Source organism: Streptomyces sp. NPDC107517, assembly GCF_055582645.1.
In genome coordinates, this window is the sequence record NZ_JBVJPM010000033.1 from 1 (window position 1) to 55,809 (window position 55,809).

Here is a 55,809-nt window from a genome sequence, read left to right on the forward strand (position 1 = left end):
CAAACGCGACCCCGAACGCGCCATGCGCCGCATGACCAAAGAAGCCAACAGCCTCGGACTGACCGTCCGCTTCGAACCCATCACGGCTGGCTGACCTGCATCGTCCACTCTATTTTCGTGTCAGACCCCAGCAGGGCGACCGAGGTTCCGGCGGTCTCCTCCCAGCGGGGATAGAAGTCGTGGGAGCGGGGGTCGAGGAACTGGAAGCGGGCCAGGTTGACCGGGCGGGGCGCGTCGTCGGCGTACAGCGGCGCGTACAGGGCGCGGGCCAGGCGGTTGGTGGCCAGGATGTCGAGACGCCCGTTGTGCACGAACGCCACGGCGTCCGTCATGGCGTCCAGGAGGTGCTGCACCGCCGGGCGAACCTGCCGCGGAGTGCGGCGTCGTGGCGTGCGCCGGGGGGAAGCGTTGGCAGCACGCGCAAGATCGAACAGGTGGGTGCGCTCGGCATCGTCGAGTTGCAGAGTGCGGGCCAGGGCTTCGTAGGACGGCCTCGGATGCACCGGCGAGTTTCCCACGTTCCAACCGCGCGTAGTACTCGACACTGACCCCTGCGAGCATGGCGACTTCTTCGCGGCGCAGCCCGGGGACACGGTGATGGCCGCCGCCCGCGGACAGCCCGGCCTGCTCCGGTGTGATCCGCGCACGTCGAATGGTCAAGTAGTCCCGGGTCTCGCTGCGGTGGTCCACACCACGAGGCTACGACGCTCCAGCATGGGCACCGCGGCTTGCAGAGGTAGACCGGCATCCCCGTCTCGTTGGTGATGGCTTGGTGCTCGGCCGTCTCCCGGCACACGCTGTCCAACAGGGTCGAGATCCCCAAGCTGGGGCGCGGCGCGGTGGAACGGGGCGTCACGTTCGACACCGCCGAGGTCTACGGCCCCTAGGTCAACGCGGCGCCGTCAGTGACCTCATCACGGCCGGGAAAGTACGCCACTTCGGCCTGTCCGAAGCCTCCGCGGCCACCATCCGCCGCGCCCACGCCGTTTCACCCGGTGACCGCGGTGCAGAGCGAGTACTCGCTGTGGACCCGCGATCCCGAGCCCGAGGTGCTGCCCACGCTGGCCGAACTGGGCATCGGCTTCGTCCCCTTCAGCCCGCTGGGCAAGGGCTTCCTCACGGGTACGGTCGATGCGACGACCACCTTCACCGACGGGGATGGCCGTGGCACGATTCCGCGGTTCAGCGACGACAACCGGGCCGCGAACCAGGCGCTGGTCGACCACGTGACCGCCCTCGCCCGGAGCAAGGACGCCACTACCGGGCAGGTAGCGCTGGCCTGGCTGCTGGCCCAGCACCCGTGGATCGTGAACATTGCCGGGACGCGCCGCATCGAACGGGTCCAGGAGAACGCGGCAGCGACCGAGCTCGCGCTATCCGCCGACGAAGTCGCCGAGCTCAATGCCCTGGCAGCGGACCTCGGCGTCCACGGAGACCGCTACAACGAGCACCACATGAACCTCGTCAACGGCTGACACGGCACACAACGAGCGCCGGGCAGCCACCGAAGACCGGCCGCCCGGCGCCCTCGTACGCTGCGCGGGCCCGCAGGGTCCCCCTCGCGGGACGGGGGTTGCGCCAGTACCCGGAACAGCCGTGCCTTCCCCGCGCACATGACCTCTCTGGATACGTGCAGGGCCACAGCGCGCCGCCCACCGCACCACGGCCCCATGCTCCGCACCTGGCCGGAGCCATGCGCCGATGCCCAAGACCGTCCACCGCCGTCGTCTGCCTCCTGGAGCCCTGCCCCATGACATCACCTGCTTCCTTCGCCCCGCGCGCCGCGCCTTCGGACTTGGCCTCGCGGTATTCGTAGCGGCCTCCGCCGCCTGCGGACTCGCCCCCAGCCTGCCGGTCCTCATCGCTGCCCGACTGGTGCACGGGGCCGGCGCGGCGGCCATGATGCCCATCAGCCTGGCTCTGATCCGCGAGGCATACACCGACCCGGCCAAACGGGCCCGCGCGGTCGCCCTGTGGGCGGTGGGCGGCGCCGTCGCCTCAGCAGCCGGACCGGTCACCGGCCGCGCGGCCAGCCTGATCAGCTGACGGCCCGTCACGCCGATGTCTATTCTGGCACACGCCTGAAAACCGCCTCCGAACGTCCGGGAGCGGGGCCGGCAGACCAACTCAGGCCGATGCCGCCTGCTCGGCCAGGTCGCTCTTGCCGGGGATGGTGTCCCGTGCGGCGTTCTTCCGTACGAGGAAGAGCGTGACCACCGCGCCGAGCAGGGAGGCGCAGCCGCAGATGACGACGCCCGTGGTGAAGGCGGAACCGAGTGCGTCCTGGGCCGCGGCGCGGGCACTGTCGCTACCCGCATTGACCAGGGCAAGGGGACCGCCGCCCGCCTCGATGGCCGCGTCCTTGCCGGAGACCTTTCCGACCAGGGCCGAGGAGGCGAGGCTCATCGCGACGGTGGAGATGACGGCAGGGCCGAGGCCTTGGCCGAACTCGCGGACCAGGCTGGTGGCACCGGACGCCATGCCGGTCATCTCGATCGGGACGGCGTTCACCGCGGCCGCCGTCAGCGACGACACCACACAGATGAAGCCGATGCCGAGAAGCAGCACCGGACCGATGAACGCGGCCAGCGACGTGGTGGTGATGGGCAGTGCCGCGATCCAGAACTGGCCGGCGGCCATGGGGATCAGGCCGCCCGTCAGCAGCCAACGCGGCTCGACCTTGGTGAGCATCCGGCTCAGGACCGGGGCGAGGAGCAGCGGAATCAGCTGCAGGATCACGAATGGCATGCCCGCGTCCAGGGCATCAAGGTGCATCACTGCGCCGAGCCTGATCGAGACGGAGTACGCGGTGCCGATGAAACCGAACATGCCGACCAGGGCGACAACGGCGGCGGCGGCGAACGACGGGATCTTGAGCAGTTCTAGGTTGAACATGGGCGACGTGGCCCGCATCTCGGCGAACACGAAGCCGATGATGGCCACGGCCGCCAGCGAGAGGGCGCCGATGATGGCCGGGCTGCTCCAGCCGCGGTCACCGCCCTCGATGACACCCCACAGCAGCGCGGTCAGGCCGACAGCGATGGTGATCTGGCCCGGCCAGTCGAGGGTGCGGCCCGCGGGCGCCTTGGTGTCCGTGACGAACCGGAACACGCAGACGGCGACGATCAGACCGAGCACGACCGGTGGCACGAACGCCCAGCGGAAGTCGGCGACCGTGGCGAGGACGCCCGAGGAGAGCGGGCCGACCGCGGAGGCCAATGAGATGCTCAGCGCCCAGGTGGAGACGGCCTTGGCGCGTGACTTCTCCTCAGGGGTGAGGGCAGCGATCACGGCGAGGGAGCTGGGGAAGAGGGCCGCGGCGCCGAGACCCGCGAGGGCCTGGCCGGTGAGAAGCATGGTGATGCTCTGCGAGGTGGCGTTGAGCAGTTCACCGAGTGCGAGGACGAGTCCGCCGAGGACAAGGAGACGCTTACGTCCGAACAGGTCGCCGACCACACCGAAATTCAGCTCGAGAATGGCTGTGGGGAGGATGAAGGCCGATGTCACCCAGGCCATCTGGGCGCCTGAGGCGCCGAATGCGGACTGGATCTCTCCATTGATCGGCGAGGGCACGGTGATACACATCTGTGCCGCGGCGACGGCGAGGCAGCACGCTATGAGCGTTCCCCTGTCGAGCCGCTTCAGGGCGTTCAATTCCGTCATGGTCTGTTGTCCTCACGCTGTTTCATGTTCACGTTGAAGTTCGTGCTGGCTTCCCGGTGCCTCACGGACGTTCTATGAGTTCGATGAGATTGCCTTCCGGGTCGCTGACCCAGGCCATTCGGATTCCGGGTTCGGGTGAAGGACCGGGCTTCACCCCTTCGCCCGCGCCTCTCGCCCGCAACTCCTCGTAGAGGGTGTCGAGTTCAGGGGTGGTGATGGCGAAGTGGCCGTAGCCCTCGGTGAGGGTGGCGGTGATCGGGTCTGGGGCCCGCAGGCCGGGCCGTGAGCCGGGGCGGGCGAGGAGTTCGAGCCGCCAGCCGTCGGGGTGTTCCAGGACGGTGCCCCGCAGGCTCGGGCCTTCGAGGTGGAACTCGAAGACACTGGTGAGGCCGAACGCCGTGCGGTACCAGCAGGTCAGCGTGTCGAGGTCCCGGACGTTGATGCCGACGTGGTCGAGGTGGGCGCGCACGCCGCTCACCCGGCCATCGCACTGTCGCCGCCGTCGACCATGAGGTTAGCGCCGTTGACGAACGCGGCTTCGTCGGAGCAGAGGAACGCCGCCACGCGCGCGATGTCCTCGGGCTGCCCGACCCTGCCTACCGGTATTCGGGCCTCCAGCTGCGCCTTCGGACCGTTGGGGTCGTCCAGGAAGGGCGCAGTGGCGGGGGTGCGGGTCATGCCGGGGGCGATGGTGTTGACCCGGATGCCGTGCCCGGCCCCTGCCGCGCACAGGTGCCTGCTCATGGCGAGCACTCCGCCCTTGGCCGCGCCGTGCGGCACCATCGGCATGAACGGCGCGCCGCGCACGGCCGCCACGGAGGCGACGTTCAGGACGGTTCCGCCGCCGCGCGCGATGAGGTGTGGCCAGGCCGCCTGCGTACAGAAGTACGGGATGTCGAGCTCGTTCTTGATGGTGAAGTACCAGTCGTCGGCGGGCATGTCGGCGAACGGGCCGTTCCGCAGTGCGGAGGCGTTGTTGTAGAGGATGTCGATGCCGCCGAACGCCTTGATGCCAGCTTGGATCCATTCCTTCGCGCCGCCCTGCGTGGACAGGTCGACGGGGGCGAAGGAGCGCATGATGCCGCCGGCCTTCTCGACCAGTTCCACGGTTTCCGCGGCGGATTCGGCGTCGATGTCGCAGCCGAAAACGGTGGCACCTTCCGCCGCGAAGATCTGGGCGGCGGCGCGCCCTATTCCTGCTCCGGTGCCGCTGATGAAGGCCACTTTTCCGGCGAGTCGGGCCATGATGTCGATTTCCCTTTTTCTGTGCGCGTGCTCACTGCTGAAGCCGCAGAAGATGCTGAAGACGCTGAGGTTTGTGGAGGTGGTGAAAGCGTAGGGAGCCCTATTCGCTGGAACAAGAATTGAGTCACGATGGGTGCATCGGGCGTTCGTATGGCTGGTATGCGGCGCGGGCCCGCTCTCAACTCACGGGCGCGTCGAGGGCATTGGTGATCGCTTTGACGCCGCCGTGTGCCGCGTAGCCGCCGTCGACGGTGATCTCGGCCCCGTTCACGTACGAGGCGTCGTCGCAGAGCAGATAGACGACCAGCGGCGCGACCTCGTCGACGGTTCCGGCGCGGCCCTGCGGGGTCATCGCCAGGTGCGCCCGGACGAACACCGGGTTCGCGCCGTCCATGAGCGGGGTCTCGATGTAGCCGGGGTGGATCAGGTTGGTGCGGATGCCGCGCGGGGCGAGTTCGAGGGAGGCGACCTTCGACAGGCCGCGCAGGGCCCATTTGCTGGCGGTGTACGCGGCCGCGTGGTGTGCGGTGAGTGCGGCGACGGAGCCGACGTTGACGATCGAGGAGCCGGTCGGCATCAGCGGGGCGAGGGTCTGCATGCCGAGCATGGGCCCCGTCGTGTTGACGGCGAACGCCCGCTCCCAGTCGGCGAGTTCGATGGCGCCGAGCCGGGCCCGCATGGGGATGCCCGCGTTGTTGACGAGCCCGTGCACCGCGTCCAGCGAGTCGCCGAGCGCGGTCCACTCGTCGGGCGAGGTGACGTCGAGGTGGCGGCCGCTGACGTCGAGGCCGTCGCCGCGCAGCTTCGCTGCCAGCGCCTGCAGCGCGTCGTCCTGGACGTCGGTGGCGATCACCCGCGCGCCCTCTCGCGCGACGGCCTCCGCCTCGGCGGCGCCCTGCCCCTGGGCGGCTCCGGTGATGACAACGGTGCGTCCGGCGAGCCGAGTTGAGCTCATGGTCGTCCTCCAGATGTGGGGTGGTGCGCCCACGCTAGGAAGCGGCCGTCATCTCCGGAAACGCGAGTTCACCATGACTGCCATCAGCCGGACGAATGTCCTCGGGCAGGGGCGCGTCGAGACCGGCGCCGACCTTGCGCACGGTGTCGCGCAGCCAGCGGTGGGCGGGGTCGGAGTGCCGGTTGTGGTGCCAGTACATGGCCTCGACCAGAGGGACGTCCGGAAATGGGGTGGGGACCACGGTGCAGCCGGTGAACCCTTCGTAGCGCCGGGCAAGTCGCTCGGGCACCAGGGCCACCAGATCGGTCCCCGCGACCAGGAACGGCATCGCGCTGAACCCGGGCGTGCTGACCTGCACGCGCGGCGTGACACCGAGGGTCTCCAGCTGCCGCTCGGCCGGTGTCTGCGTCTTGCCCAGCACACAGGCCGCGTGCGGCATGTCGGCGAGATCGGCGACGCTGAGCCGTCCACCGGCGCGCAGCCGGGGGTTCTCCCGGTCCACCAGACACACGAACCGGTCGTGCATCACCGCCTCGCTGACGCCCGGGAGCTGGTATCCGAGCGGCACGATCATGAGGTCGTGGCAGCGCAGATGTGTCTCGGTCTCCAGCTGCCCGTTGACGATGGGGTGGAAGTCGATCCGGGTGCCGGGCGCCTCGTCGGCCATCACCCGCAGCAGCGGTTCGACGAGGACCGTCATCACGTAGTCGCTCATGACGACGGAGAACCGCTGCCGGCTGCGTGCCGCGTCGAAGTGCCGGGTCAGCGACAGCGCCTCCTCGGCCTTGCCGAGCGAGGCCCGCACGACCGGCAGCAGCCGTTCGGCGAGCGGGGTGAGCTCGTACTCGCGGCCGACGCGCACCAGCAACTCGTCGTTGAAGTGGCGGCGCAGACGGCTGAGCGAGCCGCTCATCGCGGACTGGCTGGTGGAGAGGCGAACCCCCGCGTGGGTGACGTTCTTCTCCTCCAGGAGGGCTTCGAGCGCCACCAGAAGGTTGAGATCGATCGCTCCCAGGCCCATCGGTGTCCCCTTTCTCCGGCTTCCTCGTCGAAGCCCGGCGAAACGGGAGCGTAACCACGCCCCCGGCCTGCGGGAAGAGGCCCGGGGCCGATCACCACCAGATGCGATGGCATCCATTGCCCAGGCACATGTTCGCAGGTGAAGGGAGGTGCGAATACACAGCGCATGCATGGCGCAGGCACAGCCGTCGCGGGCCTGGATGTGCTACGGGCGCGGGGTGCGGCCCCGTTTCCGGGCCCGCGGCAGATAGGCGTCGGCGCGGCCCGGGACGATCCGGTTGGAGAGGGTGCCGAGGCGTTCGACGCTGAGGGTGACCTCGTCTCCGGGGACGAGGGGCGGCGGGGTGCGCTCGCCGACCCGGCCCCAGTGCTCGGCGAGGGCGCCCCAGCCGCACGTGCCCGAGCCGAGGATGTCGCCGGGGCGCACCCAGGCGTCGCGGGAGGCGTAGGCGACCATCTCCTCGAAGGTCCAGGAGCAGTGGGCGAGGGTGTCCCGGCCGATGAGTTCGCCGTTGAGGGTGACGGTCATCTCCAGGTCGAGGAAGCCGTCGCCGTCGCGCCGGTCCTCGACTTCGTCGGCGGTGACGAGGCAGGGGCCGAGTGTGTTGGCGAAGTCCTTGCCCTTGGAGAAGCCGAGGCCGAGGTTCTTCTCGGGTTTCTGCAGGTCGCGGGCGGACCAGTCGTTGAAGATCAGGTAGCCGACGAGGTGGTCGCGGGCCCGCTCCGGGGTGAGGTCGCGTCCGGCACGGCCGATGACGGCGCCGACCTCCAGCTCGAAGTCGAGCACGGAGCAGCCGGCGGGAATCGGTACCTCGTCGCGGGCGCCGTGTCCTGCGTGGGGGTTGGTGAAGTAGAAGTTCGGGGCGCGGTACCACTCCTCGGGTACGTGTTCCAGGCCGTCCAGGGATTTGGAGACGCCCTCGATGTGCGCCTCGAAGCCGACGAAGTCCCGGATGGACGGAGGCGTGAGGGGTGGCAGCAGCCGCACCTGATCGACCGTCAATTCGGTGGAGGCGGCGAGGGCTTCACTGCCTGCCGCATGCAGGGAGTCGTCCTCGATGAGCCCGAGCACGGTGGTGCCCGGCGGCAGCGGATGCACGGCGCCGTCGCGCACGACCCCGGCGCGCTCTTCACCTTCGTACTCGTATGTCGCGAATCGCATGACGTTAGTGCTCCTGCTCCCAGTGGTTGGTGTTGGTCACGGCGGAGGTGCTGAGGTGTCCGGCGAAGAGGTCCTTGGGGTCGCGGGCGGCGCGGACCCGCTGGAGTCGCTGCCACTGCTCGTCCCCCATGAACTTCACCTGGCGGACGGTGAAGTCGGAGTCGCCGAGGTACTGGCCGACAGTGACGGGTTCCATGGCGGCCATGGCGTCGTCGAGCCAGCCGCGCAGTTCGGCGTCGCGGGACGCGTCGTCGTACACGACGTACGAGGCGCAGTAGATCTCCGACTGGAGGGAGAACGCCATGTCGTCGGGGAGCGCCCGCAGCGGCGCCATCGAGAACCAGATGGTGAAGGTCTGCCGGGTGGGGTGCTCGGTGAAGGCTTTCCGGATCGCCGGGACCACGTCCTGCGCACTGCCGCTCAGCCAGGCGTTGTCGACGAGATAGCGGTGGCCTTCGGGGTTGGCGGTGCGCTGTCCCTGGAGTTGCTCCGCGAACGTGGTGGGTTCGGCTTCGACGCGGAAGACGGCCCGGTCGGCGTACGGATTGGCGTGCAACGGGGCCAGTGCTTCGGCGGCCTCCTCGGCGGTGTCGGTCAGGGCGACGCCGGTGACGAGGAGCAGCGGCTCGTCGGCTTCCGGCGCGGTCTGCGTCAGGGCGACGATCTCCACCACGTCCGACACCGTGTGGTGCATGCCGTGCAGCCACGTCATGACCTCGTCGAACAGGCCGAGCGGATAGCCGTGGACCGTGTGCGCCAGGTGGGCAGGCAGCGGGCGGGTGCGCAGGTGGAAGCGGGTGACGACGCCGAAGAAGCCGGGGCCGGCGCCGCGGGCCGCCCAGTACAGGTCGGTGTTCCGCTCCGCGTCGGCGCGGACGAGTTCGCCGTCGGCCGTGACGATGTCGAGGGCGACGATCTGCTCTGCCGCCCAGCCCCAGCCGCGCGCGTTCCAGCCCTGCCCGCCCTGGAGCAGAAATCCGCCGATGCCGACGGACGGGCAGTGGCCGCCGCCGAAGAAGCGGCCGAACTGTGCGAGGTACGGTCCCAGTTCGTCGCCGCCCTGCACGCTGGGTGTCGCCGTCACGATGCCCGTCGTCTCGTCGTACGTGATCTCGCGGAAGTCGCCGAGGTCGATCAAGAGGGCGTCGCGCCGCACCGACCAGGCGGCCCAGCTGTGCCCGCCGGAGCGGACGGCGACCTGCCAGCCGCGTGCGCGGGCGAGGCGCACGCCGTCGACGACGTCCTGTTCGCAGGCCGCGTTCAGCACGGCGGCAGGCGTACGTCCTTGGGGACGGCGGGAGTTGAAGACGCGGCCGAAACAGGCTTCGGTGAAGCCAGTGTCGTCGGGAAGGATCAGGTTCATTTCATCGCAATCGGGTTGACGGGGGCGCCGACCGCGCCGGTGACCGGCAGTGGCGCGGCGACCAGCAGGAACTCGTGGACGCCGTCGGCGGCGCAGTCCGCGGCGAGCTCCTCCAGGTCCCACATCTCGCCCAGCGGCAACCCTATGTTGGGGATGGCGATCTGGTGGAGCGGCGACATGGCGGGCCCCGGGAACTCGTAGGGCCGGACCTCAAGTCCCCATGTGTCGGAGGCGATTGCGGCGATCTCGGTGCGGTGCAGCCAGCCGAGCGTGGTGAAGGAGAGGCCCGGGGCGTCCCCGGCGGCGTAACCACCCCACTCGCCGAGGCGCTTGACGCGGCCGAGCTGTCCGGTGCGGACGAGGACGATGTCGCCGCGGCGCACGCCGGACGTGGCCCCCTGCGCCTCGATCGTGGCGCGCAGATGTTCTTCCAGGATGGGGAATCCGTCGGGGAGTTCACCGAGTTCGTCGCCGACCGCGCGGCCCACGTCGAGCAGGACGCCGCGGCCGGTGAAGGCGTCCCGCATGTGCTCGATGCCGGTGACCGAGTCGCCGTTCCCATTGACGATGGTGCAGGAACGGCCGTTCCATGCCTGCTTGTTGTCGTAGATGTGGCCGAGACCGTCCCATTGGGTGGAGGCCTGCAGCGGCATCACGACGTGGTCGTCGGCACCGCCGAAGCCGTGCGGGAAGCCCTGCGTTCCGGCGGCGGCGTCCGAACCCGTGTCCTTCATGTAGTGCACGGGGTTGATCCGGCCGCGGAAGCCGCGCTGCGGTCCGTCCTCGTTGAACTCCTGGGACAGCGAGAAGGAACGGCCGCGCCGCACGAGACCGGCCGCGTGGGCGCGGATCGCGTCGTCGATGTGGTTGAGCGTGCCGAGCACGTCGTCCTCACCCCAACGACCCCAATTGCGGTACGCGGCACGGGCCTTGGCGAGCTCTTCTTCGATCGGGCCCAGAGCGCTCACAGGGTCGTTCCTTTCAGCAGGTGCAGTGCGTTGCCGCCGGCGATGGCGGCCCGGTCCACCGGATCGAGCCCGGCCGCGTCCAGGCGGGCCACGGGGTCGGTGACCCCCATGTCGAAGGGGTGGTCGGTACCGAGCACGACCCGGTCTGCACCCGCCTCCTCGACCAGGTGACGCAGCGCACGCGGCGTGTAGACGAGGGCGTCGAACCACATGCGCCGCAGGTACGTGCTCGGGGGCTCGGCGCAGCCGCGTGCGTCGGGGCGGTGGTGCCAGGCGTGGTCGGAGCGGCCGATGTAGGTGGGGAGGTAGCCGCCGCCGTGCGCGGCGACGATCCGCAGGCCGGGGAAGCGGTCGAGGACGCCGCTGAAGATGAGGTGCGAGAGGGCGACGGTCGTCTCGGTCGGCTGGCCGACGGTGTTGCCGAGGTAGTGGCCGGCCAGGCGTTCGCCGAGCGAGCAGCCCCAGGGGTGGACGAAGACGACGGCGCCGAGTTGCTCGGCCCGGTGCCAGACGGCGTCGTGTGCCGGGTCGGCGAGTTCGCGGCCCTCGACAGCGGTGGAGACGCTGATGCCCGCCAGACCCAGGTCCTGCACGGCTTCACCGAGGAGGGCGACGGCCAGGTCGGGGTGTTGCAGCGGCACGGTACCGAGGCCGCGCAGGCGGTCGGGGGCTGCGGCGCAGTGCGCGGCCACCGCCGCGTTGACGGTGTGGGTGCGGTCGACGGCGAGTGCGCTGTCCGCCCAGTAGTGGTGCATCGGCATCGGACCGACCACCTGGACGTCGACACCCATCGCGTCGAGGTCGGCGAGCCGCGCGTCCACCGACGTCAACTTGTCGGCGAGGCGTGCGAGTTGGGAGCGGTTGATGTCCAGGGAGGCGGCGCCGTGGATGCGGGCCTCGGCAGCCCGTTCGGCGGCGAGTCCTGGGGCGCCGGCAAGCAGCGCGTCGGCGGCCGGGACGGCGAGATGGCCGTGGAAGTCCACGACAGTGCCGGTCATGCGGCGGCCGTCAGCGCGTCGAGCGTCTCGGACATGATGCGGGCCGGGTCGCAGCCGGGGGTGTCCGGGTGGATCTCCCAGTCGGCGAGCTGGAGGGAGTTCTCCAAAACCATGCGGACCCGGGGCATGCGCCGCGCCCGGAACGTCTCCAGTGCCTGTTCCACCGGGCCCTCGCCGGTGACCATCTCGGCGAGCGTCACCGCGTCCTCCATGCACATGGCGGCGCCCTGTGCGATCAGCGGCGGGCACGCGTGCACGGCGTCGCCGACGATCACCGCCCGGCCGCGGTGCCAGGGCTCCTCGACGAGCAGCGCCTCGATCCACCGGTAGTCGACGGGCGCCTCGTCGGGCAGGCCCGCGACGACCTTGCCCCAGGTGCCTGTGTAACCGGCGCCTCGCTCGCGCATCAGCGCCAGCGAGGTGTTCGCCCCGATGAGTGAGGCGTCGAGGTTCTCGTCGAGCAGATACGCGTAGCACTCGTCGGCGGAGATCGGGCTGTAGCCGGCCTTGTAGCGGGGACCGCCGTAGTACACCTCGGCGCAGTCCATCTCCGGCGGCCGCGCCCCCACCACCCTGAAGATCGACATGCCGACGGGGCGGGGCCGGGTGGCGATGCCGAGCATGGCGCGCATCTGCGAGTTGATGCCGTCGGCGCCGACCACGAGGTCGTACCGGCCGCTCGAACCGTCCGTGAACCCGACGTCCATGTGGTCGCCGCCCTGGTCGAGCCGCTCCACGCTCAGCCCGAGGCGGACCGTCACACCGTGCGCGTACACGGCGTCGCAGAGCGCGTCCTGAAGGTCCGCGCGGAGCGCTCCCGCCGTGGACGGCAGATCGGGTCCGCCGGTGTGCGGGGTGGGAAGTTCCGTGATGAGGGAGCCGTCGGCCCTGCGCAGCCGCATCGTGTCGAACGGCACGGCCCGCGCGAGCACCCGGTCGAGGACGCCCACCGCGCGCAGGGCGCCGAGGGCGTTGCCCTGCAGGGTGATGCCGTGGCCGACGCCGAACCACTGGGGGGATATCTCGACGAGCTCGACGTCGGCGCCTCGCTGGGCGAGGGCCAGGCTGAGCACGCTGCCGGTGATGCCGCCACCGACGACGAGCACCTTCTGTACGGGCATGGGCGATCCTAGGAACGTAGAAAAGAGAGAAGGGAGGGAAGGGGCGAGGGGGGAAGAGGGCGGTAGAACGGGGCAGGTCAACGGGGCACTGGAGCGAGTGCCTTCGAGCCTGTGCGGGCGAGCGCCGCCGGTCAACGGATCGAGGCATCGGCCCTGGGGACGTCATCCATCCCGTACGGCGATGGACCCGCAGATCAGGGCCGTCGGCATGCGGTGCGGTCCGGCGATGGCAGGCATCGCGAAACACCATTTCCGCCGACCGTGCGCGGTGCCTAGCGTCGAACGCATCCGCACCACTGGATTGCGCTAGGAGAGTCTCCCGTGCCCCGTCCCGATCAACTCCCCCCCGATATCGTCCCGTTCGCGCTCGGCACCTTCATGGATGAGGTCACGGGCCGCCACTTCCCCGGCCTGGTCGCGGACGACCGGGTGCGCGACCTCTCCGCCGAGGTGGCGTCGGTCCGCGCGCTGGTCGACGAGTGGGCGGCCTGGCTGCCGCGTCTGCACGCCCTCGCCCAGGACTCCGCAGGTCCCTGGCACGCCCTGGCCGACCTGCACGTCCGTACGCCGATCGAGCCGGGCCAGATCCTCCAGTCGGGCGCCAACTACCGCAAGCACGTGGTCGACCTGGTCGCCGCAGAGAAGGAGAGCGTGCACGGCGCCACCCCCGAGGAGGCCCGCGCGGACGCCGAGCGGATGATGGACGAGCGGGCCAGGAACGGCGTGCCGTACATCTTCCTCGGTTCGCCGCGCGCCCTGTGCGGCCCCTACGACGACATCGTGCTGCCGGCACTCGGCGAGCAGCACGACTGGGAGCTCGAACTCGCCCTGGTCATCGGAAAGTCGGGCCGCGACATCCCGGAGTCGGAGGCGATGTCGTACGTCGCCGCGTACACCATCAGCAATGATCTGACCACCCGGGACCGGCTGTACCGGCCGGATCTAAAGGCGATCGGCACGGACTGGTTCACGGCGAAGAACGCCGACACGTTCCTGCCCACGGGCCCCTTCCTAGTGCCGGCCGAGTTCGTCGGCGACCCGGGCGACGTCCGGATCACCCTGCGCCACAACGGTGTTGTGCGCCAGGACGAGTCCACCAAGGACATGATCTTCTCCATTCCCCGGCTCATCTCCTACGCCTCCACGACCACCACTCTGCGCCCCGGCGATCTGCTGCTGACCGGCTCACCGGCCGGCAACGGCGCGCACTGGGGTGTCTTCCTCAAGCCGGGTGACGTCCTTGAGACGGAGATCCCGGGCCTGGGACGGCAGCGCAACACCGTCAGGAGCCACGCATGAGCTTCCCCCCGATCACTCACTTGCGCCATGTCGACCTGGCTGTACCGGACTTCGCGACCCAGCGCGCCTTCTACGGCACGACCTGGGGCCTGACGGAGGTCGCGAACGACAGCCGTGTCGCGTTCTTCGCCGCCGAAGGCAGCCCGGAGCAGTACGTCGTCCGGATCCGCGAGGACGAGCGCAAGCGCATGGACCTCGTCGCGTTCGGCGCCGTGTCCGCCGCGGCCGTCGACGAGCTGGCACTGCGTCTCGCCCGCGCAGGCGTACAACTCATCCACGAACCCAGGGACTTGGACACCCCAGGCGGCGGCTACGGTCTGCGTTTCTTCGACCCGGAAGGCCGGGTGGTGGAGGTTTCCGCGGACGTCGCGACCCGCACCCACCGCAAGATCGAGGAGCGCGAGGCGGTCCCGGTCCGCCTCTCGCACGTCGTCATCAACTCCCAAAACCCGGAAGGTCTGCGGGACTTCTACATCAAGCACCTGGGCTTCCGGCTCACGGACACCCTCTACTCGCCGCACATGGGCGACCTGATGTACTTCCTGCGCTGCAGCCCGCTGCACCACTCCTTCGCGATCGCCCGCGGGCCCCATGTCTCCCTGCACCACGCCTCGTTCGAGATGCGCGGCGTGGAGGAGTACATGCGCGGCACGGGCCGTGCGCTGCGGGCCGGCACCAGGCTCACCTGGGGTCCCGGCCGGCATCTCGCCGGCGACAACACCTTCTCCTACTTCCACGACCCGCACGGCAACACGGTCGAGTACACGACCGAACTCGCCGTCCTGGACGAGGACTTGTGGCATCCGGGCCGCCACGACGTGGACGACCCGGTCACGCAGGACCAGTGGGGCACGGCGGACCCGATGAGCGAGTCGGTCGCCAAGGAGCAGTTCAACGATCCCGACGTGCTCTTCGAAGCACCGCCGGTATGAGTCACCGCACTACTACACCCGCAGAGAGGCCGTAAGCAGTCATGGCTGAGATCCTGAAGCACGCCGTCCCCAAGGCCGAGATGACCGCATCGCTCGACCAGGTGCGCTCGACCGTCGCGGGCGTCATCGCCGACATCCGCGAGCGCGGTGACGACGCGGTGCGCGCGTACTCGCAGAAGTTCGACAACTGGTCGCCCGAGTCGTTCCGGCTCAGCGACGCCGACGTGGAGAAGATCGTGGCGTCGGTGCCGCGGCAGGTCATCGACGACATCACGTTCGTGCAGGACCAGGTGCGCGCGTTCGCTCGCCACCAGCTTGACTCCATGGGCGAGTTCGAGGTGGAGACGCTCCCCGGCGTGCGCCTGGGGCACAAGCACATCCCGGTGCAGGCCGCGGGGGCGTACATCCCGGGCGGGCGTTACCCGCTGACCGCGTCCGCGCACATGACGATCGTGACCGCGAAGGTCGCGGGTGTGCCACGGGTCGTCGCATGCACTCCGCCGATCCACGGCGAGATCCCGGCGGCCACGGTCGCCGCGATGCACCTGGCGGGCGCCGACGAGATCTGGCTGCTCGGCGGGGTGCAGGCCGTCGCCGCGATGGCGGTCGGCACCGGCACCATGCAGCCGGTCAATCTGATCGCCGGCCCCGGCAACGCCTACGTCGCCGAGGCCAAGCGGCAGTTGTTCGGCGAGGTCGGCATCGACCTGTTCGCGGGACCGACCGAGATTCTGGTCCTCGCGGACGAGGCCGCGGACCCGTTCGTCTGCGCGGTCGACCTGCTCTCCCAGGCCGAGCACGGCCCTGACTCCCCCGCCGTCCTCATCACCACCTCACGCGAGGTCGCCGAGAAGACCATCGCCGAGGTCGAGCGGCTCCTGCCGACCATGCCGACGCGCGACTACGCCGAGCCGGCCTGGCGCGACCACGGGCAGGTCCACGTGGTGGGCTCGGTCGACGAACTGTTCGCGCTGGCCGACGAGTTTGCGTTCGAGCACGTCGAGGTGCTGACCGCCGAGCCGCGTCTGGCGCTGGAGAAGATGACGCAGTACGGCGCTCTCTTCCTCGGCGAAGGCACCTGCGTCTCCTTCGGCGACAAGGTCATCGGCACGAACCACGTCCTGCCCACGCGCGGCGCCGCCCGCTACACGGGCGGCCTGTGGGTCGGCAAGTACCTGAAGACCGTCACGTACCAGGAAGTCACCGACACCGAGTCGCAGGCACTGCTCGGGCGCCTGTGCGGGCGGGCCTCGCGCGTGGAGCTGTTCGAAGGACATGCGCGCTCCGGAGACGTACGGGCGGCGCGGGCGGCCGGGGACGCGCTGCCGTGGAACGAGTGAGCGGCCTCCAAGGGCGTACGGCCCTGATCACGGGCGGTGGCGGACCGCTCGGCCGCGCCTTCGGGCGGGCCCTCGCCGCGGCCGGGGCGAGGGTGATCCTCACCGGCCGGGACGAGCTGTCGCTGAAGGCCGCCGCCGACGGGATCGGCCCGGGTGCGAGCACGGCGGTCTGCGACGTCACGGAGCCGACGTCCGTGCGCGACCTGAGCGGCCAACTCGCTGACGAGGACGTGTCGTTGCTCGTCAACAACGCGGGCGTCGCGGGCCCGGTCCGTTCCCTCGTCGACATCGAGCCCGCCGAGTGGGACGACGTGTTCGCCGCGAACGTACGAGGCGTGTACCTGATGTGCCGGGCGTTCCTGCCGCCCATGCTGGCAGCCGGGCGCGGCGACATCGTCAACATCGCCTCGGTGAGCGGCAAACGGCCCCTGCTGAACCGCACCCCGTACACCGCCTCGAAGATGGCGCTGCTCGGGCTGACCCGCACCCTCGCCGGTGAGGTCGGGCCGCGCGGCATCGCCGTCAACTCCCTCTCCCCCGGCCCGGTCCGCGGCCCCCGCATGGACCGCAACTTCCGGCTCACCGCCGAACTCACCGGCTGCACCGTCGAGGAGGCGGAGCGGGACTTCGCGTCGCGGGCCGCGCTCGGCCGCCTGGTGGAGGAGGACGAGGTGGCGCAGGCCCTCGTCGCGATGCTGGCGATGCCCGGCCTGTGCGGCGCCGACATCGACCTGTCGGCAGGGATGATCGCACCCGCGTAGCAGGACGCGCACAGGTGTGGGGCGGCCGGGAAGGACCACGGCCGCCCCACAGCCACGCCCGCACCCGACCCTGTGACTCCGCCAGGAAACAGGCCTTGCGATCCGAGCCATCGCCGTCCCACATGTGTACGTCGATGCCCTGTCCTCCACCGCGCCCGCCTGCTGTACTCACGCCCACCGCACCTCAGGTTCCGGACGCGGCCGGCGCGCCCTCGCGCCGCCGGCCCTGCGCGCCTCCGGACCCCTTCGCGCCTACGAACTGTGGAAAGGCATTCCATGTCGCAGATCAACCGACGCCGTTTTCTGATCGCCGGTTCGGCGACGGCGTCAGCCCTGCTGGTCCCGTCGGTGACCGCCACCGCCGCCCGCGCCGCCACCCGGACCACGGGCCGGAGGCTGACGGTCGGCCCCGGCGAGACGCACACGGTGTCCGCCACCACGCGCCTCGGCCGGCTGACCGTGGTGAGCGGCGGCATTCTCGCCGCTCCCGACGGCTCCACCCTCACGCTCACTGTGGACGGTGTGGAGACCGGTCAACTCCTCACCGGGACCGGAGGCACCGCGACCCGCATCCAGGCGGGTACGTACTCCGGTGACGTCGTGCTCACCGTCGCCACCTCGAACGCCGTCACCTACGAGACGCTCACCTTCCCGTTCCGTCAGGCGGTGTACGTCGACGCGGACGGCGTCGTGCGCGACGAGTCGGTGCTCGCCGCGGTGCGGGGCGGACGGCTGACCGACACGGCGGCCGAGGGCATTTCGATCGCGTCGACGGGCGAGTGCTTCAACGGTGTGTACGTGCGGGACGCCGCGTACACGCTGAAGAACACCTCGTTCGTGCTGACCGGCAACGGCCGCTGTGACTTCGCGGGTTACGGTGCCGCGGTCGTCGGCGACGGCTCGGCGACGACGCTCGTCGTCGACGGTGCCACCATCGTGAACCGGGGGGTGGTCCGCACCGCGGTCATCTCCAACGACGGCGCGAACGTCATCGTGAAGAACTCCTCGATCCGCTGCCGCAACGGCGAACTGCCCGCCGACTACCAGGCGACCGTGGAGACGCCGTACATGGAGTCGGTGCCGTGGATGCTGGGCCTGGACGGCAACGTCCGCGCCACCAACCTCGTCGGCAAGGGCAGCAGGGCCACATACCTCAACTCAACTGTTCTGTCGGAGACTTGGGGAGCACTGTCCGTCGAGGGCGGCAGCGCGCTCAAGCTGACCGCGATCAACAGCCGTATCGGCAACACCGGCCGCTACGGCTACGGCACCTACGCCATCGGCGACGCCACCGTCCGCGTGCTCGGCTCCCGGCTCGACGTCGGCTCGTACGCGACGATCATCGCGGGCCCGGCGGCGGTCGTGCACTACGGCGACAGCACCCCGGACGCCGTCTCCGACCTCAACGACGAGCTCGCACTCGGCCTGTCGGCCTCCGAGCTGCGGGCGATCCCGACACGGTCCACGACCATCGACTCCGGCCACTTCGGCTGGATGTTCTTCGGCGCGGGGCAGTTGACCGTGGACGGCGGCACAGTCGTCGACTCGGCCATGTCGACCTTCCTCAACAAGGGCCAGCAGACGACGATCTCGGTCGACGGCTCGAAGGGCGCCCGCCTCAACCCGGGCAACGGCGTCATCCTCCAGATGATCGAGCTGGACGACCCGGGCCCGGTCCAGGTCGACGGCAAGATGATGAACGTCGGTGTCTACACCGAGCCGACGACCGACCCGACGAAGGACACCGCCTTCGACACGACGGCCACGCACACGGCGGACGGCGCGGCGACGTTCACGGACATCGCGCTGCGCGGGGACTTCTACAACGCCATGCGCACGGGCAAGAACATGGTGCTGACGTTCACCAAGTCGGCTGTGGAGGGCGTCATTTCGGCGACGTCGGCCAAGCACCGCGTGTCGACGATCGACGCCGACAACTTCTACGACCTGGGCGTCGTCACCAACACCGTGCAGGCCGCGGTGAACAACGGTGTCGTCGTCACGCTCGGCCGGGGCTCCTCGTGGACGGTCACCGGCACCTCGTACCTGACGTCGCTGACGCTCGCCGCGGGCGCTTCGGTGCGTGCGCCGCGCGGCAAGAAGGTGACGCTGACGGTGGACGGCACGGCGACGGAGCTGACGGCGGGGGCCACGTACAGCGGGGCGCTGACGCTGACGGTCGCCTGAGACAACGCGTGAGTGAGGCGCGGTCCCCGGACAGGGGGCCGCGCCTCAGTCGTGCGGTCAGACACCCCATGTCGTTTGGTGTCAATCGGCATGGAGGTGGGTGTGGTGCGACCAGGCGGTCGATTCGTCGTAGCGGGTGCGGGTTTTGAGGCAGCCGTGGAGGATGCCGACGAGTCGGTTGCCGAGCTGGCGGAGGGCTGGGTTGTAGCCGGCCTCACGGGCGCGTTGCTTGTCGTAGTAGCTGCGGGCGCCGGGTGAGGCCCGCAGGGCGGAGAACGCCTGGGTCTGAAGCGCGTCGGCGAGCCGGTTGTTGCGGACGTAGCGGGCCTGGACGGTGTGGCTCTTGCCGGAGGCCCGGGTGATGGGGCTCGTGCCGGCGTAGTTCTTGCGGGCCTTCGCGCTGGCGTATCGGGTGGGGTCGTCTCCGAACTCGGCGAGCACCCGGGCGCCGACGATCTCACCGATGCCGGGCATCGAGAGGTAGATCTCAGCGTCCGGGTGCGCCAGAAAATGTGCCCTCACCTGCTCTTCCATCACGGCGATCTGCTCGTTCAACGCGATGATCAGACGGGCGTGAGCGGTGGCGGCGGCCGCGTAGGCGGCGGTGACCGACTCCGGCAGGCCAAGCTGCCGCTCTCGCAGCGTGCTCTGGATGGTGGCCGCTTTGGCGTCCCGGTTGTGGCGGCGGTGGCGGGTCAGGACGGCGGCGATCTGGGTGCGGGTCAGCTTCGCCGCCGTGGCCGGGGTAGGTGCCTTGACCAGCAGTTCCAGCGCGTCCGTGTTGGTCAGGGCCAGGTCCGCGTAGGCGTTCAGGGCGGCGGGGAAGTACTCGCGCAGTGTGGTGCGCAGCCGCTGGAAGGTGCGGGTGCGTTCCCAGATCAGACTCTGGTGGGTGCGGGCGACGACCTTCACGGCCTGGGCGTGCTCACCGTCGCCAGCCACCGGCCGCAGCTGGGACCGGTCGATGCGGACCATGTCGGCGAGCGCGTGCGCGTCGCCCTTGTCGCTCTTGGCTCCGGAGGAGCCATACCGTTCCTTGAAGCGGTTGACCTGCCGGGGGTTGATCGCGAACACCTGGTAGCCGGAGGCGATCAGGGTCTGCACCCACGAGCCGCGGTCAGTCTCGATCCCAACCACGATCTCGGCCGGGTCCAGGCCCTCGCCGCCGTGGCGGGCGACGAGTTCGTGCAGTTTCGCGATGCCCACCACCCCTTCGGGCAGGTTCGCGACGGCCAGCTTCCGGCCGCTCTCGCCCTGGACCTCGACATCGTGGTGATCTTCGGCCCAGTCATCACCGATCAACAGCAACAGACCCTCCCCAGTCACGTACTTCCCACAGCGGTGCAGCCTGCGGAAGGCACGGCACGCGGCCTAATGGATCCAGTGCTCACGCCCTGACGGGCGGGCACGCCACCCCATCAGCGGTCTGGCCTCCCGGCCGACCAGCAGGGGCACGGTCTGACCTCAGAGCTCGAAGGCTCCGGCGTCGAAAGTGCTCACCCGCTGGCGGCTACGGAACCGAGCATTCCCCGGTTCCGTAGCTCCCATTAGGCGACGGTGACGGTCACGGCACCCGTGTACGTGGTGCCCGGGACGAGGTCGGTCTCGACCCCGTCGACGGTCAGCTTCAGGCCCTTGCCCTTGACCTGCGCCGCCGCGTCGACGACCAGCCTGCTCAGGTACGAGGTCCCGGTGACGGTCCAGGATGCGCCCGCGCCCAGGTTCACGTGGACGCCGTTGTTGACGACGGGCCCGGGAGTGTTGGTGACGCGCCCCAACTGGTCGTACTCGGCGCTGGTGATGGTGTCGATCGCGTGCCGCGAGGTGGCGGCCGAGATGACGCCCCGCAGGCGCGTGGTGCCGTCGAAGGTGAGGACGAGGTTCTTGCCCGTCCGCATGGCGTTGTAGAAGTCGCCCTTCAGCGGGATGTCGGTGAAGGTGGCGGTCGCGTCGGCGGAGTGGACGGCGGTGACGTCGAAGGACGTGTCCCTCGTCGGGTCGGTGGTGGGCTCGGTGTAGACGCCGGTCATGGATCCGGGGTCGTCGGTCTCCATGACCTGGACGAGTACGCCGTTGCCCGCCTCGATGCGGGCGCCCGCGGAGCCGTCGACGACGATCGATGCCTTCTTGGCCTTGTTGAGGAAGGCGGTCTCCGCGGTGGTGAGGCGGGAGCCGCCGCCGAGGGTGACGGAGCCGCCGTCGCCGCTGTGCCACATCACGCCGAAACGCCGCGAGTCGAGAGTGCAGGGGCGCGGCTCCAGCGCGGCGAGTTCGGCCGCGCTCAACGCGAGCCCGAGGCTGTCGTCGAGCGCGGAGACGGCCTCGCGCGTGCTGTCACCGAAGGTGATCCGGCCGCCGGTGTTGATGGCGACGAAAGTGGCGACGTCGAAGTCCGTGCCGAGGAAGACGTCGGTACAGCTCTGCCCGTCCGCGTAGGTCCCGTACCCGGAGTCCCCCGTGATCGCCACCTTGCAGTTGACCGCCGACAGCTGGGCGCCCCGCACCGAGTCCGTCGACATCGCACCCCAAGCCTCCGACGACACCGAGGAGTTGAGGTACGTCGCGGTGCTGTTGCTGCCGATGAGGTTGGTCGCGCGGACGTTGCCTCGGATGCCGAGCATCCACGGCACGGTCATCATGTTGGCGCCGAAGCCGGGCGTGTAGTCGTCGGGCAGGACGCCTTCGCGGGCGTGGATCCGGGAGTTCTTCACGATGACGTCTGCGCCGTCGATGCTGATCACGCCGGTGCGCACGACTCCGCGCGTCTCGATGTCGGCGTCCTCGACGACGAGCCGCGTCCCGTCGCCACTGCCGGTGACGGCGCACCCGTAGGCGGCGAAGTCGCAGCGCCCGTTGCCGTCGAAGGCGACGCGGGGCCGGGTGAGCGTGTACGAGGCGCCCTCGGCGACGTAGAGGCCGTTGAACGCCTCGCCGGTGGAGGAGAAGCGGACGTCGCGGGCGTACGCGTCGGTGAGGCGTCCACCGACCGCGCTCGACAGCGCCGAGGCGGCGGCGACGACGCCCGCGGCGCCGACGTACACGCCGTGCCGCAGATGGAAGGTGGCGCCTGCGAAGGAGTACAGGTGCTCGGTGGCCGGAGTGATGACGATGTCACCGTGGTAGGTGCCGGCGGCGATGACCGTTGTCAGGCCGTACGTCCCGTCGAGCGCGGATCCGGTCTCCACGCCATCAACGGTGAGGGTGAGTATCCGGCCCTCGGGCGCGGCGAGTTGCGCGCCGTCGGCGACGGTCAGCCGGGACAGCCGGGTGACCGTGGTGACCTCCCAGGTCTCACCGGAGGCGACGGACCTGGCGGGAGCGGCGGGAGCGGCGGCGCCCGCCGCGGTCGTGGAGATCAGGGTGGCGGGCACGGCCGCGGCGAGCGCGAGGAGCACATGGCGTCGCGCGGGCGCCGCGGAGACCGAGTTGGATCCGGCGGTGGTGCGGTGGGTCACGGATGTCCTCCTTGAGGTGCGGCCGAAAGGGCCGGGCGGGAAGCGTGCGCCAGGAGTGAACCAGGCGGCATCCTCGGGAGGAAGCACCGATTTCCTGTGAACTGCCCTGAATGCCATGGGCGTTGGCCATGGAAGCCATACGGCGCGCCCATGCCGACTGCGCGGGGGCAGGAGTGGGCCGCCGCGCAGTCGACCGCTCGCCTCGGGCCGGGTCAGTCGGTGCTGACGCCGACCGTGAGCGTGGCCGCATAGCCGTCGGAGACGTCGCCGCCCAGAGCCGTCAGGGTGAGCAGCCCGGAGCTTGCGCCACCGCCGTCGTAGACGGTGTCGTCGTCGAGGGACGTCTCCTGCCCGGTGTTGGCGCTGTACGGGGACGCGGCCTGGACCTGCTCGTTGATGTCCGGGTCGAAGAACAGTTGGCCCGTGTGGATGATCTCCCCACCGGTGTAGGTGCCGTCGGTGAGCGTGACGTCGGTGTGCACCCGCATGTGGACGTGGACGGCGCGCGACACATAGTGCCCCGGCCAGATGGAGACGAGCTTCACCTGGCCGCTGGAGTCGGTGAGTTGGCCGCCGCGCAGGAAGGTGCCGTTGTCCTCCTCCTCGTGCCCGTTGCGACCGACGAAGCCGGAGTACTCGCCGAGTGCGTCGCAGTGCCACAGCTCCACGAGGGCGTCGGCGAGCGGCGCACAACCGTCGGTCTCGTCGACGACGGTGAAGGTGTACTCGACGGGGAAGCCCTCCTTGTCCTCGGTGATGTCCTCGCGGACGAGGGCGCCTTCGAGGGCGTAAGGCCCTTCGGTGACCTCGGCGTTGAGGGAGCAGACGACGGCGGCCGTCGTGGTCGCCCCCTTGCTCGTGGTGCTCCTCTCGGGAACGGCGTCGGCCGTGGCAGCCAGAACGCCTCCGGCGACCACTGCCACGGCGCCGCCGGCCGCGAGGACCGTGCGGCGGCTCAGGGCGGTGGGGGACGCCTTGTGGTGGGGGGTGTGCGGCTCGTGCTGCCTGTCGGCAGAGGAGTTTTCTGTCATGAGCACGGCAACATAGGGACGGAACCTGTGTCTCACATGGTCCGGGGCTGTGCATTCGGTAAGTCCACGGCGGCGACTTCAGTATCGCGCCAACTTCCCTAACCTGTCGACAGATTGAGAGATTTCGCGCGCCTCCACCCTTGACCGGCACCTAGTGTCGACACTAGGAAGGTTGTCGGCCTCGAAAGAACACTTTCGGTCGGCGTACGGCTGCAGAAGCGGAGGAAGAACGTGACCGGTTCCCCACCCCCTGGCACCCCCAGTACCGCCAGTACCGCCAGTACCGCCAGTACCGCCAGTACCGCCAGTACCGCCCCGGGCGGTCGGCTCGCCGGGAAGGTCGCACTCGTCACCGGCGCGGGCGCCGGCATAGGGCAGGGGTGTGCGCTGCTCTTCGCCGAGCAGGGGGCACGCGTCGTCGGCTGCGACATCGACCCGGCGGCCGCCAAACGCACCACCGAACTCGCGGCCGAACGCGGCCTGGACGTCCAGGTGTTGGCGCCGCTGGACATGACCGTGCCGGGCGATGCGCGCCGGTTCACGGACGAGAGCGTCGCGCTGCACGGACGGGTGGACACACTGGTGACAGCGGGGGCGATCGCACCGCACATGGCATCGACGGCGGACATGGACTACGAGGAGCAGTGGGCGCCCACCCTGCGGGGCGAGGCCGATGTCGTGTTCCTTCCCGTACAGGCCGCGTGGCCACATCTGGTGGCGTCCGGGGGCGGCTCGATCGTCAACTTCGCCTCGGTGAACGCGTTCCGCGGAAGTTCCGTGTTCGGCATGGTCGCGCACTGTGCCGGCAAGTCGGCGGTGCTCGGCATGACCCGCCAACTCGCCGTCGAAGGCGGCCCGTTGGGCATCAGGGCGAACACCATCGCCCCGGGCATGGTGCTCACCCCGGCCACCGAGTCGGCGGGCGCGCACGAGGGCGCGGCCCAGCAGTCGCTGCTCGCCCGGATCCCGCTGGGCCGGGTCGGGACACCACAGGACATCGCATGGTGCGCGGTGTACCTGGCGTCGGACGAGGCGGCATGGGTGACGGGTGGGAACTTCCCGGTCGACGGTGGCGTGCTCGCCAAGTGAGGGAGCGCCGTCACACGATCAGTCGACGCGCTTCCTGCGCCGCGTCCGGCCCGTCCCGCTCGCCGCCGCGTCCTCGGCGAGCTGCTCCTCCACCGCCCGCACCGCACGCACGGTGGCGCCCGCGATCAGCGCAGAGGCCAGCTCCCCGTCCCGCTCCTCGCACGCCTGCAGCAGCCGCTCCTGGTCGTCGACGCTGCAGGTCAGGCGCCCGGCCCGGGTCAGGCTGAGGTGGCGCAGCATCAGCGTGCGCAGGGCCAGCGAGTCGAGGATCTGTTTCAGGGTGCCGTTCCCGACGATCTCGGTCATCCGCTCCTGGAGCTGCACATGGCTCCAGAAGTACGTGTCCACGTCTCCCTTGTCGGCGAGCACGCGCATCTGCTCGACGCGCACCCGAAGTCCGGCCAGCTCCTCGTCGCTCGCCCGTTGGACCAGCAAGGAGGCGAGCATGGACAGGAGTTGGCGCCGCACCTGGTAGATGTCGCGGATGTCCTGCAGGGACGGCGCGGCGACGCGTGGCCTGCGCCGGGCCTTGATCTCGACGAGCCCTTCCTGCTCGAGCACCATCAGCGCTTCGCGCACCGGGGTGCGGCTCGTACTGAAGCGCCGTGACAGCTCGACACTGTTGAGGTCCTGCCCCGGCGCGAGCCGGCCCTCGATGATCCCGGCGCCGACCCACTCGGCGATCTGCGCGACCAGGGGCTCGCGCCGCTCGCGCAGCCGCAACAGCCGGGCGACGACCCCGGGGTCGTCCAGCGCAACGCTCTGCTCCGCCTCTTCGGCCTGTCCCGTATCCACCATTTGCGACACCTTGTCCACGCCCACAGCCGACCCAACGGTGTCGACACTACCCCAGCCTCCTCCACCAACTTCCGCTCGCCCTCTCGTCATTGCTCGTCTCCTGTCGACAGCACTCCGCCTTCCTGCTCCTGGAGGAACCATGCACGCACAATCCCGCGGACCGCTCGGCCGCCGGACGCTCCTGGCGGCCGCGACGCTCACCGCGGTCGCCACCGGACGCACGGCCGAGGCCGCCACGTCCACACCCGCGCACACACCCACCGACGACGCCCCGTGGCAGCCGGTCCCCGTCCCCGGGCAGGCCCCGGCCACCGATTACCAGATCCCGGTGTCGGGCGGCGGCAGCCTGTGGTGCTGGGACACCGGCGGCAAGGGCGCTCCGGTGATCCTGCTGCACCCGGGGTCGGGCAGCGCCGAGAGCTGGCCGTACCAGCAGCCGGTCCTCGCGCGGGCCGGGCTGCGCGTGATCTCGTACTCGCGGCGCGGCGCGTACGGCTCGGTAGCGGGCACGAAGGCCGAGGCGGACACGGCCTCCGGCGATCTGAACACCGTCGCCGACCACCTGGGCCTCGACCGCTTCCACGTCGTGGGCAGCGCGGCCGGCGGCCCGGTCGCCATCGACTACGCGCTCACGCACCCGGAGCGACTGCGCTCACTCACGGTGTCCGGCAGCGTGATGGGCATCAGCGACGCCGCGTACGCCGCGCTGACGAAGGCCCTGCAGCCGGACCCGTTCCATGACATGCCGGTGGAGTTCCAGGAGATAGGTCCGTCGTACCGGGCCGGGAACGCGGACGGCCTCGCGGCCTGGCTGGCGATCCACGAGCGGGCGAAGACGGCGGACGCGTTCCCGCAGTCGCTGGCCTCCACGATCACCTGGGCGTCCCTGACCACCATCAGGACACCCACCCAGCTGATCACCGGTGACGCCGACCTCTATCTCCCGCCGTCGCTGATGCGGCTCAACGCGGGGTACCTCGCCGACTGCCGTACGCAGGTGATCCGCGAGGCGGGGCACAACCCGCACTGGGAACAGCCCGCCGCCTGGAACGCGCAGATGGTGCGCTTCCTGCGCGACCACTGAGCCCGATTACCGCACGTCGAGCGCCACCAGGAACCTGGACACCATGTTGTACGTGGCCACGGTGGCGGTCAGCTCGACCAGCTCGGCCTCGGTGAAGTCGGCGCGCAGCGCGTCGAAGAGCGCGTCGGGCACGTGCACGTCGCGGGTCATCGCATCGGTGTAGGCGATGACCCGCGACGTCAGCGCATCCAACTCCGGTTCCGGCTTGCGGAGTTCGGCGAGCCGGGTGTCGTCGAGACCGGCCGCGCGCGCGTCGGGCTCATGCTGCCCCCATTCGTACGGGGCTTCGTTGAGGACGGCGATGCGCAGGATGATCGTCTCGCGCAGGTCGGCCGGGAGCGACATGCGGCGGCGCACGGCGCCGAGCAGACTGTTCCAGCCGTCGGCGAACTGCGGGCTGTGCAGCAGCATCCGGTCGAGGGGATGGAGGGAGCCGCCGCGCCTGGCACGGATCCGGTCGGCGCTCTCGCCGCTGCCGTCGGTGCCGGGGATTCGGGTCATGGAGGTGTGCACCTTTCTCGTAGGTCACTCGCAGGCCGCCCGGCTCACTCGCGGGCGGCGAACCGCCGCACGGCAGGCGCCTGCGGCCAGTCGGTGGCGCCGTGGATCACGAAGTGCGCCCACGCGTCACCCATGACGCGTGCGAGCTCATGGTCGGCGGGCGTCCAGGCCCAGTCCCGCTGCCCCAAGTTGTCGAAGACATACGGGAGTTCCGCGCTGTGGAAGACGCCGTAGCCGGGCAAGCCGTCGGCCGGTGGGGCGATGCCGTCGGGCACCGGCGGGGTACGGTCGAAGTGGTACTGCCATACGGGCGCGGCGCCGGCGGCGCGGTGGAGTTCGGCCCAGCGGTGCACGGGCCGGGCGAAGCGCTCGGCGCCGACGGCGTCGCGGGACTGCCCGTCGCGCGCGTACACCGAGCCCTCGTCCGTGTTCGTTCCGACGAGGAGCGGCACGGGGTGCTGGCGTCCGTCGGCGAAGACGTCGTCGGTGGGTTCCGTGAGCAGGGTGCCGTCGACGACAGGACCGTAATGCCCCTGCACGATCAGCTCGACGCCACTGGTACGACGCGCCGTCTCGGCGTCCATGTCACGTCCCGTCTCCGCGTACGCCCCCGGTAGCGGTCCTTCCGCCCGCCCGACGCCGGAGGCACTCTGCCCGATGGCGGCGCGGAACAGGCCGCGGGTCGCCTTCGCCGCCATGAGATGGCAGATGTGGGCGGCACCGGCGGAGTTCCCCGCGAGGGTCACGCGGGACGGATCGCCGCCGAACGCCGCGATGCTCTCCTGCACCCATTCCAGGGCAGCGACGATGTCGTGCAGCCCGTAGTTGCCGGGCCCGACGGCCGGGTGGGAGAGGAAGCCGAGGGCTCCCAGGCGGTAGTTGAGGGTGACGACGACGATGCCGCGCCGGGCGAGCGCCGCACCGTGCTGGATGTCCTGCCCGCCGTGCCCGTAGCGATTGCCCCCGCCGTGCACCCACACCATGACGGGCAGCTCGGCGTCGGCGGAGACCTCGGGCGTCCACACGTTCAGATACAGGCAGTCCTCGCTCATCACCAGGGCCCGCCGGTCCGCGAAGTTCGCCCGGTACATGAGCGAGTCGGCGGGCGGCTGGAGCTGCAGCGGGGCGGGCCCGTAGTCGAGCGCGGGCCGTACCCCGTCCCATGCCTCGGCCCGGCGCGGCGGCCGGAAGCGCAACGGGCCGACGGGCGGGGCGGCGAAGGGCACCCCCAGAAAGGACGCGACACCGGCCGCCCGGCTCCCCTCCACCTCCCCCGGCGACGTCCGCGCCCTCATCCGCGCCCTCCTGCGGCGGGCGCCTTGTGCAGGGCGCCGTCCTTCATGATGGCGAGCAGCCGTGCGCGGTCCTGGAGGACGCGGATGTCGTCGAGCGGCGAGCCGTCCACGAGCACCAGGTCGGCCAGGTATCCGGGCCGTACGAGTCCCAGCTCGTCGCCCATCCCCATGATCTGCCCGCCGTACTCGGTGGCGGCCCGCAGCGCCTGGGCCGGTGTGAACCCGAACCAGTCCACGAACAGCTCCAGGTCACGCAGATTGCGCCCGACCGGATTCCACGCGAACCCGTAGTCGCCGCCGGGCACGACCCGCACCCCGCGCGCGACCAGCTCGGGCACGACGTCGCACACGGCCTTGCGGGTCGCCTCGACCTCCATGCCGGGCGCCGGGTCCGCGTCGAGGTTGGCCTTGATGATGCCGGGTGTGGGCGCCACGAACACCTGGTCCCGCGCCGCACCGAGCATGTCGAGGACTTCCTCGTCGGCGAAGGTGCAGTGGTAGACGGCGCGGATCCCGTGCCGGACGGCCATCTTCACCGATTCGGCGGCATGGGCGTGCGCCGTCAGCCACACGCCGTGCGCACGCGCGGTGGCGGCAGCGGCGGCGACCTCGGCCTCGGTGAACTGCACGACGCGCGACGTCCCGGCGACCACGGCGCTCTCCCCGGACAGCGACAACTTCACGATGTCGACGCCGAGTTCGGCCATCTCCCGTACGAAGCCGGCCACGGAATCCGGGTCGTCGGCGCGGCCGTCGATGCCAGGGAAGTCGTACACCCCCGGCTCGACCATGCCGGCGCTCCCCTCCCACGAGGCCGCCTTCAGCCGCGGCCCCGGCAGCCACCCCTCGGCGAACGCCTTGCGTGCCGCGGTCTCCGTACGGGGGAGCCGGTTGCCGCCCGAGTAGGCGCTGGTGATGCCGTGGTCGAGCAGGACGCGGCCCGCGTGGGCGACGAGCAGGGCCTTCTCCTCGTCGGGTTCGTCGCGGGTGCGGGACAGGTGCTCCACGGTCGAACCGAAACCCAGGTGCGTGTGGGCGTCGACGAGGCCGGGCAGCAGGGTGGCACCCCCGCCGTCGACGACCCGGGCCGACCGCCGCAGATCGCCCGGCACACGGCCGGCGACCACAGCGATACGGGCGCCGTCCACCAGGACCTCGCCGGGGAACGGGTCGGTGCCCGTACCGTCGAAGATCCGTACATCCGCGAAGAGTGTGCGCGTCACGCTGTCACCTCCGCCCTGCGGAAGTGCTGCCGCAGCTCGCCGACTCCCTCGATCCGGCTGACGAGTTCGTCGTCCGGGGTGAGGAAGCGCGGCGGTGTACGGCGGTTGCCGACTCCGGCCGGTGTGCCGGTGAAGATCAGGTCGCCGGGAAGCAGCGGGCAGAAGTGGCTCAGATAGGAGACGAGCCGCGGGATCGGGAAGATCATGTGGGCGGTGCGGTCGTGCTGGACGACGTCGCCGTTGAGCTCACACGTCAGTTCCAGGTCGTCCGGATCGTCGATCTCGTCGAGGCCGACGAGGGCGGGACCGATCGGCCCGAAGCCCGGATGGGACTTGGCGAGCGAGAACTGCGGGGGCTTTCCGGCGAGTTGGGACACCCGCTCGCTCAGGTCCTGTCCGACCGTCAGCGCGACGACGGGCTCCCACCCCTTCTCCTGCGGCACCCGGTACGCCTCGCGCCCGATGACGGCGACCAGCTCCAGCTCCCAGTCGACGTTGCCGGGCGGCAGATCGACCGTGGCGTGCGGTCCGGTCAGGCAGGTCGGGAACTTGGTGAACACCAGCGGCTCGTCCGGGACTTGATGTCCGGCCTCCGCGGTGTGCGGGCGGTAGTTCAGCGCGACGGCGAAGACCTGCCGGGGCGCGACGACGGGAGCTTCGAGATCGGCGACGTCGTACGGGCGCCCGCCCGAGGCCCCGCGCGCCCAGTCCCGCACCTCGTCCCATCGTTCGACGGCGGCCCGCCCCTGGAACTCCTCCGGAAGCTCCACAGCGGACCCGACCTCTGTCAACAGCACGCCACGACCATCAAGTTGAGCAATGCGCATGACCCGTCACACCCACTGTTCCGCGGGTGGCTCCTGCGTACCGTACGCGTCCTTCCAGGACACGACGGAGTTGCGCAACAGGCCCACCCCCTCGATCTCGGCCTCCACCACGTCCCCCGGCTTGAGGTAGTTGGCGAACGGGTCACTGGTCGATGCCGCGACCCCTGCCACCGTGCCCGTGGTGATCAGATCGCCCGCGCTGTACGTCTGCGGGGAGTGGTAGGCGATGAGCTGCGGGATCGACACCGACATCCGGGAGGTGTTCGACTTCTGCCGGATGTCGCCGTTGACGCGCAGTTCCATGTCGAGGGCGTGCGGGTCGTCGATCTCGTCGGCGGTGACGATGTACGGGCCGATCGGGCAGAACGTCTCGATGCCCTTGGAGAAGGAGAAGACTCCCGACTCCATCTCGCGGCGCTGGATGTCGCGGGCCGTGATGTCGTTGAAGACGAGGTAGCCGCCGATGTGGTCGACGGCCTGCTCGGCGGAGAAGAAGCGGCCCGGTTTGCCTATGACGACGGCGAGTTCGAGCTCGTAGTCCAGCTCGTTCGTGAGGTTCTCGGGGTAGACGACCGGCTCGTCGGGGCCGACGATCGCGTCGACGTTCTGGAAGAAGACGATGCCCTTGTTCACCGGGTGCGACCAGTCGACGCGGGCCAGGTCCTCGTGGTGCTCCCGGAAGTTGCCGGCCGTGTGGAAGAACTTCTTCGGCACGATCGGCGCCCGCAGCCGGACGTCGGCCGCCGAGAAGACCCTGCCGCTCTCCCTCACCCGCCCCTCCCGCTCGAAGTACGCGCGAGTGGAGGGGACATCGAGCCCCACCACCCGGTCGTCTTCGATCCGCCCCACAAGACCCTTCTCGGGTCCGTGGTCGAACGTCACCAGCTTCATGCGCGACTCCCTGAGGGCTCTCGATCACCAACACCTTGTGTCGACACTCACCCTGCAACTAGTGGCAGTTGACGTCAAGAGTTCCGCAAAGTGTGGACACATGGCGGGAGTTGTCTTAGCGTCCAGCCATGCCGACAACCGAGCACATCCCCAACGGCCTTACCGGCCTCACCGCAAAACGGGCCCTGGTGGCCGGAGCGGGCGGAATCGGTGCCGCCGTCACCGATGCGCTCACCGGGGCGGGCGCCCACGTCGTGGTGGCTGATGTCGACAAGGACAGCCTCACCGCCGTCGCGGCCCACCACACCGTGGCGGCCGATCTCACCGACGCCGACGCCTGCCGCGAAGCGGTCACCCAGACCGTCCGCCTCCTCGGCGGCATCGACGTGTTCGTGCACGCGGTCGGCGTCAACGACCGCCGCCCGGTCCTCGAGACCCCCGACGAGGTCTGGCAGCGGATCCTCGACGTCAACCTCTCCAGCGCGTTCTGGCTGGGCAAGGCGGCGGGCGCACCCATGGTGGAACAGGGCTACGGTCGCATCGTCTACCTCTCCTCCGTCTCCGGCCTGCTCGCCCACGCGCACCACGCCCCCTACGCGGCCACCAAAGGCGGCGTGAACCAGCTCATGCGCGTCATGGCCCGCGAATGGGCGGCCGACGGTGTCACCGTGAACGCGGTCGCCCCCGGCTACACCGAGACCGACCTCACCCGCGCCCACCTGGCCCGCCCCGGGGTCCGCGCCTCGCTCGAATCCCTCGTCCCTGCGGGCCGGCTCGGCCGCACGGACGACCTGACAGGACCGGTCCTCTTCCTCGCGTCCGACGCCGCCGCGTTCGTCACCGGACAGGTCCTGTACGTCGACGGCGGCCGCACCCTCGTATAGCGAACCCCTGAGCATCCAGAGGAGAACAATGAACGCCGTCCCGCAGCGCTTCACCGGAAAGACCGTTCTCGTGACCGGCGCCGGCACCGGATTCGGCGCCGAGATCGCCGTGCGCGCCGCGCAGGAGGGCGCGGACGTCGCTGTCCACTACCGCAGCTCCCGCGAGGGAGCGCAGGCAACTGCCGCCCGGATCGGCGCACTCGGCCGCAAGGCCTTCCTCGTGCAGGCCGACATCGCCGAGCGCGCCCAGATCCAGCGCATGGCGGACGAGGTGTGGGGACACTTCGGCCGCCTCGACGTCGCCATCAACAACGTAGGAGACGTGGCACGCGAACAGATGTCGTGGCGGGACGTCACCGAGGAGTCCATCGACCACGTCCTCGCCGTGGACGTGAAGGGCACGATGCTGTGCACCCACGAGTTCGGGGCGCGGATGCTGGAGCAGGAGGGCGGCGGCTCGATCGTGAACATCGGCTCGACGGTCGTCGCCAAGGGCAGCCCACGGGCCCCGCAGTACGCGGCGGCCAAGTACGGCATCATCGGCCTCACCAAGTCGTACGCGCGCGCCTTCGCCCCGGCCGTACGCGTCAACGTCTTCGCCCCCGGCTTCATCGAGACCGAGGCGACCCTCGGCCGCGAGGACTGGAAGAACGGCCGTGGCGACGAACTGCGCGCGGCGACCCCGATGGGCCGCATCCCCGGCCCGGAGGAACTGGCGGGCACGGCGCTGTTCCTGGCGACGGCCGATGCCACGCACATCACCGGCGGATTCCTCGTCGCGGACGGCGGGTTCAACATGCTGGGCGCGTAGGGCAGTTGACACCAAGGAGAAAGGAGGGGCCCGGGGAATCCCCGGGCCCCTCCGTCATCCCCGGCTCACGTCACGGTCAGCGTGATCGCCCCGCTGTACTTGGTGCCGGGCGTCAGCGTCGTGGCCGCGCCGTCGACGGTCAGCGTCAGCTTCTTGCCGCGCGGGCCGACGACCTTGGCATCGGCCGCCACATCGAGGACGCTCAGGTACGACGTGGCGGTGACGGTCCACACGGAGCCACTGCCGAGCGTGACAAGGACGCCGTTGTTGACCACGGGCTGCACACTGTTGGTGACCTCGCCGATCTCCCGGAAGTCGGCCGCGGTGATGGTGGACACCTTGTGCTTGACGCCGCTGGCGGAGATGACGCCTTCGACACGGGACTTGTCGAAGGACAGAGCGAGGTTCATGCCCTCCAGACTTCCGGTGCCGCCGCCCCACACCGAGTTGTAGAAGTCGCCGCGCAGGTCGATGTCGCTGAAGGCGCCGACCGCGTCCGCCGAATGCGCCGAACTCACGTCCCATGACGAGGACTTGGTGGCTGTTCCCGTCGGCTCGGTGTACGTGCCGATGGTCTCGCTGCTCCACACCTTGCCGGTGACCGGGATGCTGCTCGGCCGGTCGGTGTCCATCAGCTGGAAGAGGACACCGTTGCCGGCCTCGATGCTCGCGCCCCCCGAGCCGTCGACGGTGACGTTCGCCGCCGACGCCTTCGAAAGGAAGGTCGTCTTCTTCGTGCGGACCCGGGTGCCGCCGTCGATGACGACGCTCGCGGCGCCGTACCACATGAAGCCGAACCGACCGGAGTCGAGCCGGCACGACTGCCGTCCCAGTTGCCTCAACTCGCTGGGAGTGAGGCCGAGTTCCAGCGAGTCGTTGAGGTCGGCGACCGCGGCACGCGTGGAGTCGCCGTAGTGCGCCGAGCCGCTCCACGCGATGAGGACATAGTCGCCGACGTCGAACGTCGACCCCAGGAAGTGCTCGGTGACGTCGCCGATCGCGTACGAGCCGTAGCCGATGCCGCCGGTGTTGGCGATGCGGCTGTTGATGCCGGTCAGGGTGCAGTCGCTGCCGCCGTCGACGGACAGGGCGCCCCACGTCTGGGACGAGATGGAGGAGTTGATGTACGAGGCGCGGGTGTTCGCGCCGAGGAGGTTCGTGGTGCGGACGTTGCCGGACAGGCCCAGCATCCATGGCACGGTGATCATGTACTTGGTGTCGCCGGTGCCGGAGCTCGGGTACTCCTCGGGCACTGTGCCGTTGGCGCAGTGCAGCACCGAGTTCTTGACGATGACGTTCGCCGTCGCGTCGGCGACGACGGCGGTGCGCACGACGCCCTTGTTGTCGATGTGCGCGCCGTCGAGGACGAGGGTGGTGCCCTCACCGGTGCCGACGACGGAGGCGCCGTAGCCGATGAAGTCGTTGCGGCCGTTGCCCCGGTAGGCGATGTCGGCGCGCCGCAGGGTGTACGAGGCGCCTTCGGCCACGTACACACCGTTGAACGCCTCGCCGGTGGAGCGGAGTCGGACACCGTCGGCGTACGCGTCGGTGACCCGGCCGCCGACCACGCCCGTCAGGACGGACTTCCCCTTCGCCACTCCGTCCGCGCCGACGTACAGGGCCTGCCGGAAGGGGAAGGTGAGGGTGGAGTACGCGACCGGGGTGGCGGTCGCGACGGTGAGGACCACGTCGCCCCGGTAGGTGCCGGGTGCGAGGGGTGCGTCGGCGCCGCCGAGGCCGTCCGTCAGCTCGGTCAGCCTGGAGCCGGTCTCCACGCCGCCGACGGTGAGGCTGAGGCTGAAACCGGCCGGAACGGTCAGACTGCCCCCGTCCTCGATGACCAGCTCGCCGAGCCTGGTCGTCCGCCGCACCTCGACGCTCTCGCCGGACTTCACGGTGAGCGAGGCCGTGGTGCGTGTGGCGGCGCGGGCCACCGTGGGAACGGCGAGCGGGGTGGCGAGTGCGGCGGCCGCGACCATCAGGGCGCGCGGGCGCGCTCTGAACGAGACCTGACGCTCGGCAGTGGTTCGCATGTCGTGCACGTGTAACTCCCTTGCTAGTGCGGGACTTTGGCGCGAATGGGCATGACTGTATGGAGGCATGCCGGAGAGCGGCCGGGCGTGCGTGAACGCCTGCCGTGACTCCCCGGTGGTCGGTGCTATGCCACCGACTTGTCGACGCGCGCCGCGCGCTCTCCCCGGACGCGGGCGAGGACGCGGGTACGCAGTTCGGCGAAGTGCGGACCGGCGCGGGTGGTGAGCTGGTCGCGCTCGTCGCCGAGCGGGATGGTCAGCGTCTCCACGACGGTGGTGGGTGTGCCGCCGAGGACGATGACACGGTCACCGAGGTAGACGGCCTCGTCGATGTCATGGGTGACGACGACGACGGTGATGCCGAGGCGGCGTCGCAGGGACAGAGTCAGGTCTTCCAGGTCGAAGCGGGACTGTGCGTCCACGGAGCCGAACGGTTCGTCCATGAGCAGCACCGGCGCCTCGTAGGCGAGGCCGCGTGCGATGGCGACGCGCTGCTGCATGCCGCCCGACAGCTGCCACGGATACTTCTCGCCGACCCCGTCGAGTCCGACGGCGGCGAGGCAATCCTCGGCCCGCCGGCGGCGCTCGGCCTTGCCCACTCCCCTCCCCTGCAAGGGAAAGGCGACGTTGTCCCAGACCCTCAGCCACGGCAGCAGCGAGCCGCGGTAGTCCTGGGAGACAACGGCGATGTCGGCATGCGGTTCGGTGAGGGTCTGCCCGCCGTAACGGACCGCGCCGGAGGTGGGCGGAGTGAGCCCGGCCAGGCAGCGCAGCAGCGTGGTCTTGCCGGCGCCCGACGGTCCGACGATGCACAGTGATTCCCGGGGCGCCACCTCCAACGACAGACCGTCGAGCACCCGGTGCTCGTCAGGGCCGCGCCCGAAACTCACCCTGAGGTCCTCCACCTTCAACGTCATACGACGACCTCGCTGTTCTTCGTTTCCACCACAGGTGCGCGGGAGGGAGTTCGCGTTCTGGCCGCGCGCTGGTGGTGCCAGGCGAGCAGCCGATGTTCGACGAGCAGGAGCAGCACGCTCAGGACGTATCCGAGGATCCCTATGAGGATGGTTCCCGCCCATGTCTCGGGGACGGCGAAGCTGGATCCTGACTGAAGGATGAAGTTGCCGAGCCCGATCGGCGAACCGTAGATCTCGCTCACCACCATCAGTACGACGGCAATGGACAGAGCGACCCGGATCCCGGCGGTGATCTGCGGCAGGGCGCCCGGCAGGATCACCCGGCGCAGCCGCAGCCACCAGGGGATGCGATAGCTGCGGGCAGTCTCGTGGACGGCGGGGTTGATGGCCTGCACGCCGCTGACGGTGTTCAGCAAGATCGGCCAGACGGAGCCGAGGAAGATCAGGAAGACTTTCGGGCCTGCCCCGATGCCGAGACTCAGGATGATGACCGGCACGAAGCCGACCGTGGGCGTGGCGCGGGCGAAATCGAGAAGCGGCGCGGTGGCCAGGCGCAGGGTGCGGATCTCGCCGATGACGAGCCCTGCACCGACACCGACCACCGTGGCGATAACCAGCCCGGCGACGATGTTGCGCAGGCTGAACCACAGGTCGTCGAGGAGGCCGCCGTGCGCGAGTTCCCGCAACAGCGTGGCGAGGACGTCGGTGAGCGGCGGGAAGTAGAAGCTGGTCGAGCCGGTCGTCGCGAGCAGGAGCACGCCGAACACCAGGACCGGCAGCCAGAGTTGGCGAGCGAACGCACCCCAGGGAAGCCGCGAGGGAAGTCGCATGATCGTCATCCTCACTCCGTGTGGGCGGGCGGCCGCCAGCGCAGCAGCCGCCGTTCGCAGCCGTGGGCGAGCAGATTGACGCTCCAGCCGATGGCGGCGGCGCTGAAGAGATACGCGTACGCCGTGTCCGACGCCCCCGCCTGCTGGGCGGTGAGGATCTGGTGGCCGATGCCGGGCAGTGTGGTGAGCACCTCGACGCCGATGGCCACCAGGACCGAGGTGGTCGCGGCGAGCCGCAGGCCCGTCATGATCGACGGGGTGGCGCCGGGCAGCACCACCCGGCGGAAGGTGAGCAGCCGCGGCACCCGATAGGCGCGTACGGTCTCGTGGACGGCGGGCTGTACGGAGCGGGCCCCGTACTGGGCCTGGAGGAGCAGCGGGAAGACGCAGGCGAGGAAGACGACGGTCGCCTTCATCCCTGGCGTCGATCCGAGGACCAGCAGAAAAACGGGCAGCAGTGCGATCACCGGGAACGAGCGGAACACGTCCACCAGCAGCCGCGACGACTCCTCGGCCTTCGCGTACACCCCGGTGACGAGGCCGAGCGGCACTCCGACCCCGATCGCGGCGAGCAGCCCGAGGGCGGCGCCGCGCAGCGTCTCGGCGGCGGCCTGCCAGAAGCCAGTGGTATGCACCAGTTCACCGAACGCCGCGGCCACCGCACCCGGCGCGGGCAGCACGGTCGCACTCACCACGCCGACCACCCGCGCGACTGTCCACACACCCAACACGCCGAGCAGAGCACCGAGTTGGAGGGCGAGGAGTCGAGGGCGGGACACCATGGTGTCACTCCCCGTCCGAGGTCGGCGCCTGGTCCCAGTAGACGGCGGAGTCGCCAGGGGCGGCGTCGAGCAGCCCGTACTCGTTCATCTTGGTGATCACCGTGCGCATGACCTTCTTGTTGACGGTCTTGTCGTAGTACGAGGTGTCCTGCGCGTCGATGAAGGAGTCCTCGAGCTGCGTGTACTTCTTGTCGATGGCGCGGACGGCGTCGGGGTGGCTGTTGGCATAGCTGATGGCCTTGGCGACGGCGCCTATGAACTTCTTCGCCGTCTCCGGGTTCTTGGCCAGGTAGGACTGGCTGGAGAAGAGGACGCCCTGGGTCATGCCTGGCAGGTCGTTCATGCCGTGGCCGATGGAGCGCAGTCCGGAGCTGTCGGCGGTCGCGGCGGCGTAGAAGGCGCCGAAGGTGTAGGCAGCGTCGGTCTTGCCGGACTTGGCGGCGTCGTTGAGGGCGGTGGTGGGCAGGGCGGCGAACTTGACCTTCGCCGGGTCACCGCCGTCCTTCTGCACCAGGTACTCGACGATGAACTGGATGGTGCCGCCGAGCGCGGGCACCGCGACCGTCTTTCCCTCCAGCTGCTTGAAGGCCGTGATGGAGCTGGACTTCTTCACGATCAGACCGTCGGTGGGCTTGGTGCGGGTGGTCGCGGACTGCAGCCCGCTCGCGATACGGATCGGCATCTTCTTCGCGGCTCCCTTGAGGAACCCGGAGCTGTCCGTCATGGCGAACTGTGCCTCGCCCTTGATGACGGAGGGCGCGTTCTGCGAGGTGTCCTGGGCGCCTTCCTTGATGGTGACATCGAGGCCCGCGTCCTTGAAGTAACCCTGGTTCTGGGCGATGAAGAGCGGTTCGAATATCGCACCGAGGGAGCGCAGCACCGTGATCTTCGGTTTGCCGCTGTCGGCGGCGGTGGCCGTGTCGTCCCCGCACCCTGTGGCGGTGGCGCCGAGGGCCAGCAGGACGGTGACCGCGAGGGCTCCTCTACGGGTGGCGCGGCGGCGGGAAGTGCTCATCGACGGCTCTCCTTGGCGTAGGCGGTGGTCGACTCCCGGGGCGTCATATAGGTGGCGAAGCGGCCCTCGGGGTCGTATGCGGTGCGGACGGTTTCCAGACGTGCGGCGTGTGCGGGGCTGAGGCCGTGGTCGTAGCGATCGGCCAGGTTGTTGTCGGAGAACTGGAGCCCCCGGGACAGGTGCTGGAGGGCTGCCAGATGCCCGTGCACCCAGCGTTCGTGGGCGAGGTCGTCGGCGGGGTCCGTCCAGCCGGCGTTGGGCGAGAGGTAGACCTTGGCCTGGCTCGACCAGCAGGCGTTGTCCCTGGGCGGGTAGTAGCCCCACAGCATCCACAGGACGTGACTGGTGGTGTCGGGGATCTCGTCGAAGAGCGGCCGGGCGGCATCGAGGATCCCGGCCGTCGGCCCTTCGGCCCAGATCCCGTCGAGTGCCCAGCGCAGGCCGGCCGGGGTGAGCCGGTCGGCGGCGTCGTACAACTCGGCCATGGTGGTGTCCTCGGCGACGACGGCACGCAGGGCCTGGTCGCGGAAGGGCGCGGCTTCGAGTGGTGCGAGCAGGTCGTCGCCGGTCTCAGGGGTGCAGAACGCGGTCGCGGTGAGCGACACGGCTGGCTGCCCGAGCCCCGGCGCGTATCCGACCTTCGCCGAGAACTCGACCTCCGGTGCGAGGAGTTCGAGCTGGTCGTGCGCCCAGGAGAGGACGGTGTCGCGCAGGTGCAGGGGGTAGTTGTGGACGGTGCGGCGGATGCGGCTCGGCAACGGGTGGGTGGCGAGGTGGAAGCGGGTGACGACACCGGGGAAGCCGGGGCCCGCGCCGCGCGCCGCCCACAGCAGGTCGGGGTGGGTGGTGTCGGTGGCGTGGACCGGGCTGCCGTCGGCGAGGACGACGTCGATGGCCTCGATGCTGAGGCAGGCGGGGCCGAGCCGTCGCGAGTTCCAGCCGTACCCGCCGCCGAGCAGAAACCCACCGAGGCCGACGCTCGGCGCATGCCCGGTGGGAAAGAACCGGCCGTGCGGGGCAAGGAGTTGATTGAGCCGGGGGCCGGTGGCCGCGGGCTCGGCCGTGGCGGTCAGGGCGGTCGAACCGGCGGTCGCGGTGGCCAGGCGGGAAAGGTCGAGGAGCATGCCGCCGTCGCGCACCCCGTTTCCGACCCAGCTGTGGCCACCGGAACGGATCCCGATCCGCCAGCCCTCGGCGCCGGCCAGACGCACGGCGTCGACGACGTCCTGCTCGCTCTCGGCGAGCACGATGACCTCGGGGCGCCGTTCGGGCTTGCGCTCGTTCCAGACCGCGTCACGGCGGGCGGCCTCGTAACGGTCGTCGCCGCGACGGACGATCCTGGTGCGGAGTGCGGCGGCGGGCGGTGCGGACAACGGGGGCCTCCTTGTACGGGGTTCGGAGCTGGACATTACTGTCGACACTTGACGCCTTCAAGGGATGCGCGAACGCGATGGCTGCCATCTCTGCCGACACTAGTCGGAGGGTGGATCGACGCCGGGAAAGCCGAAGACCTCGGCCGGGTTGTCCACCAACAGGCGCTGCAGCAGGGCCGGTTCGGGCGCGATCCTGGCGAGCAGATCGACGAGCAGACCGTCGTCGGGCGGGTCGGCGGGGATGTTCACGTGGGGGTAGTCGGTGCCCCACAGGACGCGTTCGGGTGCGTAGGAGACGAGGGAGGCGGCGAGCGCCACGGCATCGGCGTACGGGGGCCCGTGTCGCGAGACCCGGTCGACGCCGCTGGCCTTCACCCAGACGTTGCCGCGGTCGATCAGTGCGCGCAGGGCGCGCCCGCCACCGGGGGCGGTGAGGTCGACCCGGGCGAGGTGGTCGATGACCACACGCCCGGGGAGCCCGGCGGCCAGCCGGGCCAGACCTTCGAACTCCCTTCCTGCCACGTGAAGTTGGACGACCCATTCGAGCCCGTCCACGCGCTCGAGGATGGTGTCGATCTCGGCTCGGGTGGGTGGAGTACGCAGATGGGGAAGGAAGTTGAGCCGGAAGCCCCGCACTCCGGCGGCGTGCAGCCGGAGCACATCGGCGCGGCTCACGCTCTCTCCGATGAGAGCGACTCCCCGCATGGCGCCCGCCGAGGAGGCGAGGGCGTCCAGCAGGACGCGGTGATCGGAGCCGTAGCAGGAGGACTGCACGACGACGGATCGGGTGATCCCCAAGTGCTGGTGCAGGGAGGCGAGTTGCCTCTTAGGCACATCGTGCGGAGTGAACGTGCGACGCGAGGCGTACGGGAACACTGACGCGGGCCCCAGGATGTGGCAGTGGGCGTCACAGCTTCCGGGAGGCAGGAGAAGGCCGGGGCGGCTCGGGGACGGATGCGGGGGTGGACAGGTGGCGGACGGAGCGGCATCGGCATCGGCATCGGCATCGGCATCGGGCTCATGAACGTCGGTCGCGTCGAGTTCAGTCACAGCGCGCCGTCATTCCGCCGTCGACGACGATCTCCGTACCGGTCACGAAGCGGGCCTCGTCACCGGCCAGATAGAGCGCGGCGTACGCGGTGTCACGCCCGTCACCCATGAAGCCGAGTGGGATCCGGGCCTGCCGCTGCGCAAGGAGCCTTTCGACGTCACCGTCCGCGCGCTGCCCGGCGAGCCGCGCCTCCACCATTGGGGTGTGCAACTGCCCCGGCACGACGGTGTTCACGCGAATGTTGTCCGGTGCGTACTGGACCGCCGTGACCCGGGAGAGCTGGATGACGGCGGCCTTGGCCGCCGCGTACCCGGCCTGCGCGGCGCCGGTCCAGCGCAGCCCGGACGCCGACGCCGTATTAACGATGGAGCCTCCTCCCCCGCGCCGCATCACCGGGATGACGTGCTTGCACGCGAGGAAGGCGCTGGTGAGATTGGTCCTCAGCTGCAACTCCCAGACGTCCAGCGGCAGTTCGACCGCGCCACCGGCCCGTGATCCGCCGACGTTGTTGACGAGAACGTCGATCCGCCCGGCCAGCCGCTCGGCCCGGGCGACGAAGTCCTCGACGGAGTCGGGTTCGGTGACGTCGAGCACGAAGGTGTGCGCGCTGCCGCCCTCGTCGTGGATCTGCCGCGCCGTCTCGTCGAGGGACCCCTCGTCCCGGTCCGCGAGCAGCACGGTGGCACCCTCCCTGGCGAAGATCACCGCGCTGGCGCGGCCATTGCCCCAGCCGGGGCCGACGCTGCCCGCGCCGCTGATCACGGCGACCTTGCCGGCGAGCCGGCCGCTTCGCGCTGTGGACACACCTGGACTCACGTCGGAACTCCCTCTCGGGCAACGGGGGTTGGACCGGCGGCTCGACCACCGTGGGCGGTCGAGCTCGGCCACAGTCTTAGCCAAGTGTCGACAGAAAGTAAACCGTCTCGCCAAATTCCCCCGCTGTCGACCCGCATATTGCGCTTGCTGTCGACACCAGTGTGGAATGAGCTGGCCGGGCCAGTCGCCACGCCAGCCGTGTCACCCGTCAGGAAAGCCACCTGCACCGCGGAGGTCAGCCATGCACAAGCCGCCTGTCTTCACCGCCGAGGAGCACGCCCGCTTCCGCGCGGAACTGGCGGCGCGCCGCACCCCGGGCGCGTACGAACCTGGACGCTGGTCGGTGAGCCCCCTGAACCGCAGCACCGTTTCACCGCCCCCGAGCGTGCGACTGCGCGACGCGACACTGCGCTCCCTGGAAACGCTGCCCGGCGTGACGGCACCACCGGAGGCGAAACTCGACTTCCTGCGCCGGGTGGTGGCGGCCGGAGTCCCGGAAGTGGTGACGGCCGGGCTGCGCCCCGGCCGGACGAACAACGATCTCAAGGCGGAGGTGGCAGCGGTCCGGGAGGAGAGCGAACTCGCCACTCTCATCTGCCCGTTGATGCGCACGACGGACGACATCGACCGGGCGGCACGTGCGGGCTACGACGCCGTGCAGGTCTGGGTGCAGGGCTTCGGCGAAACGGCCGTGATCTACGACCCGTCGGTCTACCGAGGGGCCTGGGATGCAGTGGAGTGGCGCGACCGCGGGGGCCTCACCCGCGACCGGGCCCACGTGCTGGCGCGGGCCGCCCACCTCATAGGCCACGCCAAGTCCCGGGGCCTACGCGTCATCACGCCGCTCCTCATGGTCTCCTATGCGACCCCCGACCAGCACGAGGAGACGGTGACGACCTTGTGCGCGGCCGGCACCGACGAGTTCACCCTGTTCGACGGCCCCGGCGCCCTGACCCCGGAGGCGTACGCCGAACTGGTCACCCGGACGCGTGAGTTGTGCCCCGACACGGCAGTCGGACTGCATCCGCACAACACCTTCGGCCTGGCGGTGGCCTGCGCGCTGGCCGCGGCCCGCGCGGGCGCGAGCACCGTGGAACTCTCGGTCAACGGCTACTGCGGAGGCCCCGGCAACGCCGACCTCGCGGCCACGGCCCTCGCCTTCGAGGCCCTGTACGGAACTCGCACCGGCATCGACACGACCCGCCTGACGCCGCTGGCCCGTACGGCAGAACAGCTCACCGGGTACCGCACCGCCTGGAACCATCCGATCACCGGCACCCACGCCTTCTGCTGGGGCGGCATGGACATCGTCACGCAGGAGGGAGCCGTCGATCCCCTCCTGCACAACTGCCTGGAACCGGCCCTCGTGGGCAACGAACGCATCGCCCCCTTCACCCCGGACAGCGGTCCGTACACCCTGACGGACCGCCTCACGACGCTGGGCATCGAGGTCCCACATGCCCGAGTGGAGGAACTCCTCGCGCAGGCCCGTACGTTGATGGCACGAGAGGGACGCCTCCTCACCGACGAGGACCTGCGGGACCTGGCCGGTCGGTGAACTCGGCCGGCAAGGCCCGCCGCGAGTACGCGAACCGCGTCAGCAACCTTGATCAGTAACCAAGATCATCACGTGGCGGGTTTCTGGCGTATCTGGGTCAGGCCCCTTATTCGGCCGGCCCTGCGCGACACGGTTCCCGAGAATTTGATCCGGTAGATGGGGTATCACCATGGCCGCAACCTGGATACGATCACATGTCGGAACGTGAATCTCGATATGTGAGATGCCATGGTTGAGCAACAGCATGACTCCAGGCCGAAATATGCAGCGACAGCTGAGGCCGGAGACCCTTCACGACGACACGGGCGACGAAGGCTCGGATTCTTCGCGATCTGCCTCGGCTACTTCGCAATCATTCTCGACGGCAGCGTGCTCAATGTTGCGATTCCGGCAATCCGTCATGACCTCGGCAGCTCCATGGCCGCTGCCCAATGGGTGCTCAACGGATACACCCTCACCCTCGCCGCACTGCTGCTGACCGCCGGCGCCCTGGGCGACCGGATCGGCCTGCGCCGCACCCTGCTAGCCGGGATGCTGCTGTTCACCCTCGCCTCCGCGTTCTGCGCCACGGCCCCGGGCACTGCCGTACTGATCGGCGCCCGCGCGGTGCAGGGCATCGGGGCCGCCGCGCTGCTGCCTGCCACCCTCGCGCTGATCCCGCACCTGTTCCCCGATCCTGCCGACCGCGGACGGGCCACCGTCATATGGGTCGCCACCGGTTCGATTTCGATGGCCCTCGGCCCCCTCGTCGGCGGGCTGCTGATCGACGCGGTCGGCTGGCGCAGCATCTTCCTGATCAACCTGCCGGTCGGCCTGGCTGCCGCAGTGCTGACGCGCTGGAGTGTGCCGGAGACCGACCGGCGCCCCTCCCCTGTCGATCACCTGGGGCAGGTGACCGCCGCGGCAGCACTGGCCCTGCTCACGGCCGGGCTGATCCGCGGCGGGGACGTGGGCTGGACAGCCCCGTCCACCCTGGTTCCGCTCGTGCTCGCAGTGGCGGCCGGAGCCGCCTTCTGCCGTGCCGAGACCCGCGGCCGACACCCCATGCTGCCGCCGTCCTTTCTGGCGCAGCGTCAGCGCGCTGCCGCGGTCAGCTCCGCGGGTCTGATGGGCTTCCTCTTCTACGGGGCGCTGTTCGTCATGTCGCTCTACTTCCAGCAACTGCGCGGATGGTCCCCGGGGAGCGCCGGGCTCGCCCTGCTCCCGATGACCGTCGGCAGCACGGTCGGCCCACTGGCGCTCTACCGGCCAATGGCCGCCCGCTACGGACACCCGGCGATGCTGCTCGGAGGTTTCTGCAGCTGCGCGGCAGGTATCGCCGTGCTGGCTCTGACGGGGCCCAACGCACGATATCCGCTGGTCGCCCTCGGCCTGCTGCTGGTCGGCGGCTCCAGCACCATTGCCTTCTCGGCGCTGACCTCGCTACTGATGGCCAATACCCCGATGGAGCAGTCCGGGCTGGCCTCCGGCGTGCAGAACACCACCCGGCAGAGCGGCGCGCTGATCGCCGTCTCGGTACTCGGTGCCCTGCTCAACTCTGCTGGCCGCAGCCCCACTTCGCTGCGTGGCGAACTCCCAGCAGTCTTCGCCGTCCTGGCAGCAGCTGCCGCACTCGGCATCGCAGTCGCCGTGCTGGCGCTGCGCGTCTTTGCCCACGCCAGACCCGATGCGTGAGTTCGAGAGCACAGCACGCCGATAAAACCGGAAGCCGCGAGGTCGAAGCGGTTGCTACTCCAACAGGCCGGACGGCCGCACCGCCGACGCCCCGAGCTCAGCGGTACACCACGCCTCTAGAGGCTTTGGCACGCCGCCGGGCTGGACTCGGGCCCACCAGGGCGATCGCCTCACCAAGCGCTACACAGGCAAGTCAGTCAGCAAGCGTGCAGCCGGATTTACGACCGTGTTCCGACTGGAGGTCTGCTGCAGCATTGGGTGACGGTTGACCTGCCCCACGGTTTGGGTTCCCGCCTGCTGACCGACAAGCTCATCCGTCGCGGCGTCCACACCTCCGTGAAGGCGCTGGAGGACGACATCACTGCGTGGATCGACACCTGGAACGAGAACCCGCGGCCCTTCAGCTGGACCAAGACAGCCGACGAGATCCTCAACTCCCTCGCGGACTACCTCACCAAGGTCGGAACCACCGGCCAGAAGACAGAGCAAAACTAACCATCAAGATTTCTGGCGGATCACACTAGCTCGACAACATGCCGCTACCCTCACCCATCGCAGACGACGGTGCGCACCTTCCTGGCTACCCTCCGACAGGTCAGCGGGTAGCGCCCGGACAGGCTCGGAGCGGGTGGAACGCCGACCGTGACGCGGTGTTCACCAGCTGATGCTGGCCGCCACCGGCAGGTGGTCGCTGCCGGTGGACGGCAGCACCGACGAGCTCTTCGGCTGCACCCCGCGGACCAGGATCTGATCGATCCGCGCCACCGGGAACTTCGCCGGCCAGGTGAAGCCGAAGCCGTCCCCGGCCGTGTCCTGGACCGAGTGCAGCTGCGAGGTGATGCCGTCGAGCGCGCGGTCGTCCGTGGTGCCGTTCAGGTCGCCGAGCAGTACCACCCGCTCGTTCTTCTCTGCAGCAATGGCTTCCCCGAGCGCCTGCGCGTTCCTGTCCCGGTGCTCCGTCGAGAAGCCCGCCCTGGGATTTACCCGCACGGAGCCCAGGTGGGCCACATACACGGCGAGGGGTCCCTTGTCCGTGGTCACCGTGGTGCGCAGCGCCCGGTTGTCGACGAGCTTGAGTTCGGCAGGCTTGGTGGCACCGAGCCTGCCGACGTCCTGCTTGATGTCGACCGGCCGGGTGTCCGACAGCGGCAGCTTGCTCCACAACCCGACCGTGCCCTGCACCGTGTGGTGCGGGTACGTCTTTGCCAGCTCCTTCTCGTACGTGCCCTTGTCCTGCGCGGACAGCTCTACCAGTGCCAGGACGTTCGCACCGGAGGCCGCCAGGGCGCGGGCGGTACCGACCGGGTCGGGATTCTCGGCACTGACGTTGTGGCTCGCCATGACGAGGTCGCCGCCCGTCTGGGACTTGTCGCCGAACATCGCGCCGAAGAGGTTCACCCACACCATGACCGGCAGCAGCAGCGCAACCACCGCGGAGGCGGAGCGGCGCCACAGCGCCCCGGCAATCAGCACCGGGATGAACACGGCGAACCACGGCAGGAACGTCTCCACGAAGCTGCCGAGGCCCCCGGTGTTCGAAAGCTGCTCGTGCAGGAGCATGACGAGGCCGAGCAGCAGCGCCAGCACCACGAGCAACGGTCCGCGCGTCCAGGGACCTGTCCGGGAGGCCATGCGGATCGCCCGGCGGATGGCCGCACGCCGGCCATGCGACTCGGGCTGCCGGCGGCGGTCGCCGTCCTGCGTGCTCTGCGCCGTGTCCGGAGCCTCGGCGTGCTGCTCGGCGTCAGCCTGCTGCCGCGCATCCGACACTTCTTGCATTGCTTCACTCACTGATCAAATTCCCGAACTCTGAAATCGTGGAAGGGTGGCCTGCTTGGCCCTGTGCGGTGCAGGGGTGGGCAGTTCAACGGCGACACGCAGTCCGCCGCCGGGGCGCGGGGTGAGGGTGAGCGTTCCGTCGTGTGCGCGGGCGATGCTCTTGACGATCGCCAGGCCGAGACCGACCCCGGCATGGTCGCTTCGGGTGCGTCCGGTGCCGCGCTGAAACGGTTCGGTGAGTGTCGAGACCAACTGTTGGGTGAGTTTCTCGCCGGTGTTCTCGACTGTGAGCAGCAGGGTGCCAGGGCGGAGGCTGGTCTTGACCCACACGGTGCCCTGTTCATCCAGGTTGTGGACGATCGCGTTGTGCACGAGGTTCGTGGTCATCTGCAGCAGGAGCGCGTATGAGCCGACGGCGGGGGCCATGTCGCCGGAGGTCTCGATGGTGACGCCGCGCTTCTCCGCAAGGGGGAGAAGCGTTTCGGTGGCTTCTTCCGCCGCGAGGGACAGGTCGACGTGTTCCCGATTGAAGGAGCGTTGGTTGGCGCGGCTGAGTAGAAGCATTGCCTCGGTGAGGTCGATCGCTCGGGTGTTGACGAAGCGGAGGCGCTCGACAAGTTCGCCGGTGTCGCGGTTCAGATCGTTGTGGGCCACGTCGAGAAGTGTCTGCATGATCGCCAGTGGGGTCCGCAGCTCGTGGGAGGCGTTGGCCGCGAATCTCTGCGATTCGGCGTCGTGTGCTTCGAGCCGCGCGAGCATGGTGTCGAAGGCGTCGGCGAGTTCACGGAACTCGTCTTTGCGGCCTTCCAAGTGGATCCGGTAGGAGAGCGATCCGTTCGCGGCCAGGCGGGTGGCTCTGGTAATGCGAGTCAGGGGCGCGAGCATGCTGCCGGCGAGGATCCAGCCGCCGACGAGGCCGACGACCAGCAGGACCGCCAGCATGAGGGCGACTTTCGGAAGGAAGGCAGCCAGCAGGTCGGAGCGGTCGGGACCCGATCCCGGCATGAGCATCCGGGAAACGCGCTGCCTCTCGGGTACGTAACGCAGCAGAAACACCCACACGACCGCGAGCAGCGAGGCACCTGCCAGCATAAGGAACCCCGCATAGCTGAGGGTGAGTTTGAGGCGAACACTCAAACCAAGGGCTCTATCCACGGTCTGCCTCACGTACCGTGCCGGGTGCGGTGTCTATCCGGTAGCCGACACCAGCCACGGTGGCGATGATCCAGGGTTCCCCGAGGCGCTTGCGCAGAGCCGAGACCGTGATGCGCACGGCGTTGGTGAAGGGGTCCGCGTTCTCATCCCACGCGCGTTCCAGCAGATCTTCGGCGCTGACGACACCGCCTTCGGCAGCGACGAGGACCTCGAGCACGGCGAACTGTTTCCGGGTGAGCGCGATGTAGCGGCCGTCGCGGAAGACCTCGCGGCGGAAGGGGTCAAGGTGCAGACCCCCGATCTCCCGCACGGGCGGCCTGCTGTGAGCGCGTCTACGGTCGAGCGCTCTGAGCCTGAGCACCAGTTCGCGCAGTGCGAAAGGCTTCGTGAGATAGTCATCGGCGCCGAGCTCAAACCCCGTGGCCTTGTCGTCGAGACGGTCTGCGGCGGTAAGCATGAGGATCGGCATGCCGGTGCCGGAAGCGACGATGCGTTCGGCGACCTCGTCACCGGAAGGGCCCGGGACATCGCGGTCGAGGACGGCGATGTCGTAGGTGTTGGTGCTCAGCAGTTCCAGAGCGGTACCGCCGTCACCCGCGATATCAGCGGCCATCGCTTCCAGGCGCAGACCATCGCGGATGGCCTGCGCCATAAAGGGTTCGTCCTCGACGATCAGTACACGCATGCTCCGAGGCTACGAGTCGCCACATATCGTCGGCATATCGAAAACCACATACAGGCCAGCAACATCACGCTCCCTTGACTGGCAGCATGAATCGCACTCCGCCGCCAGCTCGCACAAGGGCCCGCCGGGTTCCCTTGAACCGTTCCGGATTCGGTAGAGACTCGATTGCTTGAGAGGATCGAGTCATGGCACGTCCCTAAGAATGTGAGGCGGTCCGGGAGGGCCGGGTGTGGCTGATGGCACGTTGCCCTCGAGGGCTCGGAAGGAATGGCCGCCCGATCCTCCGGGGCGCTCCGACTGCTGATTGAGAACTGCGGTCATCGCTGGTTAGGGACCCGTCGGCGGAGTGTTCTTCGGACCATGAAGTTCTGGTCACGAGGGATACGGAGCAAGGGACTTGGGCACGTCTATCAACCGGATATGGGTCGGCATCGACGCCGGCAAGGGGCACCACTGGGCGGCAGCGGTGGGCGCCGATGGGGAGATCCTGTTCTCGACGAAGGTGATCAACGACGAGTCGCAGATCCTGGCGCTCATCGAGACCGCGCGGGAAATGGCCGGTCAGGTGCAGTGGGCGGTGGACATCTCCGGTCGGGCCTCCGCACTGCTGTTGGCCCTGTTGGTGGCCCATGGCCAGGGCGTGGTCTACGTTCCAGGCCGAACCGTCAACCGGATGACCGGCGCCAACAAGGGCGAGGGGAAGACTGACGCGAAGGACACGCGGGTCATCGCCGACCAGGCCCGGATGCGCCGGGATTTCGCTCCGTTGGACACTGCGGGTGCCGATAATTCATCCGCGCAGGTCATGGCCTTGATTGCCTAGCGGCGAGCAGCGCACGCCGACCTTTGGTTGTCTTCCCGCGGACCAATGCGGACGGCATCATGATCTCTCGTGCTGCTGCGCCTGGCCTACCTCGCCGCCACCAACGCCTTCGCCTTGCTACGTCTGCTCGCCGATGAGCAACCGGGACAAGGACATCGAGATCCTCGCCCTGCGGCATCAGCTGCTGGTCCTGCAACGCCAGGTCGGCAAGCCGACGCTCACCGACACCGACCGGGTGATCCTGGCTGGTCTGCTCCGCCGCCTGCCGAGGGAGAAGCTGCGACATCTCCTGCTGCTGGTCCGCCCGGAGACGATCTTGCGATGGCACCGCGACCTGCTCACGCGGAGCCATGCCGCGACCTGCGCCGAAGCGTCGCGGCCCCTGCCCCGACCAGGCGCTCCCCCGAGACTCGGGCCAGCCGCCTCGGCCACCGCATGGCCGACAAGATGGACGACGTGGCGACGGTCGCGATGGCCTGGGCCAGGGCCGAGGATTCGGCTCGAGGGGCAGGTCAGGTCTCGTCCGGCTCGACCGTCGGGAGGTCGAGGGCAGGGCTGCCATGGCACTTCTTGTACTTGCGGTCAGACCCGCACCAGCAGGTGCCGTTGCGCGGCGGCGGCCAGGCGGTGACGCCGCCGAAGACGGCGAGGCGGGCCTCGTACCCGGCACGGACCTCGGCGTCCTCCGCACCGCGCCGGTCGTCGGAGGCATACTCGGCCAGGCCCTCGACCGCGCCCGGCGCCACCGCGAGCCGAGGGGCGCCCTGCGCCGAGAGCGAGCGCAGCTCGGCCTCCACCCGCAGGCCGTGCTGCCGGTGGGTTCCGTACTCCACGGCCAGCGAGGGCCAGCGCGCGAGCAGCGCAGCGAACTCGGCCTCGGACCAATACAGCACTGCGGTCGGGATCCGCTCCGCCGGCTGGACACCCAGGCGCTCCAGCCGTGCCCGGAGTTCGTCCCGCTCAGCGAGCAGGCGCTCGTGCTCCTCCCGCTCGCTCTCCAACTCGTGTGCCGGCTCATGCTGCCGCCCGACGGCATCGGCCGCCGGGCGGGGCCGGTGGGCGGGGAGCTCGTCCAGGGTCGGGGCGGCCCGTATGCTGTCCGGGCGGTCGGCGTAGCAGGCGTCAGCCAGTTCGTCCCAGTCGTCGTGGGCCTCGCCCAGGGCGCGGCGTGCCCGATGACGGGCGATCAGCAGCCCTTCCTCGCCCATGCCGACGTCCTTTGGCCACAGCCGGCCGGGGGGGAGCAGCCGGGCGAGTCCGGCGGTGTACCAGGTGGCGGCGGTGCGCGGCTCCTCGTCCTCGAACATCTCGCCGACGATCTCCCAGGCGGCGAGCGTGCGTGGACGGGACTTGCGCAGCGCCGCGGCCGCCGCGCGCGCCTCCTCGCGCCGCCCGGCCTCCCACAGCACGCCGATCCGGAACGCCTCGACCATGCCGGGATCGTCGGGGCCGAGGGACTGCACCCGCTCGTAGAGCGCCAGGGCCCGCTCGGTCTCCCCGGCCTTGGCCCGCAGTTCCGCCGCCTCCAGCAGCAGCTCCACCTGCTCCTCGACCAAGCTCGCCACCTCGGCCGCATGTTCGAGCTCGGCGGCGGTGCCGACGGGGTCGCCCCACGAGTCGGGACGATGGCGCTGGTGGGTGCGCTGCCTGCGTGACATGCGGCCCACGGTAGTGCCGCGTCGGCCGGCCGAGATCCGGTCGTGCGGCATTTCGCCCGTCCGTGCGACGGCACGACCGGACCGCCGCGGGTCCTGGCCGCCCCCGGTAGGGTGACGCCGCACCGAAAGACTCATGGCAGGAGCGCGCGAGCATGGCCGGCACACCCAGGGAGCGCCTCGCGCGGCTGCTCGACTCCGGGAGCAGCGCCTCCTTCAGTGCCCACCTCCAGGGCCCGGCACACCTGCTGGAGCTCGAAGTGGACGGCGTCGGCGCGGTCAGCCTGCCGGTCCGCGCGCCCCAGGCGAAAAAGCTGATCTCGGCGGCCCGCCCGGCGAAGTTCGGGCGCGGCTCGCAGACGTTGTCTGATCCCAGCGTCCGCGATACCTGGGAGCTCACCCCCGACCAGGTCGTACTCGGCGGCTCCGGGTGGCCGCCCCTTCTTGAGAGGGTGCTCGACCACGTCCGCGACGAACTCGGCCTGGCCCGCTCCCGACCGCTGCGGGCCGAGCTGCACGCGATGCTGGTATACGGAAAGGGCCAGTTCTTCCTTCCGCACCAGGACTCCGAGAAGCACAGCGCGATGCTTGCCACCCTGGTGGTCTCACTGCCTTCCGCCCACACCGGCGGTGAGCTGGTCATCGAGCACGCCGGCGACAGTCGCAGCTACCCGGCCTCGCGCTCGGAGCTGAGCTTCATCGCCTTCTACGCCGACTGCCGTCACGAGGTCACCCCGGTGCGCTCGGGACACCGGGTCACCCTGACCTTCAACCTGCTGGCGGGCAGCGAGCCCGCCGGCTCCGACACGCAGGGCCCGGTCGCCGACCTGGCCGACTGCCTGGCGGAGCACTTCGAGCGCCCGGCCAGCCCGCGCTACTCGTACCGCGAACTGCCCCCGCCCAACCATCTGGTGTACCTGCTCGACCACGAGTACACCGAGCGCGGCCTCGGCTGGCAGCGCCTCAAAGGCGCCGACGCAGGCCGTGCCACCCTGCTGCGCGCCGCCGCCTCCGCCGCCGGGTGCGAGGCCGTGCTCGCACTGGCCGAGGTCAAGGAGACCTGGGACGCCTGGCCCGCCGACGAGGAACCCTGGGACCGCCGCTACTCGCACCGGTATGACGACGAGGACGAGGATGCCGACGGGGACGAGCCGGACGGCTCCGCCACCGAGCCCGCGGACTACCACCTCAACGACCTGATCGACGACGAGATCACACTCGGCTGGTGGTCCGGCCCGGACGGCACCGGCGGCGAGAAGGTCTCCCTGCACGTCCCCGACTCCGAGGTCTGCACCAGCACACCCAGCAAAGAACTCGAGCCCTACGAGTCCGAGTTCGAGGGCTACATGGGCAACTACGGCAACACCCTGGACCGCTGGTACCGCCGTGCCGCGATCGTCCTGTGGCCGCGGCAGCGCGCCTTCGCCGCGCGCGCCGAGGCCGGCGCCAGCTGGACCCTGACCGAGCTGCGCACCCGCATCGAGGCCGGTGACGTGGCGGGGGCCCGCGCCGCCGCGCAGTCCCTTGAACCCTTCTGGGGCAGCACAGGCGTGGACGCCGCCCTGCTCGGCCCAGCGCTCGACGTCGCCACCGGCCTTCGCGCGCCCGGCCTCGCCACGATGCTGCTGAAGCCCTTCCGCGTCACGATGCTCACCCCCGCCGACGCGGCCTCGCTGGCCACGGCGACCGAGCAGTACGGCCGGGCCTGGCTGCACGGCCTGCTGGACGCCTGGCTGCCCAAGCTCGGCCACCACCACGTGGCAGACCCGGACCTTGCCCCCTGGGTGCAGAGCCTGCCCGAACTGTGCGCGGCACTGCGCACGGCCGGGGCCGCACCGGCCGCTGTCGAACTCACCGCTCGCGCCTGGGCCTGGTTGGACGAGGGACTGCGCACCTGGACCGCGCCCACCCTGGGCAGCCCCGAACACCGCCGACCGCAGCTGGCCCGGCTGAGCACCCCGCTGCTGCGCCTCCTCCAAGCCGCCTCCCCCGACCAGGGGCAGCGCGACGCGATCGTCGCCGCCCTGCGCACGTACGGCGACGAAGCGCTGGTGTGCCTGCTGCCCGCACTGCGCACGGCCGCCGCCCTGCCGCGGCAGCAGCGCACCGCCGCCGGACTCGACGAGCTCGCCGCGCACTGCGCGCAGCGCCTGGATGCGTACCTGGCCGGGCCCACACGCCGCCCCGGCGACTGGTCGCTGGCCTTCACCGGCTGCGGCTGCGAACTGTGCGGCCCGCTGGGCGAGTTCCTCGCCTCGTCCACTCGGCAGACCTACGAGTGGCCGCTGGCCGAGCAGCGCCGACGCCACATCCACAGGAGCATCGACAGCACCGGGCTACCGGTACGCCACACCACCCGCCGCACCGGCCGCCCCTACACCCTCGTGCTGACCAAGACCGACGCCGTCTTCACCCGCGAACGGCAGGCCCGCGACCAGGCCGCCGCCGACCGCGCCTGGCTCGCCGTGGCCTGGACCTGACGCCGCACCGGCCCCGTCAGGGCCGGGGCCGGCCCGCCCCTCTCGACGATCCGGACGTCATCCCCTTCCCCGCCGCCCGCATCCGGCGCATCACCGCTGTCCAGGGCTTGATCAACGAGTACCGCACTGTGTGTCGACCACCGGAAGAAACCCCAGGTCAAACCCCTGCGAACAGGGCTTGGTCATGATCTCTGATCTTGACGGGTGAGGTCTACGGGTGCCGATTGATCATCCGCCCAGGTGACCGCCTTGATCGCTGATCTCGGGTCGTATCCGCCGCCCGCTCGGTATCTTCACCTGGACAGGGCGGGGACAGCATGATGACCTGTCATGCTACTGCGCTTGGCCTACCTCGCTGCCACCAGCGTCTTCGCGCTGCTGCGCCTGCTGCCGACGAGTGACCGTGACCAGGACATCGAGACCTCGCCCTGCGGCATCAGCTGCTGGTCCTGCAACGCCAGGTCGGCAAGCCGACGCTCACCGACACCGACCGGGTGATCCTGGCTGGTCCGCTCCGCCGCCTGCCGAGGGAGAAGCTACGGCATCTCCTGCTGCTGGTACGTGTGGACACGATGCTGCGCTGGCACCATGACCTGTTCATGCGACGCCATGCCGCGACCTGCGTGCCTCAGCGACGGGGCCGCCCGCCCACCGTCCGCTCGATCCGTGCGCTGGTCCTGTGCCTGGCCCGCGAGAACAGCTCGTGGGGGTACCGCCGGATCCACGGTGAGCTCGCGGCGCTGGGCATCAAGGTCGCCGCCTCCACCGTCTGGGAGATCCTCCGCGAGCACGGCATCCCGCCGGCGCCCGAACGCCAGAGCACCACCTGGGCCGCCTTTCTACGCAGCCAGGCGGACGCGCTGCTCGCCTGCGACTTCCTGGAGACGGTCACGCTGTCTGGGACGCGGTTGTACGTGTTCGCGGTCATCGAGCATGCAACGAGGCGCGTCCGGATCCTCGGAGCCACCGCACACCCCACCGCGGAGTGGGCAGTGCAGATCGGACGGAACCTCGTCATGGACCTGCAGGACGCGGGGAGCAGGGCCAGGTACCTGATCCGTGACCGCGACTCGAAGTTCACGCAGTCCTTCGATGCGGTGCTGGCCAACGCCGGGATGAAGGTCGTCACCAGCGGTGTCCGGATGCCGCGGATGAACTCCGTGATGGAACGCTGGATACAGACCTGCCGGCGCGAGCTGTTGGACGCACCTTGATCTGGAACCAGCGCCACCTCCTGCACGCGCTACGCGAGTTCGAATCCTTCTACAACGGGCATCGGCCACACCGAGCCCTTCGGCAGGCGGCTCCGCTCCGCAGACTGCCCGCGCCGATCACCGAACCAGGGCAGACCAGGCACCTGGAGGTCCGTCGACGAGATCGGCTCGGCGGAACCCTTCGCGAGTACCAACATGTGGCCTGATCTGGGCAGATGATTAATCGGCACCCACAGTGCTTACGAGAGTTTCGGTGATGCTCACCGCGACTTGGAGACCAGAAGAATACTTAGATTCCAGCTATGAAGAGAGCAGATCAGAAACTGACTGTCCGTCACCGGCGTGCAAGACGCATTGCGCGTTGGGTGCCGCGGCGGGGCTCGCCGGTTCAGGGCTGCTCGCCGCCGTCGTGCTCACCGGCAGCCCCGCCGGCGACCCGGCCGGCCAGGTCCGGGTGCTCGGCGTCCACGCCGGGCCCACCGATAAGTGGAGTCGGCTTCGGAGTCGACTGGGGGCGCAGGCGCTCGCCCCCGTCTTCATCGGGAACCCGGTGGCCGGGAACAACGGCTTCGGGGTCGTCACCGAAAAGAACGCGACGTTCGGCAGCACCGAGTCGGAGGACCCGGTGGCCGTTGGCGCGAACCTCTCCTTCGGCGACAACTACAACGTCGCCCTGCATACCCCCGGCACCTTCACCGCCCCAGGCGACACCCGGCCGACGGCCCTGCTCGTGGGCGGCGGCATCGACTACGCGGGCACCAGCAAGTCCGGCGTCCTGCAGGTGCTGCAGAACGGCTACGCCAAGATCGGCAACACGTCCGCCAGCAACGTTCTCACCCAGGACCAGAACGGGGCGAGCGTCAACACGGAGGTCGTGGCGAAGGACGCCGCCTACAACTCCACGCCGCGCGTCCAGCTCGGCTCGCCGACGGCCGGAACCGCCCGTCCGGAATCGCACAACTTGAGAACTGACCAGGTTCAACCAGTGGATGCAACACCGGCTTATTTCATCGATAGTAGATGGTCGTTGAGGGCTTCGGCGGGTGTCTTCCAACCGAGGCTCTTC

47 protein-coding genes and 4 pseudogenes are annotated in these 55,809 nt (G+C 69.8%); 19 read left to right on the forward strand and 32 right to left on the reverse strand.

The window, feature by feature from the left end:
* Window positions 1–119 precede the first annotated feature (119 nt).
* A pseudogene (locus ACZ67T_RS39830) lies at window positions 120–690 on the reverse strand (helix-turn-helix transcriptional regulator); the annotation flags it as partial.
* Window positions 691–758: 68 nt separating this feature from the next.
* Here ACZ67T_RS39830 and ACZ67T_RS39835 point away from each other — a divergent pair.
* The 3 genes from ACZ67T_RS39835 to ACZ67T_RS39845 all read left to right on the forward strand — a co-directional run bounded on the left by ACZ67T_RS39835 (window position 759) and on the right by ACZ67T_RS39845 (window position 2,046).
* Window positions 759–887 (forward strand): hypothetical protein, encoded by a 129-nt coding sequence (locus tag ACZ67T_RS39835; protein WP_469991077.1) that lies wholly within the window; start codon window positions 759–761, stop codon window positions 885–887.
* A 108-nt stretch (window positions 888–995) separates the two neighbouring features.
* Window positions 996–1,475: an aldo/keto reductase gene (locus ACZ67T_RS39840; RefSeq protein WP_469991079.1), complete on the forward strand. Its 480-nt coding sequence runs from the start codon at window positions 996–998 to the stop codon at window positions 1,473–1,475.
* Window positions 1,476–1,701: 226 nt separating this feature from the next.
* Window positions 1,702–2,046: an MFS transporter gene (locus ACZ67T_RS39845; RefSeq protein WP_469991081.1), complete on the forward strand. Its 345-nt coding sequence runs from the start codon at window positions 1,702–1,704 to the stop codon at window positions 2,044–2,046.
* 81 nt (window positions 2,047–2,127) lie between these two features.
* On the opposite strand, the gene ACZ67T_RS39850 is transcribed toward ACZ67T_RS39845, so the two are convergent.
* The 10 genes from ACZ67T_RS39850 to ACZ67T_RS39895 all read right to left on the reverse strand — a co-directional run bounded on the left by ACZ67T_RS39850 (window position 2,128) and on the right by ACZ67T_RS39895 (window position 12,495).
* Window positions 2,128–3,663, reverse strand: coding sequence for an MFS transporter (locus ACZ67T_RS39850; protein ID WP_469991082.1), 1,536 nt, complete (start codon window positions 3,661–3,663; stop codon window positions 2,128–2,130).
* A gap of 61 nt (window positions 3,664–3,724) precedes the next feature.
* A complete protein-coding gene (locus ACZ67T_RS39855) occupies window positions 3,725–4,141 on the reverse strand; it encodes a VOC family protein (RefSeq protein ID WP_469991084.1) in 417 nt (138 codons plus the stop codon).
* Window positions 4,138–4,908 (reverse strand): SDR family NAD(P)-dependent oxidoreductase, encoded by a 771-nt coding sequence (locus ACZ67T_RS39860; RefSeq protein ID WP_469991086.1) that lies wholly within the window; start codon window positions 4,906–4,908, stop codon window positions 4,138–4,140. The genes ACZ67T_RS39855 and ACZ67T_RS39860 overlap by 4 nt, the downstream gene beginning before the upstream one ends.
* Before the next feature lie 178 nt (window positions 4,909–5,086).
* On the reverse strand, window positions 5,087–5,863 hold the full coding sequence (locus ACZ67T_RS39865) for an SDR family NAD(P)-dependent oxidoreductase (protein ID WP_469991088.1): 777 nt from the start codon (window positions 5,861–5,863) through the stop codon (window positions 5,087–5,089).
* Window positions 5,864–5,897: 34 nt separating this feature from the next.
* Window positions 5,898–6,884, reverse strand: coding sequence for a LysR family transcriptional regulator (locus ACZ67T_RS39870; protein ID WP_469991090.1), 987 nt, complete (start codon window positions 6,882–6,884; stop codon window positions 5,898–5,900).
* A 204-nt stretch (window positions 6,885–7,088) separates the two neighbouring features.
* Entirely contained in the window at window positions 7,089–8,045 is a 957-nt protein-coding gene (locus ACZ67T_RS39875) for a fumarylacetoacetate hydrolase family protein (protein ID WP_469991092.1), read from the reverse strand.
* A gap of 4 nt (window positions 8,046–8,049) precedes the next feature.
* Window positions 8,050–9,408 carry an FAD-binding oxidoreductase gene (locus ACZ67T_RS39880; RefSeq protein WP_469991094.1) on the reverse strand — a complete coding sequence of 453 codons (1,359 nt, stop codon included), beginning with the start codon at window positions 9,406–9,408 and terminating at the stop codon, window positions 8,050–8,052.
* The gene (locus ACZ67T_RS39885; RefSeq protein ID WP_469991096.1) at window positions 9,405–10,376 is read right to left on the reverse strand and encodes a cyclase family protein; all 972 of its coding nucleotides are present in this window, start codon (window positions 10,374–10,376) and stop codon (window positions 9,405–9,407) included. The genes ACZ67T_RS39880 and ACZ67T_RS39885 overlap by 4 nt, the downstream gene beginning before the upstream one ends.
* Window positions 10,373–11,374 (reverse strand): amidohydrolase family protein, encoded by a 1,002-nt coding sequence (locus ACZ67T_RS39890; RefSeq protein WP_469991097.1) that lies wholly within the window; start codon window positions 11,372–11,374, stop codon window positions 10,373–10,375. Before ACZ67T_RS39890 ends, ACZ67T_RS39885 begins: the two co-directional genes overlap by 4 nt.
* Window positions 11,371–12,495, reverse strand: coding sequence for an FAD-dependent monooxygenase (locus ACZ67T_RS39895; protein ID WP_469991099.1), 1,125 nt, complete (start codon window positions 12,493–12,495; stop codon window positions 11,371–11,373). The genes ACZ67T_RS39890 and ACZ67T_RS39895 overlap by 4 nt, the downstream gene beginning before the upstream one ends.
* 378 nt (window positions 12,496–12,873) lie before the next feature.
* On the opposite strand from ACZ67T_RS39895, the gene ACZ67T_RS39900 reads away from it, so the two are divergent.
* The 5 genes from ACZ67T_RS39900 to ACZ67T_RS39920 all read left to right on the forward strand — a co-directional run bounded on the left by ACZ67T_RS39900 (window position 12,874) and on the right by ACZ67T_RS39920 (window position 19,014).
* The gene (locus ACZ67T_RS39900; RefSeq protein WP_469991155.1) at window positions 12,874–13,794 is read left to right on the forward strand and encodes a fumarylacetoacetate hydrolase family protein; all 921 of its coding nucleotides are present in this window, start codon (window positions 12,874–12,876) and stop codon (window positions 13,792–13,794) included.
* The gene (locus ACZ67T_RS39905; protein WP_469991101.1) at window positions 13,791–14,726 is read left to right on the forward strand and encodes a VOC family protein; all 936 of its coding nucleotides are present in this window, start codon (window positions 13,791–13,793) and stop codon (window positions 14,724–14,726) included. The genes ACZ67T_RS39900 and ACZ67T_RS39905 overlap by 4 nt, the downstream gene beginning before the upstream one ends.
* A 41-nt stretch (window positions 14,727–14,767) precedes the next feature.
* Window positions 14,768–16,066 carry a histidinol dehydrogenase gene (gene hisD / locus ACZ67T_RS39910; protein WP_469991103.1) on the forward strand — a complete coding sequence of 433 codons (1,299 nt, stop codon included), beginning with the start codon at window positions 14,768–14,770 and terminating at the stop codon, window positions 16,064–16,066.
* A complete protein-coding gene (locus ACZ67T_RS39915; protein WP_469991105.1) occupies window positions 16,054–16,827 on the forward strand; it encodes an SDR family NAD(P)-dependent oxidoreductase in 774 nt (257 codons plus the stop codon). Before hisD ends, ACZ67T_RS39915 begins: the two co-directional genes overlap by 13 nt.
* 276 nt (window positions 16,828–17,103) lie before the next feature.
* Window positions 17,104–19,014 (forward strand): hypothetical protein, encoded by a 1,911-nt coding sequence (locus ACZ67T_RS39920; protein WP_469991107.1) that lies wholly within the window; start codon window positions 17,104–17,106, stop codon window positions 19,012–19,014.
* 81 nt (window positions 19,015–19,095) lie between these two features.
* Here the strand turns inward: ACZ67T_RS39920 and ACZ67T_RS39925 are convergent, their stop codons facing one another.
* The 3 genes from ACZ67T_RS39925 to ACZ67T_RS39935 form a co-directional block, all read right to left on the reverse strand.
* Window positions 19,096–20,322: an IS110 family RNA-guided transposase gene (locus tag ACZ67T_RS39925; RefSeq protein ID WP_469991109.1), complete on the reverse strand. Its 1,227-nt coding sequence runs from the start codon at window positions 20,320–20,322 to the stop codon at window positions 19,096–19,098.
* A 239-nt stretch (window positions 20,323–20,561) separates the two neighbouring features.
* The gene (locus ACZ67T_RS39930; protein WP_469991111.1) at window positions 20,562–22,469 is read right to left on the reverse strand and encodes a hypothetical protein; all 1,908 of its coding nucleotides are present in this window, start codon (window positions 22,467–22,469) and stop codon (window positions 20,562–20,564) included.
* Window positions 22,470–22,681: 212 nt separating this feature from the next.
* Window positions 22,682–23,500 carry an intradiol ring-cleavage dioxygenase gene (locus ACZ67T_RS39935; RefSeq protein WP_469991113.1) on the reverse strand — a complete coding sequence of 273 codons (819 nt, stop codon included), beginning with the start codon at window positions 23,498–23,500 and terminating at the stop codon, window positions 22,682–22,684.
* Between the two features lie 231 nt (window positions 23,501–23,731).
* Here ACZ67T_RS39935 and ACZ67T_RS39940 point away from each other — a divergent pair, with 231 nt between their 5' ends.
* Entirely contained in the window at window positions 23,732–24,589 is an 858-nt protein-coding gene (locus ACZ67T_RS39940) for an SDR family NAD(P)-dependent oxidoreductase (protein ID WP_469991115.1), read from the forward strand.
* An 18-nt stretch (window positions 24,590–24,607) separates the two neighbouring features.
* Here the strand turns inward: ACZ67T_RS39940 and ACZ67T_RS39945 are convergent, their stop codons facing one another.
* Window positions 24,608–25,387, reverse strand: coding sequence for a GntR family transcriptional regulator (locus ACZ67T_RS39945; protein WP_469991117.1), 780 nt, complete (start codon window positions 25,385–25,387; stop codon window positions 24,608–24,610).
* A gap of 139 nt (window positions 25,388–25,526) precedes the next feature.
* On the opposite strand from ACZ67T_RS39945, the gene ACZ67T_RS39950 reads away from it, so the two are divergent.
* The gene (locus ACZ67T_RS39950) at window positions 25,527–26,471 is read left to right on the forward strand and encodes an alpha/beta fold hydrolase (RefSeq protein ID WP_469991119.1); all 945 of its coding nucleotides are present in this window, start codon (window positions 25,527–25,529) and stop codon (window positions 26,469–26,471) included.
* Between the two features lie 6 nt (window positions 26,472–26,477).
* Here ACZ67T_RS39950 and ACZ67T_RS39955 read toward each other — a convergent pair whose 3' ends face one another.
* From ACZ67T_RS39955 to ACZ67T_RS39975, 5 genes are read right to left on the reverse strand one after another with little or no spacing between them, the layout of a single operon-like run.
* Window positions 26,478–26,972 (reverse strand): carboxymuconolactone decarboxylase family protein, encoded by a 495-nt coding sequence (locus ACZ67T_RS39955; protein WP_469991120.1) that lies wholly within the window; start codon window positions 26,970–26,972, stop codon window positions 26,478–26,480.
* A gap of 44 nt (window positions 26,973–27,016) precedes the next feature.
* Complete coding sequence (locus ACZ67T_RS39960; RefSeq protein ID WP_469991122.1) at window positions 27,017–28,267, reverse strand: carboxylesterase/lipase family protein; 1,251 nt, start codon at window positions 28,265–28,267, stop codon at window positions 27,017–27,019.
* Entirely contained in the window at window positions 28,264–29,490 is a 1,227-nt protein-coding gene (locus ACZ67T_RS39965; protein WP_469991123.1) for an amidohydrolase family protein, read from the reverse strand. Before ACZ67T_RS39965 ends, ACZ67T_RS39960 begins: the two co-directional genes overlap by 4 nt.
* On the reverse strand, window positions 29,487–30,317 hold the full coding sequence (locus ACZ67T_RS39970; RefSeq protein WP_469991125.1) for a fumarylacetoacetate hydrolase family protein: 831 nt from the start codon (window positions 30,315–30,317) through the stop codon (window positions 29,487–29,489). The genes ACZ67T_RS39965 and ACZ67T_RS39970 overlap by 4 nt, the downstream gene beginning before the upstream one ends.
* 6 nt (window positions 30,318–30,323) lie before the next feature.
* On the reverse strand, window positions 30,324–31,208 hold the full coding sequence (locus ACZ67T_RS39975) for a fumarylacetoacetate hydrolase family protein (protein WP_469991127.1): 885 nt from the start codon (window positions 31,206–31,208) through the stop codon (window positions 30,324–30,326).
* A gap of 128 nt (window positions 31,209–31,336) precedes the next feature.
* Between ACZ67T_RS39975 and ACZ67T_RS39980 the strand changes: the two genes are divergently transcribed.
* Both ACZ67T_RS39980 and ACZ67T_RS39985 read left to right on the forward strand, forming a co-directional pair.
* Entirely contained in the window at window positions 31,337–32,092 is a 756-nt protein-coding gene (locus tag ACZ67T_RS39980; protein ID WP_469991128.1) for an SDR family NAD(P)-dependent oxidoreductase, read from the forward strand.
* A gap of 28 nt (window positions 32,093–32,120) precedes the next feature.
* Window positions 32,121–32,903, forward strand: coding sequence for an SDR family NAD(P)-dependent oxidoreductase (locus ACZ67T_RS39985; RefSeq protein ID WP_469991129.1), 783 nt, complete (start codon window positions 32,121–32,123; stop codon window positions 32,901–32,903).
* A gap of 65 nt (window positions 32,904–32,968) precedes the next feature.
* Here ACZ67T_RS39985 and ACZ67T_RS39990 read toward each other — a convergent pair whose 3' ends face one another.
* From ACZ67T_RS39990 to ACZ67T_RS40025, 8 genes are all read right to left on the reverse strand, one after another.
* Window positions 32,969–34,936: a hypothetical protein gene (locus ACZ67T_RS39990; protein WP_469991156.1), complete on the reverse strand. Its 1,968-nt coding sequence runs from the start codon at window positions 34,934–34,936 to the stop codon at window positions 32,969–32,971.
* A gap of 125 nt (window positions 34,937–35,061) precedes the next feature.
* Window positions 35,062–35,853: an ABC transporter ATP-binding protein gene (locus ACZ67T_RS39995; protein WP_469991131.1), complete on the reverse strand. Its 792-nt coding sequence runs from the start codon at window positions 35,851–35,853 to the stop codon at window positions 35,062–35,064.
* Complete coding sequence (locus tag ACZ67T_RS40000; protein ID WP_469991133.1) at window positions 35,850–36,692, reverse strand: ABC transporter permease; 843 nt, start codon at window positions 36,690–36,692, stop codon at window positions 35,850–35,852. The genes ACZ67T_RS39995 and ACZ67T_RS40000 overlap by 4 nt, the downstream gene beginning before the upstream one ends.
* Window positions 36,693–36,694: 2 nt before the next feature.
* Window positions 36,695–37,465, reverse strand: a complete 771-nt coding sequence (locus ACZ67T_RS40005; RefSeq protein WP_469991135.1) for an ABC transporter permease — start codon at window positions 37,463–37,465, stop codon at window positions 36,695–36,697.
* Window positions 37,466–37,469: 4 nt separating this feature from the next.
* Complete coding sequence (locus ACZ67T_RS40010; protein ID WP_469991137.1) at window positions 37,470–38,480, reverse strand: ABC transporter substrate-binding protein; 1,011 nt, start codon at window positions 38,478–38,480, stop codon at window positions 37,470–37,472.
* Window positions 38,477–39,853, reverse strand: a complete 1,377-nt coding sequence (locus tag ACZ67T_RS40015; protein WP_469991139.1) for an FAD-binding oxidoreductase — start codon at window positions 39,851–39,853, stop codon at window positions 38,477–38,479. Before ACZ67T_RS40015 ends, ACZ67T_RS40010 begins: the two co-directional genes overlap by 4 nt.
* A 99-nt stretch (window positions 39,854–39,952) precedes the next feature.
* Complete coding sequence (locus tag ACZ67T_RS40020; protein WP_469991141.1) at window positions 39,953–40,903, reverse strand: amidohydrolase family protein; 951 nt, start codon at window positions 40,901–40,903, stop codon at window positions 39,953–39,955.
* The gene (locus ACZ67T_RS40025) at window positions 40,896–41,708 is read right to left on the reverse strand and encodes an SDR family NAD(P)-dependent oxidoreductase (protein ID WP_469991143.1); all 813 of its coding nucleotides are present in this window, start codon (window positions 41,706–41,708) and stop codon (window positions 40,896–40,898) included. Before ACZ67T_RS40025 ends, ACZ67T_RS40020 begins: the two co-directional genes overlap by 8 nt.
* Before the next feature lie 253 nt (window positions 41,709–41,961).
* On the opposite strand from ACZ67T_RS40025, the gene ACZ67T_RS40030 reads away from it, so the two are divergent.
* From ACZ67T_RS40030 to ACZ67T_RS40040, 3 genes are all read left to right on the forward strand, one after another.
* Complete coding sequence (locus ACZ67T_RS40030) at window positions 41,962–43,278, forward strand: hypothetical protein (RefSeq protein WP_469991144.1); 1,317 nt, start codon at window positions 41,962–41,964, stop codon at window positions 43,276–43,278.
* A 228-nt stretch (window positions 43,279–43,506) separates the two neighbouring features.
* On the forward strand, window positions 43,507–44,952 hold the full coding sequence (locus tag ACZ67T_RS40035) for an MFS transporter (protein WP_469991146.1): 1,446 nt from the start codon (window positions 43,507–43,509) through the stop codon (window positions 44,950–44,952).
* A gap of 258 nt (window positions 44,953–45,210) precedes the next feature.
* Window positions 45,211–45,447: a hypothetical protein gene (locus ACZ67T_RS40040; RefSeq protein ID WP_469991148.1), complete on the forward strand. Its 237-nt coding sequence runs from the start codon at window positions 45,211–45,213 to the stop codon at window positions 45,445–45,447.
* Window positions 45,448–45,606: 159 nt separating this feature from the next.
* Here the strand turns inward: ACZ67T_RS40040 and ACZ67T_RS40045 are convergent, their stop codons facing one another.
* From ACZ67T_RS40045 to ACZ67T_RS40055, 3 genes are all read right to left on the reverse strand, one after another.
* The gene (locus ACZ67T_RS40045) at window positions 45,607–46,584 is read right to left on the reverse strand and encodes an endonuclease/exonuclease/phosphatase family protein (protein WP_469991157.1); all 978 of its coding nucleotides are present in this window, start codon (window positions 46,582–46,584) and stop codon (window positions 45,607–45,609) included.
* A gap of 162 nt (window positions 46,585–46,746) precedes the next feature.
* Window positions 46,747–47,886 (reverse strand): sensor histidine kinase, encoded by a 1,140-nt coding sequence (locus ACZ67T_RS40050; RefSeq protein WP_469991149.1) that lies wholly within the window; start codon window positions 47,884–47,886, stop codon window positions 46,747–46,749.
* A complete protein-coding gene (locus tag ACZ67T_RS40055) occupies window positions 47,879–48,571 on the reverse strand; it encodes a response regulator transcription factor (protein WP_469991151.1) in 693 nt (230 codons plus the stop codon). The genes ACZ67T_RS40050 and ACZ67T_RS40055 overlap by 8 nt, the downstream gene beginning before the upstream one ends.
* A gap of 397 nt (window positions 48,572–48,968) precedes the next feature.
* On the opposite strand from ACZ67T_RS40055, the pseudogene ACZ67T_RS40060 reads away from it, so the two are divergent.
* Window positions 48,969–49,343 (forward strand): annotated as a pseudogene (locus ACZ67T_RS40060) (IS110 family transposase); the annotation flags it as partial.
* Between the two features lie 563 nt (window positions 49,344–49,906).
* Here the strand turns inward: ACZ67T_RS40060 and ACZ67T_RS40065 are convergent.
* A complete protein-coding gene (locus tag ACZ67T_RS40065; protein ID WP_469991153.1) occupies window positions 49,907–51,052 on the reverse strand; it encodes an SEC-C domain-containing protein in 1,146 nt (381 codons plus the stop codon).
* 152 nt (window positions 51,053–51,204) lie between these two features.
* Between ACZ67T_RS40065 and ACZ67T_RS40070 the strand changes: the two genes are divergently transcribed.
* From ACZ67T_RS40070 to ACZ67T_RS40080, 3 genes and pseudogenes are all read left to right on the forward strand, one after another.
* Window positions 51,205–53,529 (forward strand): 2OG-Fe(II) oxygenase, encoded by a 2,325-nt coding sequence (locus ACZ67T_RS40070; protein ID WP_469991154.1) that lies wholly within the window; start codon window positions 51,205–51,207, stop codon window positions 53,527–53,529.
* 330 nt (window positions 53,530–53,859) lie between these two features.
* Window positions 53,860–54,949 (forward strand): annotated as a pseudogene (locus ACZ67T_RS40075) (integrase core domain-containing protein).
* 50 nt (window positions 54,950–54,999) lie between these two features.
* Window positions 55,000–55,629: pseudogene (locus tag ACZ67T_RS40080) on the forward strand (collagen-binding domain-containing protein); the annotation flags it as partial.
* Between the last annotated feature and the right edge of the window lie 180 nt (window positions 55,630–55,809).

What these genes read in the sequence shown, in the direction of transcription:
- ACZ67T_RS39845 (WP_469991081.1), top strand. Translation starts at nt 1,702, where the DNA reads ATGCCCAAGACCGTCCACCGCCGTCGTCTGCCTCCTGGAGCCCTGCCC.
- ACZ67T_RS39850 (WP_469991082.1), bottom strand. Translation starts at nt 3,663, where the DNA reads ATGACGGAATTGAACGCCCTGAAGCGGCTCGACAGGGGAACGCTCATA.
- ACZ67T_RS39860 (WP_469991086.1), bottom strand. Translation starts at nt 4,908, where the DNA reads ATGGCCCGACTCGCCGGAAAAGTGGCCTTCATCAGCGGCACCGGAGCA.
- ACZ67T_RS39865 (WP_469991088.1), bottom strand. Translation starts at nt 5,863, where the DNA reads ATGAGCTCAACTCGGCTCGCCGGACGCACCGTTGTCATCACCGGAGCC.
- ACZ67T_RS39870 (WP_469991090.1), bottom strand. Translation starts at nt 6,884, where the DNA reads ATGGGCCTGGGAGCGATCGATCTCAACCTTCTGGTGGCGCTCGAAGCC.
- ACZ67T_RS39875 (WP_469991092.1), bottom strand. Translation starts at nt 8,045, where the DNA reads ATGCGATTCGCGACATACGAGTACGAAGGTGAAGAGCGCGCCGGGGTC.
- ACZ67T_RS39880 (WP_469991094.1), bottom strand. Translation starts at nt 9,408, where the DNA reads ATGAACCTGATCCTTCCCGACGACACTGGCTTCACCGAAGCCTGTTTC.
- ACZ67T_RS39890 (WP_469991097.1), bottom strand. Translation starts at nt 11,374, where the DNA reads ATGACCGGCACTGTCGTGGACTTCCACGGCCATCTCGCCGTCCCGGCC.
- ACZ67T_RS39895 (WP_469991099.1), bottom strand. Translation starts at nt 12,495, where the DNA reads ATGCCCGTACAGAAGGTGCTCGTCGTCGGTGGCGGCATCACCGGCAGC.
- ACZ67T_RS39900 (WP_469991155.1), top strand. Translation starts at nt 12,874, where the DNA reads ATGGATGAGGTCACGGGCCGCCACTTCCCCGGCCTGGTCGCGGACGAC.
- ACZ67T_RS39905 (WP_469991101.1), top strand. Translation starts at nt 13,791, where the DNA reads ATGAGCTTCCCCCCGATCACTCACTTGCGCCATGTCGACCTGGCTGTA.
- hisD (WP_469991103.1), top strand. Translation starts at nt 14,768, where the DNA reads ATGGCTGAGATCCTGAAGCACGCCGTCCCCAAGGCCGAGATGACCGCA.
- ACZ67T_RS39920 (WP_469991107.1), top strand. Translation starts at nt 17,104, where the DNA reads ATGTCGCAGATCAACCGACGCCGTTTTCTGATCGCCGGTTCGGCGACG.
- ACZ67T_RS39935 (WP_469991113.1), bottom strand. Translation starts at nt 23,500, where the DNA reads ATGACAGAAAACTCCTCTGCCGACAGGCAGCACGAGCCGCACACCCCC.
- ACZ67T_RS39945 (WP_469991117.1), bottom strand. Translation starts at nt 25,387, where the DNA reads ATGGTGGATACGGGACAGGCCGAAGAGGCGGAGCAGAGCGTTGCGCTG.
- ACZ67T_RS39950 (WP_469991119.1), top strand. Translation starts at nt 25,527, where the DNA reads ATGCACGCACAATCCCGCGGACCGCTCGGCCGCCGGACGCTCCTGGCG.
- ACZ67T_RS39955 (WP_469991120.1), bottom strand. Translation starts at nt 26,972, where the DNA reads ATGACCCGAATCCCCGGCACCGACGGCAGCGGCGAGAGCGCCGACCGG.
- ACZ67T_RS39960 (WP_469991122.1), bottom strand. Translation starts at nt 28,267, where the DNA reads ATGAGGGCGCGGACGTCGCCGGGGGAGGTGGAGGGGAGCCGGGCGGCC.
- ACZ67T_RS39970 (WP_469991125.1), bottom strand. Translation starts at nt 30,317, where the DNA reads ATGCGCATTGCTCAACTTGATGGTCGTGGCGTGCTGTTGACAGAGGTC.
- ACZ67T_RS39975 (WP_469991127.1), bottom strand. Translation starts at nt 31,208, where the DNA reads ATGAAGCTGGTGACGTTCGACCACGGACCCGAGAAGGGTCTTGTGGGG.
- ACZ67T_RS39980 (WP_469991128.1), top strand. Translation starts at nt 31,337, where the DNA reads ATGCCGACAACCGAGCACATCCCCAACGGCCTTACCGGCCTCACCGCA.
- ACZ67T_RS39985 (WP_469991129.1), top strand. Translation starts at nt 32,121, where the DNA reads ATGAACGCCGTCCCGCAGCGCTTCACCGGAAAGACCGTTCTCGTGACC.
- ACZ67T_RS39990 (WP_469991156.1), bottom strand. Translation starts at nt 34,936, where the DNA reads ATGCGAACCACTGCCGAGCGTCAGGTCTCGTTCAGAGCGCGCCCGCGC.
- ACZ67T_RS39995 (WP_469991131.1), bottom strand. Translation starts at nt 35,853, where the DNA reads ATGACGTTGAAGGTGGAGGACCTCAGGGTGAGTTTCGGGCGCGGCCCT.
- ACZ67T_RS40000 (WP_469991133.1), bottom strand. Translation starts at nt 36,692, where the DNA reads ATGACGATCATGCGACTTCCCTCGCGGCTTCCCTGGGGTGCGTTCGCT.
- ACZ67T_RS40005 (WP_469991135.1), bottom strand. Translation starts at nt 37,465, where the DNA reads ATGGTGTCCCGCCCTCGACTCCTCGCCCTCCAACTCGGTGCTCTGCTC.
- ACZ67T_RS40010 (WP_469991137.1), bottom strand. Translation starts at nt 38,480, where the DNA reads ATGAGCACTTCCCGCCGCCGCGCCACCCGTAGAGGAGCCCTCGCGGTC.
- ACZ67T_RS40030 (WP_469991144.1), top strand. Translation starts at nt 41,962, where the DNA reads ATGCACAAGCCGCCTGTCTTCACCGCCGAGGAGCACGCCCGCTTCCGC.
- ACZ67T_RS40035 (WP_469991146.1), top strand. Translation starts at nt 43,507, where the DNA reads ATGGTTGAGCAACAGCATGACTCCAGGCCGAAATATGCAGCGACAGCT.
- ACZ67T_RS40045 (WP_469991157.1), bottom strand. Translation starts at nt 46,584, where the DNA reads ATGGCCTCCCGGACAGGTCCCTGGACGCGCGGACCGTTGCTCGTGGTG.
- ACZ67T_RS40055 (WP_469991151.1), bottom strand. Translation starts at nt 48,571, where the DNA reads ATGCGTGTACTGATCGTCGAGGACGAACCCTTTATGGCGCAGGCCATC.
- ACZ67T_RS40065 (WP_469991153.1), bottom strand. Translation starts at nt 51,052, where the DNA reads ATGTCACGCAGGCAGCGCACCCACCAGCGCCATCGTCCCGACTCGTGG.
- ACZ67T_RS40070 (WP_469991154.1), top strand. Translation starts at nt 51,205, where the DNA reads ATGGCCGGCACACCCAGGGAGCGCCTCGCGCGGCTGCTCGACTCCGGG.